This is a genomic window from Inhella crocodyli, from assembly GCF_004004565.1.
In the GTDB taxonomy this organism is placed as follows: Bacteria; Pseudomonadota; Gammaproteobacteria; order Burkholderiales; family Burkholderiaceae_C; genus Inhella; species Inhella crocodyli.
Window position 1 is genome coordinate 330,413 of the sequence record NZ_SACM01000002.1, and the last position, 55,583, is coordinate 385,995.

Sequence of the window (55,583 nt, forward strand, 5' to 3'; positions counted from 1 at the left end):
GCAGCACGGAGCCGGCCAAGTCCACCTGCGCCATGATCCAGCCGCCAAAGATGTCGCCATTGGCGTTGGCGTCGGCCGGCATGGGGATCACGCGCAGGGCCAATTCGCGGTCGGTGGGGACCTGGGTGGGGTCCATGAAGGGGCTGGCCAGTTCGGGCATGGGCGTCGGGGGTCAAAGGTCGATGCGCGTTTGTAGCGCACGGCGGGCCTCAAGCGGCGGCAATCACTCGGTTGCGCCCACTGTGCTTGGCCTGGTAGAGCGCGCGATCGGCGCGTTGGTACAGGGCCAGGGGCGTGTCGCCCGGCTCGGCCATCGCCAGGCCCAAGCTCATCCCCAGCCAGCCCTGCTCGCTGCCCGCGTGCGGCACGCCCCGCTCGCGCAGGGCGGCCAAGGCCTGCGTGGCCAGGCGCATCGCGTCGGCCTGGCTCGCGCCGTGCAGCACCACCGCCATTTCTTCGCCGCCCAACCGGGCCACCAGGTCCAGCGGTCGCGAGGCCATGGCCTGCAGCACCTCGGCCACCGTTTGCAGCGCCGCGTCCCCGGCCGGGTGGCCGTACACGTCGTTGAAGCGCTTGAAGTGGTCCACGTCGGCCAGCACCAGGGCCAAGGGCAGGCCATCGCGCTGCACTTGGCGAACCAAGGCTTGGAGGCGATCGTCGAAGAGGCGCCGGTTGCACAAACCGGTCAGTGCGTCGTGGCCCGCTTGCCAACCCAACTCCGCGCGCAGCAGGAACTGCTCGCGCTGCGCGTACTCGCGGTGGTAAGCGCCGAAGGCGGCCAAGAGCGCGGTCAGCACCATCAGTCCCGCGAGGTACAGGAATCGGCCTTGCGCGGCCCCCTCGAGCTGCAGAACGCCCACCGCGCTCATGCCCGTCAGGCACACCGCGGCCAGGGGCAGGGTTTGCCGCAGCGTCAGGCCGATGGGCAAGAACAAGCCCGCCACCAGCAACAGCAAGATCTCCAGCGGCTGGAAGCCGCCCAGGCGCAGGTAGCAAGTGGCCCCCCAGGCGCCGCCCACGGTCACCACCAGGGCGGTGGCCACGACCCAGCGTCGCCGGTGAGCGCCCAGGGGATGGCGCCAGGCACGCCAAGTGGCCCCCAACAAGACCGCTGCCACGACCCCGCGCACGAGCAGGAGCTCGGTCCACAGCCCAAGCTGGGCGGGCGGCAGCCGGTCGGGTTGCATGCGCACCGGGTCCAGGGCGGTGAACACCAGCCAAACGACGGTGATGAGCAGCGACAACCACGCCAAGCGGCGGTCCAGTCCCCGGTCGAAGTCCGCCATGAAGGCGGCCTCCAGGTCGGGCTCGAAGCGCAGGCGACCGAAGCCCTGCCGAAGCTGCCGCGCGTACGCCGTGCGCTGGGCTTCGGTGATGGGGAACAGGGTGTCTTGCGTGGGCATGGTGCGGCGGCCGAGGCTTGTCGATTGTGGGGAGCGGGTCTTCCGGGCGGACCCCCGAGAATCGATGGCCCCCCCTCGTTCTCGCCATGCGCCCCGCTGCCCCGTCTGTTCCCCTTTCGCCCCCGGCCGCTGCCGGGGCCCCCCGCCGCGACGGGGAGGTGCTCAAGAAGCTCTTGCCCTACTTCTGGCAGTACCGCTGGCGCGTGGCCCTGGCCCTGGGCTTCATGGTGGGCGCCAAGCTGGCCACGGTGGGCGTGCCGCTGCTGCTGAAAAAGATCGTCGACCAACTCGACGCCGCGCAGGCCAACCCGCTGTTCGTGCTGCCCGTGGGCCTCTTGGTGGCCTATGGGGCGCTGCGGCTGTGCACCTCGCTGTTCACCGAGTTGCGCGAACTGGTGTTTGCGAAGGCCACCGAGGGCGCGGCGCGTGCCATCTCCTTGCAGGTCTTCCGCCACCTGCACGACTTGAGCCTGCGTTTCCATTTGGAGCGTCAAACCGGCGGCATGACGCGCGACATCGAGCGCGGCACGCGCGCCGTGCACTCGCTGATCAGCTTTTCGCTCTACAGCATCCTGCCAACCTTGATCGAGGTGGTCCTGGTGCTCAGCCTGTTGGGGGGGCTGTTCGATTGGGCCTTCGCCGCCATCACCGGCGCGGCCCTGGTGCTGTACGTCACCTACACGATCACCGTCACCGAGTGGCGCACCAAGTTCCGCCGCCAACTCAACGAGATCGACTCGGCCACGCACACGCAGGCCATCGATTCGCTGCTGAACTACGAGACCGTCAAGTACTTCGGCGCCGAAGACTTCGAGGCCCGCCGCTACGACGCCAGCCTGGAGCGCTTGCGGCAGGCGCAGCTCAAGAGCCAAACCACGCTGAGCCTGCTCAACACCGGGCAGCAACTCATCATCGCCACCGCCCTGGTGCTGATGCTCTGGCGCGCCACCCAGGGTGTGAGCGAGGGGCGCCTCAGCCTGGGCGACCTGGTGATGGTCAACGCCTTCATGATCCAGCTCTACATCCCGTTGAACTTCCTGGGGGTGCTGTACCGCGAGATCAAGCAAAGCCTGACCGACCTGGACAAGATGTTCGGCCTCCTGGGCCGCGAACGCGAGGTGGCCGAGGCGCCGGGAGCGCCGGCGCTGCGCGTGCAAGGCGGCCGGGTGGAGTTCGATGCCGTCGACTTCGCCTACGACCCGGCACGCCCGGTGCTGCACGGCGTCAGCTTCACCATCGAACCCGGCCAGCGCGTGGCCGTGGTGGGGCCCAGCGGCTCGGGCAAGAGCACGCTGGCCCGCCTGCTGTTCCGCTTCTACGACGTGAAGGCCGGGGCGGTGCGCATCGACGGGCAAGACATCCGCCACGTCACGCAACACAGCCTGCGCCAGGCCCTGGGCATCGTGCCGCAGGACGCCGTGCTGTTCAACGACACCCTGGGCTACAACATCGGCTACGCCAAGGAGGGGGCCACGCCGGCCGAGATCGAGGCCGCGGCGCAGGCCGCGCAGCTGGACGGCTTCATCCGCAGCACGCCCCAGGGCTATGGCACGCGGGTCGGCGAGCGGGGCTTGAAGCTCAGCGGCGGCGAGAAGCAGCGCGTGGCCATCGCCCGCACGCTGCTGAAGAACCCGCCCATCCTGATCTTCGACGAGGCCACCTCGGCGCTCGATTCGCACAACGAACGCGCCATCCAGGCTCAGCTCGATGCCGTGGGGCAGAACAAGACGGTGCTGGTGATCGCCCACCGCCTGTCCACCGTGGTGGACGCCGACCAGATCCTCGTGCTGGAGGCGGGCCGCATCGTCGAGCGCGGCCGGCATGCCGAGCTGCTGGCGCGGGGAGGTGCCTATGCCCGCATGTGGAATCTGCAGGCAAACTCGCAAGCACCGGACGCCTGAACCATGGAAACCAAGTGGCTTGAAGACTTCGTGAGCCTGGCCGAGACGCGCAGCTTTTCGCGCTCGGCGCAGCTGCGCCACGTCACCCAGCCGGCGTTCTCGCGCCGCATCCAAGCCCTGGAGGCCTGGGCCGGCATGGACTTGGTGGACCGCAGCAGCTACCCCACCCGGCTCACGCCGGCGGGCGAAACCCTGCTGGCGCAGTCCATCGAGATCCTGGCCAACCTGCAGGCCACGCGCAACATGCTGCGCAGCCACCAGGCCACGGGCGCCGACATGATCGAGTTCGCGGTGCCGCACTCCTTGGCCTTCAGCTTTTTTCCGCACTGGCTGATGGAGCTGCGCAAGCAGCTCGACCCCTTCAAGTGCCGGCTCAACGCCGCCAACGTGCACGACGCCGTGCTGCAACTCAGCGAGGGCCATTGCGACTTGCTGCTGGCCTACCACCATGCCAGCCAGCCCTTGCAGCTGGACCCCGAGCGCTACGAGATGCTGAGCCTGGGGCACGACACCCTGGCGGCCTTTGCCCGGCCCGACCCCGACGGGCAGGCGCTGTTCCGCCTGCCCGGCCACCCGGGCCAAAAGATCCCCTTCCTCGCCTATGCCGAGGGCGCTTATCTGGCCCGCTTGGTGGAAATCATCGTCAAGGAAGCCGGCGTGCCCTTGCACCTGGACGCGCTGTACGAAACCGACATGGCCGAGGGCCTCAAGGCCATGGCCATGGAGGGCCATGGCCTGGCCTTCTTGCCGGCCAGCTCGGTCAAGCGCGAGCTGCGCGCCCGCCGTCTCGTGCCCGCGGCGCCGCCCGGCGCCTTCGAATTGCAAGTCGCGCTGCGCATTTACCGCGAGCGCCCAGAGCACAAAAAGCGCCCCAAACCGGCCGCCACGGCCTTGTGGGACTTCCTCGCGGCCCGGCAGCCGGCATGAGCCCATGCCGAGTCGGCGGCCCCGGGAAACCCTGGGCGGCCTGATGCCTGCGGAGGGGCTCTGCTAGGGTTGCGCTTTTGGCCCTCGGGGTCGATCGCAGGAGTCCTCATGTCGAAGAAGTCGGTGCTAGCCCTGTCCCTGGTGTTGGCCGTGGCCGCGGTGCAGGCCAACACGAGCGACACGCTCAAAAAAATCAAAGACAGCGGTGCCGTGACCATGGGCGTGCGCGAGTCCTCGGGCGCGCTGTCGTTCACCCTGGGTGACGGCAAGTTCGCCGGCTACCACGTCGAGGTCTGCGACAAGGTCTTGCGGGTGGTGCAAAAGCAGCTGGGGCTGACGCAGCTCACCGTGCGTTACCAGCCGGTGACCTCGCAGAACCGCATCCCGCTGGTGCAAAACGGCAACGTCGACATCGAGTGTGGCTCCACCACCAACAACGCCACGCGCCAAAAGGACGTGGCCTTCGCGGTGACCACCTTTGTGGAAGAAGTCCGCATCGCCGTCAAGGCCAACTCGGGCATCACCAGCATCAACCAGCTGAACGGCAAGACGGTGGCCACCACCACGGGCACCACCAGCGTGCAAACGCTGCGCCGCCATGAGCGCGCTAACGGCGTGGATTTCAAAGAAATCTTGGGCAAGGACCACGCCGACAGCTTCTTGCTCTTGGAGTCGGGCCGGGCCGACGCGTTCGTGATGGACTCGCAGATCTTGGCCGGCGCCATTGCCAAGAGCAAGAAGCCTTCGGACTTCAAGATCGTTGGGGAAACGCTGTCGGTCGAGCCCATCGCCATCGTGTTCCGCAAGGACGACCCCGCCTTCAAGAAGGCCGTGGACGACGCCATCGTCGGCCTGATGAAGTCCGGCGAGCTGGCCAAGATGTACGACAAGTGGTTCGTGCAGCCGATTCCGCCCACCCAAACCAGCCTGAACCTGCCGGCCAGCGTGGCCACCAAGGCGGCGTGGGCCAGCCCGAACGACAAGCCGATGGAGGACTACGCGAAGAAGTGACGCGTGGCCACAGCCTTGGCTGATTTTCGCGGGCGCCTCAGGCGCCCGCTGTCCTGTTCGACGGAGGGAGCGTGATGTCGGCGGATTGGTGGCAAAGCCAGCGGGAGCTTTGGTGCAAGGACACCGTGGAACTCACGGTGATTGAAGGCTGCATGGGCAAGGCCCCCGGCGTGCAGACCTACCTCGACATGCTGTTGTCGGCCTGGGGTTGGACCGTCGCGGTGGCCGGCATCGGCATGGCCGTGGCCTTGGTCGTTGGGTCCTTGGTCGGCGTGGCCAGAACCACGCCGATGCGGGGCTTGGTGCTGCTCGGCGACGCGTGGACCGAACTCTTTCGCAACGTGCCGCTGATCGTGCAGTTGTTCCTCTGGTTCTTCGTGGTGCCCGAGTTCGTGCCTCTGTTGAAGCAGGCGCCCAGTGTGGCGCTGGCGGGGGTTGGGCTGGGTTTCTTCACCTCCGCCCGCATCAGCGAGCAGGTGCGCGCCGGCATTCAAAGCATTCCCAAGGGGCAGTGGCATGCCGGTTTGGCGATCGGGCTCAGCCTGCCGCAGACCTACCGCCACGTGTTGCTGCCCGTCGCCTTCCGCGTGGTGATCCCGCCGCTGACGTCCGAGTGCATGAACGTCGTCAAGAACAGCGCGGTGGCCTTTGCCGTGAGCGTGGCGGAACTGACGCTCATTGCCAAGCAAGTGGGTGAAGAAACGTCCCAGCACACGGCGGTCTACGCCGTCGTGACCTTGCTTTACTTCGTCACGGCCTTCTCGGTGTACCTCCTGGCCAGTGGCATCGCAAAGGCGGTGCAAGTCCCCGGCGTGGCGGGGGGGGGTGGTCGGTGAACCTGGACTTTGGTTTTGTCACCGCCGAGTACCTCACCGTCTTTGTCCTGAAGGGCCTGGGCTTCTCGTTGCTGTTGACCCTGGTGGCGATGGTGGGGGGCATCGCGCTGGGAACCGTGTTGGCCCTGATGCGCTTGTCGAAGCAGCCTGTCCTGAGTTGGCCGGCGGCGGGGTACGTCAACCTGATGCGCTCGGTACCGCTGGTGATGGTCATCCTGTGGTTCTTCCTGCTCCTGCCCAGCGGCGTGTACCAGCAGATCGGGGGGCAGTGGGCCGACGACAACAAGGTCGCGATTTCGGCCTTCATCACCTTCACCTGCTTCGAAGCGGCCTACTACAGCGAAATCATTCGGGCGGGCATTCAGTCCGTTCCCCAAGGCCAATCTCAGGCGGGGGCGGCCCTGGGGATGCGGCCGTCCCAAACCATGCGCCTGGTGGTGCTGCCGCAAGCCTTCCGGAACATGCTGCCGGTGTTGCTGACCCAGACCATCATCCTGTTCCAGGACACCTCGCTGGTGTACGCCATCGGCGCCTCGGACCTGCTGCACGCCTTCGATTACGCCCGCACCAACCTCGGGCGCTCGATCGAGGGCAACCTGTTGGCCGCGGCCGTCTACTTCGCCATCTGCTTCAGCCTGTCGCTGGCCGTGCGCCAGTTGCAAAAGCGCATCCAAGTCATCCGGTGACCGCATGATCGAAATCGACAACGTCAGCAAGTGGTACGGCAGCTTCCAAGTGCTGACCGACTGCAGCACGACCATCCAGCAGGGCGAGGTCGTCGTCGTGTGTGGCCCCTCGGGCTCGGGCAAGAGCACGCTCATCAAGACGGTGAACGCGCTCGAGCCCATCCAGCAGGGCGACATCCGTGTGGCCGGCCAGTCCATCACCGCCAAGGGCACGAACCTGCCGCAGTTGCGCGCCAAGGTGGGCATGGTGTTCCAGAACTTCGAGCTGTTCCCGCACCTGTCGGTCACCGAGAACCTGACCCTGGCGCAGACCAATGTGCTGGGCCGCAACCCCACGGACGCCACGGCGCGGGGGTTGAAGATGCTCGACCGCGTGGGTCTGCTGGCGCACAAGGACAAGTTCCCTGGCCAGCTCAGCGGCGGCCAGCAGCAGCGCGTGGCCATCGCCCGCGCGCTGAGCATGGACCCCATCGCCATGCTGTTCGACGAGCCGACCAGCGCGCTCGACCCCGAGATGGTGGGCGAGGTGCTGGACGTGATGGTGCAACTGGCCCAAGAGGGCATGACCATGATGTGCGTGACGCACGAAATGGGCTTCGCCCGAAAGGTCAGCCACCGGGTCATTTTCATGGACGCGGGCAGGATCGTTGAAGACTGTCCGAAGGACGACTTTTTCGGTCGGCCGGACGCGCGCAGCCCCCGCGCCCGCGAGTTTTTGTCGAAGATCCTGGCCCACTGACTTCCGAGCTCGATGCCATGAACCGACGTTTCCTTTGGCCCCTGCTGGCCGCCGCCGCGCTGACGGCCTGCGCCACCCCGTCCCCGCCCCCCGCGCCGGCGCCCGACACCCTGGTGGCGGTGAGCGCCGACCACAAGTTGGTGCGCTTCAACGCCGCCCGCCCCGGGGTGTTGCAGTCCAGCCTGGCCTTGCGCGGCCTGAAGCCGGGCGAGCAGATCGTCGGCATCGACTACCGCGTGGCCCGCGGCGAGCTGTACGCGTTGGCCGACAGCGGGCAGCTCTACCGCGTCGACGTCGACCAGGCCGTGCTGGGCCCCGTGGGCGAGCCGGTGCCGCTGCCAGGCGGCAAGGCCGGCCCCTGGGGCGTCGACTTCAACCCCACGGTGGACCGCCTGCGCGTGGTCAATGCGCAGGGCTTCAGCCTGCGCCGCCACCCGGGCACCGGCGCCCAGGTCGACGGCGACCCCAACACGCCCAGCGTGCAGCCCGACGGCAACCTGCGCATCGACCCCGCCGACGGCACGCCCCGCCCCGTGCGCATCGTGGCGGTGGCCTACACCTACAACAAGAACGACGAGAAGCTGACGACGAACTACGCCATCGACGCGGCCCAGGGCCGCCTGATGGTGATGGGCAGCGTGGAAGGGCAGCAGCCCGTGGTCTCGCCCAACACCGGTCGCCTGCGCGACGTAGGCCCCTTGGGCATCCCGGCTTTTCAGCGCGCCCACTTCGACATCGCCGACGTGCGCAACACCGCGTACCTGAGTGCCTCGCATGGCAGCGGCGCCGACGTGCTCTACCGCGTGGACCTGGGCACCGGCCAGGCCACGCGCATCGGCCCCATGGCCGCCAGCGGCCCGCTGCGCGGCTTGGCCGTTCAACCCTGAGGAGGGCGCATGCCCAGCACCCAATGGAAAGAGGTCTTCCTGCCCGGTGAGGGCGAGCGGCACGTGGCCGCGGCGCGCGACATCGTGGCGATGCAGCGCCGCAAAAGCGAGAGGTACGGCCGCGGCCGGGCCCTGCACCGCAAGGGCACCGGGGCCGCGCTGGGCCGGCTGACCGTCGCCGGCGGCTTGCCCGCCCACGCCGCCCACGGCCTGTTCGCGAAGCCCGGCGAGCACCCGGTGTGGGTGCGCTTTTCCAATGGTGGCGTGGACGTGCAGAGCGACCGCCGGCCCGACATCCGCGGTTTTGCCTTCCGGGTGTTCGACGTTCAGGGCGAGTCGGCGCTGGGCGGGCCCACCGACCACCAGGACTTCTCGCTGATCAACCAGACGCGCTTCGCCTTCCCCACCAGCGAGCATTTCCTGCAGCTGGTGCTGGCCGCGGGCAAGGGGCCGGGCGCGCTCTTGGCTTGGTTCTTCAAAGCCTTCGGGCCGCTGGGCGCGCTCAAACGCTTGAAGGAGATGGCGGGCACCTTCAAGCGCCCCTTCACCGGTTACGCCACCGAGTCGTTCAGCAGCGTGCTCCCCATCGCGTGTGGGCCTCACGCCTGCAAGGTGCGGCTGCAGCCTTTGTCCCAGCGCACGCCGCGCCCCGAGGCGGCGGCCGATTGGGGCGCCGACTTCGCCGCGCAAGCCGCCGAAGGCCCGATCCGCTACGCGCTGCAGCTGCAGTTCTTCGAAGACGAAGCGCGCACGCCCATCGAAGACGCCACGGTGGAGTGGCCCGAGTCGGTCGCGCCTTGGCTCACGGTGGGCGAGCTGGTGGTGCAGGCGCCGTCGAAGGACAAGGTGTTCCTGGAGCAGATCGAACGCGGCGTCTTCGACCCCTGGCAGGCCCTGGCGGCGCACCGCCCGCTGGGCGAGGTGATGCGCGCGCGCAAGGTCGTGTACTTCGAGTCGGAAAAGGCGCGCGGCGCCTCGGCCTGATGCCCAGGCCGACCGGACAGGCCACGTCGCGGGCCCAGCGCCGAAACGCGATCGTCGTCAGCGCCGTGGGCGTGCTGCTGGGCAGCTTGAAGGCGCTGTTGCTGTTCGCGGTGACGGGCGCCTGGGTGTGGCTGCTGGTGCTGCCGGTGTTGGTCGGCTGGGCCTGGCACCGGCTGGGGCAGGGCGCCTACCCCGCGGGCCCGCCCACGCCGCCGGATGCGGCGGGCGGTGCGGAGACCGGCGCTTCGTCCTGAAGCGCGCGCAGGCAGCGCAGGCACAAGCAGCCTTCCCAACGCGCCGCGAGGGCGGCTTGTTGCTCGGCGCTCAGCGTCAGCTCGAAACAGGCGCAATGCCCATCGCGCGCGCCACAGTCGAAGCCGCCGCCGCAGCGGGGGCAGGTGCTGGCCTCAGGCATACAAGCCCGCGTGCTGCTCGCGCAGCGCCTTCTTCTGCACCTTGCCCATGGCGTTGCGCGGCAGCTCGGCCACCACCAACAGGCGCTTGGGGCACTTGAAGGCCGCAATCTGGCCGCGCAGCGTGCGCAGCAGGGCCTCGGGGTCCAGGGTGGCGCCGGCCTGCGGCACCAACAGCGCGGTCACGGCCTCGCCGAAATCGGGGTGGGGCAGGCCGATGACGGCACTCTCCTGCACGCCGGGCAGCGCGTTCAGGTGGCCCTCCACCTCGGCCGGGTAGACGTTGAAGCCGCCGGTGATGACCAGGTCCTTGGCGCGTCCCACCAGGTGCAGGTAACCGTCGGCGTCCAGGCGGCCCAGGTCGCCGGTGCGAAAGAAGCCGTCGGCCGTGAACTCGGTGGCGCTGAGCTCGGGGCGCTTCCAGTAGCCGCCGAACACGTTGGGGCCCTTCACCTCCACGCCGCCCACGCCCTCGGCGTCGGGCTGGGCGATGCGCAGCTGCACGCCGGGCAGGGCCGGGCCCACGCTGGCGCGGCGGCGTTCGCCGCGCAGCGGATTGCTGGTCAGCATGCCGGTCTCGCTCATGCCGTAGCGCTCCAAGATCACCTGCCCGGTGCGCGCGGTGAAGGCGTCGAAGGTCTCGGCCTGCAGCGGGGCCGAGCCGCTGACGAACAGGCGCACGCTGGCGGCGGCCTCGCGCGTGAAGCCGGCGAAGCCCAGCAGCCGCGTGTACAGCGTGGGCACGCCCATGAACACCGTGGCACCGCGCAGCTGCTGGGTCACCAGCACCGGCTCGAAGCGCGGGCACCAGCGCAGGCGGCTGCCGCTCATCAAGGCGCAGTGGCTGGCCACGAACAGGCCGTGCACGTGGAAGATGGGCAGTGCGTGCACCAGCACGTCGTCGGGCGTGAAGCCCCACAGGGCCACCAAGGTCTCGGCGTTGCTGCGCAGGTTGCCGTGCGTCAGCAGCGCGCCCTTGCTCACGCCCGTGGTGCCGCTGGTGTACAGGATGGCCGCGGCGTCGCCGTCGGCGCGGGGCAGCACGGCGTCCGTCAGGCGGGGCAGCAGCTGGGTCGCGCGGTCCAGCAGCGTGCCTTGGCGCTCGGTGCCCAGGGTGAACACCCAGTCGACCTCGTGCTGGAAGGCCAGCTTGCTGGCCCAGTGGAAGGCCTCGGGCGCGACCACCAGCAGGCGCGGTTCGGCGTCCTTCAAAAAGTGCGCCAGTTCGGCCTTTTGGTAAGCAGGGTTCAGCGGCACCAGCACCAGGCCGGCGCGCAGGCAGGCCAGCCAAACCATCAGAGCCTCGACCGATTTCTCGGTCTGCAGCATCACCCGCTCGCCGGGCTGCAAGCCCAGGTCGGTGAACAGGGTGGCCAGCAGCGCGCTGCCTTGGCGCAGGTCGTCCCAGGTGTAGGCGAGGTCGGAATCGGCCAGTTCGATGGCGGTGCCGCTGCGCGGCCACGCAGCACTGAGCGCTTGGTACAGGTTCATGGGCCGAAGGATAGGGTCGGCCAGCCCCTGGGGTCAGGGTTTGGCCTTGGCCGGGCGCAGGCCATCCAGCTTGGGCAGCGCGGCGTTCAAGCGCGCCAGGGCGGCTTGCTGCTTCATGGCCTTCGGGAAGGCGAGGTAGAGCCGGTCGCGGGCGATGGGGGTGGGCAGCCACACGAAACGGTCGCGCTGCCCGCTCAGCTCGGGGTGGGAGGCCAGCACGGCGTCGAAGCCGGCGCGTCCGTTGCCCACGAGGGCGCCGTCGACGTGATCGCGCAGCAGCTTGCGCAAGCGGCTCGTCACGCCGATATCGCGCTCGACGCGGAACAGGCCGTCGGCGATGGCGCGGTCCACCTCGTCGCCGTAGCTGGCACCGGTCACGCCACCCAGGGTCTTGCCCTTCAGGTCGGCCAATTGCGTGAGCTTGAAGGCCTTGTCCTTGAGGGTGACAACGTGGATGTCGTCGTTGAACAAGGGGGCGGAGTAGTCGAACCATTCGGCCCGCTCGGCCGTCCACGACACGCCCATGAGCCCGCCATCGCCACGCTTGGCCAGTTCGAGGGCGCGTTTCCAGGGCACCAGTTCGATGTCGTAGCGGTCGCCGGTCAGGGCTTCAGCGCGGCGCAGGATGTCCACCAGGAAGCCCGCGGGCTTGCCGTCTTGCAGGTGCACGACCGGGGCGTACTTGTCGTCGCCATAAACCTTCAAGGTGTCGGCCGTCGCGCCAGTGCCCAGGCCCCAGGCCACCGCAACGACGCCCAGCCAACGCTGCCAAGCCACCATGTCTTTCTCCTGCAAACGCGCCGGGTCGAGGATAGAGCGGGGCCGTGCCGCTGCATACCCGGGTTGGCACCTCGCCCATCTCGGTCGGGCGAGCCCGGCTTCGTCCGGGGCGACCACAATGTCCGCCCCTCTCCCCCACGGCCCCTCCCATGTCCGAGCCGATCCGCATCCAAGGCGCCCGCCAGCACAACCTGAAGAACCTGGACCTGGAGATCCAGACGGGCGAGCTGACGGTCGTCACCGGCCCCAGCGGCAGCGGCAAGAGCAGCCTGGTGTTCGACACCCTGTACGCCGAGGGGCAGCGCCGTTACGTCGAGACCTTCAGCGCCTACGCCCGGCAGTTCCTGGACCGCATGGACCGCCCGCAGGTGGACCGCGTGGACGGCGTGCCGCCGGCCATCGCCATCGACCAGACCAACCCGGTGCGCAACAGCCGCTCCACGGTGGGCACGATGACGGAGCTGAACGACCACCTCAAGCTCTTGTTCGCCCGCGCCGGCCAGTTGTTCGACCAAGACACCGCGCTGCCCGTTCGGCAAGACACCCCGGCCACCATCGCCGCCGACCTGCGGCAACGCGCCGCGGCGGCGGGCGACCCGCGCGTGGCCCTGTGCTTTGGCGTGGAGCTGCCTGGGGGCATCGGCGAGGCCGAGGTCGAGCAGTGGCTCAGCGCCGGCGGCTACACGCGCTCCATGAACCGGCGCGAGGTGGGGGAGCGCACGCTGATGGACGTGGTGGTCGACCGCCTGCGATTGGGCAGCGCCGACCCCGCCCGCCTGGCCGAGGCCATCGAGCTGGCCCTGGTGCGTGGCAACGGCCAGCTGCTGGTGCAGGGCCTGGACGAGCCGGCCCTGCAATGGCGTTACTCCACCGGCCTGCATTGCCCCGAGAGCGACCGCCGCTACAGCGCGCCGCAGCCGGCGCTGTTTTCCTTCAACTCGGCCTTGGGCGCTTGCGACACCTGCCGCGGCTTCGGCCGCGTGATCGGCGTCGATTGGGGCCTGGTCGTCCCGGACGAGAAGAAGACCCTGCGCGGCGGGGCCATCAAGCCCTTCACCACGCCGGCCTGGAGCGAGTGCTACGACGACCTGATGAAGCACTGCGGCCTGCACGGCATCCCGCGCGACACGGCCTGGGCGCAGCTGTCGCCCGAGCACCGCCACTGGGTGCTGGAGGGCGAAGAGGGCTACAAGGACGGCCAGTGGGGCAAGAAGTGGTACGGGGTGCGGCGCTTCTTCGCCTACCTGGAGACCAAGGCCTACAAGATGCACATCCGGGTGCTGCTGTCCAAGTACCGCAGCTACACCGAGTGCCCGGCCTGCGGCGGCGCGCGGCTCAAAACCGAGGCCCTGCTGTGGCGCCTGGACGGCCCAGCGGTCGATGCGCCGCGCTTCCTGCCCAAGGGCGTGGCCTGGACGGCGGACCAGCTGGCCGCGCTGCCCGGCCTGAACTTGGCCGATTTGATGCGCCTGCCCATCGGCACGCTGCGCGACTTCTTCGACGCCTACCAACCGCCCAGCGAGCTGCTGGACCAGGCCCTGGGCCATTTGCTGGACGAGATCCGCAACCGCCTGAAGTACCTGGTGGACGTGGGCTTGCACTACCTGACGCTGGACCGCCAAAGCCGGACGCTAAGCGGCGGCGAGGTCCAGCGCATCAACCTCACCACCGCGCTGGGCACCAGCTTGGTCAACACCTTGTTCGTGCTGGACGAGCCGTCCATCGGCCTGCACCCGCGCGACATGCACCGCATCACCCAGGCCATGCACCGCCTGCGCGACGCTGGCAACACCCTGGTGGTGGTGGAGCACGACCCCGCCGTGATGTGGGCCGCCGACCGCGTCATCGACATGGGCCCTGGCCCAGGCCGCCAGGGCGGCACCATCGTGTTCGACGGCACGCCCGAGGCCCTGCGCCAGGCCGACACGCTCACCGGCGCCTACCTAGGCGGCCGCAAGCACGTGGGCCTGGGCCTGAAGCGCCTCGTGGAGCCCAACACGCCCAAGCTGCTGCTGGAGGGCGTGCGCGCCCACAACCTGCAGAACGTCAACTTCTTCCTGCCGCTGCAGCGCTTCGTCGTGGTCACCGGCGTGTCGGGTTCGGGCAAGAGCACGCTGGTCCAAGACGTGCTGGCCCCGGCCCTGCTGCGCCACTTCGGTCAGAGCACCGAAACCCCGGGCCCGCACGAGCGCCTGCTGGGCGCCGACTGGCTGGCCGGTGCGGTCTTCGTCGACCAGTCGCCCATCGGCAAAACCGCGCGCTCCAACCCCGCCAGCGTGGTGGGCGCGTTCGACGAGATCCGCAAGCGCTTTGCCACCGCGCCGCTGGCCGTGGAGCGCGGCTACGCCGCCGGCATGTTCAGCTTCAACAGCGGCGACGGCCGCTGCCCCACCTGCTCGGGATCGGGCTTCGAGCACGTGGAGATGCAGTTCCTCAGCGACGTGTACTTGCGCTGCCCCGACTGCCACGGCACCCGCTACCGCGCCGAGCTGCTGGAGGTGAAGCTGGAACGCGGCGGCGTGTCGCGTTCCATCGCCGACGTGCTGGAGCTCACCGTGGCCGAGGCCCTGGCCTGGTTCGCCGACGACCGCGAGCTGCAGTTGCGCTTGCAGCCCCTGGTGGACGTGGGCCTGGATTACCTGACCCTGGGCCAGCCCGTGCCCACGCTCAGCGGCGGCGAGGCCCAGCGCCTGAAGCTGGCCAGCCACCTGGCCGACAGCGCCAGCGCCAAGCGCGTGGCCAAGAAGGGGCTCTTGTTCTTGCTGGACGAACCGACCACGGGCCTGCACTTCGACGACATCGCCAAGCTGATGCGCGCGCTGCGCAAGCTGCTGGCGGCGGGGCACTCGATGCTGCTCATCGAGCACAACCTCGACGTGATCCGCGCGGCCGACTGGGTGATCGATTTGGGGCCCGAGGGCGGCGCCGGCGGCGGCCGCATCGTGGCCGAGGACACGCCCGAGAACCTGGTCCGTTACCACGAGACCCACACGGCGCAAGCCCTGCGCGACTACGTGCAGGCGCTGGAGCGCCCGCTGGAGGCGGCCGAGGGCTCGCCCCTGCAAACCCTGCTGCTGAACAAGCGCCGCATGGCCACGCCGCGCAAGCCGGCCATCGAAATCGTCAACGCCCGCGAGCACAACCTCAAGGGCCTGAGCGTGGACGTGCCTCACGGCAAGTTCACGGTGGTGACGGGCGTGTCGGGCTCGGGCAAGAGCACGCTGGCCTTCGACATCCTGTTCAACGAGGGCCAGCGCCGCTACCTGGAGAGCCTGAACGCCTACGCCCGCTCCATCGTGCAACCGGCGGGCCGGCCCGAGGTGGACGCGGTCTGGGGCATCCCGCCGACCGTCGCCATCGAGCAGCGCCTGAGCCGCGGTGGCCGCAAGAGCACCGTGGCCACGGCCACCGAGGTCTGGCACTTTCTGCGCCTGCTGTGGGTCAAGCTGGGCCAGCAGCACTGCGTGCACGACGGCACGCCGGTGGCCCCGCAAAGCCTGGAGCAAATCACCGCGCAGATCCTGCGCGACCACCGCGGCCAATGCGTGGGCGTGATGGCGCCTTTGGTGATCAACCGCAAGGGCCTGTACACCGACCTCGCCAAGCAATGGGCCGGCAAGGGCACCACGCACCTGCGCGTGGACGGCCAGTTCCTTCCCACCAAGCCCTGGCCGCGGCTGGACCGCTTCAAGGAGCACACGCTGGAGCTGCCGGTGGGCGACGTCGTCGTCGACCCGGCCAACGAACCCGCGCTGCGCGAGCTGCTGGCCAGCGCGCTGCAAACCGGCCGGGGCGTGTTGCACCTGCTGGCGCCCATCGACGACCCGGCCGCGCAGCGCGTGCGCGTGTTCTCCACGCTGCGCGCCTGCCCCACTTGCGCCACCAGCTACCCCGAGCTGGACCCGCGCCTGTTCTCCTACAACAGCAAGCACGGCTGGTGCCCGTCCTGCGTGGGCACCGGCCTGAAGCTGGACCGCTCACAGCGCCAGCAGCTCGACGACTCGGTGCTCGCCGCCGACGAGAAGGGCCGCGAGCAGCAGTTGCACGCCGAGGTCGACCTGGAGGGCCTGAGCGACGAGGTCTGCCCCGCCTGCCAAGGCGCGCGCCTGAACCCCACGGCCCGCGCCGTGCGCTTCGACGGTGAGCCCATTGCGACCATCGCCGCCAAGAGCGTGCACGAGGCCGCCGCCTGGGCCAACGCGCTGGCGCTGGACGGCCGCGACGCCGACATCGCCCGTGATGTGCTGACCGAGATTCGCGCGCGTCTGGCCTTCCTGGGTCAGGTCGGCCTGGGCTACCTGACGCTGGACCGCGCCGCGCCCACGCTCAGCGGCGGCGAGGCCCAGCGCATCCGCTTGGCCGCGCAGCTGGGCTCGCACCTTCAGGGCGTTTGCTACGTGCTGGACGAGCCCACCATCGGCCTGCACGCGCGCGACAACCGCATCCTGCTCGACGCGCTGGGCCTGCTGGCCGAGCGCGGCAACACCCTGGTGGTGGTGGAGCACGACGAAGACACCATCCGCCGCGCCGAGCACCTGATCGACATCGGCCCCGGTGCCGGTGCGCGCGGCGGCCGCGTGGTGGCGCAGGGCACGGCGGCCGACCTGGCCCGCGTGCCCGAGTCGGTCACCGGCGCCTGCCTGGCCCAGCCGCTCCAGCACCCGCAGCAAGCCCGCCGCCTGGTGGACAGCGCCACGCCCAGCGTGACCGTGAAGGGCGCCAGCCTGCACAACCTGCAGCGCCTGGACGCCTCGCTGCCCCTGGGCCGCTTGGTGGCCGTCACGGGCGTGTCGGGCTCGGGCAAGAGCACCTTGGCGCGCGACGTGCTGATGCACAACCTGGCCGCCGCCGTGCCGCTGCGCAAGCCGCTCAAGAGCTGGCAAGGCTGCGAGGCCATCGAGGGCTTCGAGGCCATCGAGCGCGTGCTCGAGGTCGATCAAACGCCGATCGGAAAAACGCCGCGCAGCTGCCCCGCCACCTACATCGGCTTTTGGGACGCCATCCGAAAGCTCTTCGCCGACACGCTGGAGGCCAAGGCCCGTGGCTTTGCCGCCGGGCGCTTCAGCTTCAACACCGGCCCCGGCCGTTGTCCGGCCTGCGAGGGCCAGGGCATGCGCACCCTGGCCATGAGCTTCCTGCCCGATGTGAAGGTGCAGTGCGACCAGTGCCACGGCGCCCGCTTCAACCCCGAGACCCTGGCCGCGCGTTGGCGGGGCAGAAGCATCGGCGACGTGCTGACCATGCCCGTCGACGAGGCGGTGGAGTTCTTCGGCGCCATGCCCGCCATCGCCCACCCGCTCAAGCTCTTGCAGGACGTGGGCCTGGGCTACCTCACCCTGGGCCAGCCCTCGCCCACGCTCAGCGGCGGCGAGGCGCAGCGCATCAAGCTCGTCACCGAGCTGGTGAAGGTGCGCGACGACGTGCGCCGGCAAAAGCAGCCGCACACCTTGTATGTGTTGGACGAGCCCACGGTGGGCCTGCACATGAGCGACGTGCAGCGCCTGATCAAGGTGCTGCACCGCCTGGTGGACGCCGGGCACTCGGTGTGGGTCATCGAGCACGACCTCGACCTGATCGCCGAGGCCGACTGGGTGCTGGACCTCGGCCCCGAGGGCGGCACGGGCGGCGGCCGCTTGGTGGCAGCGGGCACGCCCGAGGCCCTGGTGCGGGCCGGCACGCACACCGGCGTCGCGCTGGCCCCGGTGCTGGCCCGCGGCTGAGCCGCGCATGAAAAAGGCCCGCCGGTGGCGGGCCTTTCGGGGCGGCGCTGGCGATCAGCCGGCCTTGCGCAGCACGGCTTGCAGTCGCGGCTGGTCCACGCCCGGGGTGCTCTTCAGGGCCTCGGCCACGCGCTTGGCGCCGGCCTTGTCGCCGTTGAGCAGCAGGATTTCGGCCAGGTGCAACTGGATGCCAGGATCGCGCGGGTCGAGCTTGGCGGCCAACTGGATGGCGGTGAGGGCGCTCCTGGCGTCTTGCTTGGCAACGAGCACGGCGGCCAAGGTGTCTTGCAGCGACGCGTTGTTGGGCAGCACGCGAAGTGCCTTGCGCACGTGCCCTTCGGCGACGGCCGGGCCTTCACCTCCCGGGCTCAGCGCCATCATGGCGAGGTTGTTCAGTGCAATGGGGTGATTGGCATCGCGTTCCAGGGCGGCTTTGTAGGCTTCCTTGGCTTCGGCGACCCGGTTCTCGGTCGTCGCCAGCATGCCTTTGCGGACCCACGGCTCTGCGGCTGTCGGGTGCTGCTTGATCACTTCATCCAGCGTTTTTCGGACCGCCGGAAGGTCGTTGGCCTTGTATTGCCAGAAGACCCGAAGCATCTGTGCCTCGTAGTGGGACGGGACGCGCTTCAAGGCTTGATCGATGTACTTGTTGGCGGCGTCGGCCCGAGTCTCGGCTTGCGCAAGCGCGACGTACGCGTCGGGCGACTTTGGGTTGAGTTCCGCCGCCTTCAGTAGCGCCGTTTCTGCCTCTGCAAGCTTCCCACTTCGCTGCAGCGTGACGCCCAAAAGGTGCTGGACCGCGCCCGATTCCGGTGCCAGCATGGCTGCTTGACGCAGGCGCGTGACGGCCTTTTCGAAGGCCCCTTGCCGAGAATGGGCGTCGGCGAGGTCAATCAGCGCCTGAAGTTGTTTCGGATCCGCCTCGACTGCGCGCACCAGGACGTTCTCGGCCTTGTCGGCTTGGCCCCGGGTCAAGTGATAGCGGCCAACCGTGATCAGCACGTGGACGTTGTTCGGCGCGGTTTCTTCGGCCTTCTTCAGCCAGCGCTTGGTGTCCGCGTCGTTCTGGGTCTGAAACGACAACTCGACCAGGCCCAGCATGGCCATGACGTTGCGCTCGTTGATGCGCAGGCTCTCGGTGAAGGCCTTGCGGGCCTCGGGGAATTGCCGGGCGCTGAGGGCCTGCAGGCCACGCATGTAGAACTCGTCGGACGATGCCGAGGGCGTGGCGGCCCCGGCACGGGGGGGCACGGGCTGGCTGGGTTCCGGGGCGGCCGCGGCGGGCAAGGCCGCCAGCAAAGCCAAAGCAAGGGGCGCGAGGTGTCGCTTCATGGAGATCGAGGCCGGTGGTTGAACGTCGCCGGCTCGACCGAGCCGGGGGCTACGTCTGATTGTGACGGCCCGCCGGCAACCAGACCCCCCCTTGGTGGGGCAGGGGCATGGCGCCCACCAGCGCGCTGCGTTGGCGGCGCAAGGCTTCCATGCGGCGGGCGCGGTCGCGGTCGGCGCGCGGGGCGCTGCGCAGGGCTTGGCCCCAGCGCGCCAGCCAGCCGGGCTGGCGCAGGGCGACGAGCAGCATGTCGGCCGCCATCACCAGCACCACCACCAATCCCGTCGCGGCCAGAGCCTGCTGCAGCATGGACACCCCCTTGAATGGGGGGGATGCTATTGCGGCCGGGCCCGGCCGTCATCAGGAAAACACGGAGATCAGGACTTTTTTCTGCGCAGGGCCTGCACGCCGTTCCACAGCAGCAGGCAGCAAGCCCCGGCGGCGACGCCCAGGCCGAGGTTGAAGCCCGTTTCGGCGGCCCAGTGCGCGCCCTCGACGAGGTGGTGCAGGGCCGGGATGTTGTGCGCCAAGATGCCGCCGCCCACCATGAACATGGCGGCGGTGCCGACGACGGCCAGGGCCTTCATCAGTTGCGGGGCCAGGGCCAGCAGGCCGCGGCCGAGGTGGTGCAGGGCGCCGTTCGGGTGGCGTTGCGTCAGCCACAGGCCAGCATCGTCCAGTTTCACGATGGCACCCACCAGGCCGTACACGCCGATGGTCATGGCCACGGCGATGCCCGACAGCACCAGCACCTGGGTCGTCAGGTCTTTGCCCGACACGATGCCCAGCGCGATCACGATGATCTCGGCCGAGAGGATGAAGTCGGTGCGCACGGCGCCCTTGATCTTGTCGGCCTCGAACTGCACGAGGTCGACCTCGGGCTGGATCAGCGCCTCGGTCAGGGCCTCTTCTTGCGCCGCCTCCTCGTCGCGGTGGGCGATCTTGTGCCAGACCTTCTCCACGCCTTCGAAGCACAGGAACAAGCCGCCCAGGATCAGCAGGGGCACGATCAGCATCGGCGCCAAGGCGCTGATCAGCAAGGCCGCCGGCACCAGGATGGCCTTGTTCACGAAGGAGCCCTTGGCCACGGCCCAGACCACCGGAATCTCGCGCTCGGCCCGCACGCCGGCCACCTGCTGCGCGTTCAAGGCGAGGTCGTCGCCCAGCACCCCGCTGGTTTTCTTGGCGGCCACCTTGGTCAGGATGGCCACGTCGTCCAAGACGGTGACGATGTCGTCGAGCAGGGTCAGGAGGCTGGCACCGGCCATGGTCAGTTGCTTTCTGCGAGTCGTTGAAGGTTGGTCAAGCCGGCCTCGAAGTCCTTGCCCACCATGGCGTCGGCGTTCAGGGCGATCCAGCGGAACAAGGGGTTTCGGCCCATGTCGCCGTTCATGACCCACACCACCTCGGTGCCTTGGCCTTGGGCTTGCAGGCGCAATTCGCCGGTCGAGGTCGTGCCGAAATCGGGGAAGAACAGCTCGTAGGCCAGGCGGCGGCCGGGCTCGGCCGCGGTGAAGCGCATGCGTCCGTCGCCTTCGCTTTTGCTCTTCCAGGCCCACACCGCGTCGACGCCGCTGGCCGGGCCGCTGTACTCGATGGCCATGCCCGGATCGCGCTGGTTCCACACGCCCCAACGCTTCCACTCGCGCGGGTCGGCCACCAGCGCGAACACGCGCTCGGGCGGGGCCTGGATCGTGATCCGGCGCTCCACCGTGAACTTCGACGACAGGAAGTAGCCGCCCACCACGAGCAGCAGGGCCAGCACGGCCACCCCGCCAAACACGAACTTGAAGAACTTCAGCATGGCCGCCTCACTTTTTGGCTTTGACCGGCCGCTGCCAACCCGGCAGCGTGGCCTGGCGCGCCCGCGCCACGGTCAGGCCGCCGGCGGGCACTTCTTTGGTGACGGTGGAGCCGCCCCCGATGGTGGCGCCCGCGCCGATCGTCAGCGGGGCCACCAGCACGCAGTTCGAGCCGACGTGCACGTCGGCCCCGATGACGGTGCGGTGCTTGTTCGCGCCGTCGTAGTTGGCGGTGATGGCGCCCGCGCCGTAGTTCACGCGCTCGCCCACCGTGGCGTCGCCCAGGTAGGCCAAGTGGTTGGCCTTGGCGCCGTCGGCCAGGCTGCTGTTCTTGACCTCGACGAAGTTGCCGATGTGCACCTCGCGGCCGAGCGTGGCGCCGGGGCGCAGGCGGGCGAAGGGGCCGATGAGCGCGCCCGCGCCCACCTGCACCGGTTGGCTTTCGCCGTCGATGTGGGTGAAGGGGTGGATCACGGCGCCGGCGTCCAGGCGGGCGTTCTTGATGACGCAGTGCGCCCCCACCTTCACGCCGTCGGCCAGGTGCACGTGGCCCTCGAAGACGCAGCCGACGTCGATCTCGACGTCGCTGCCGTGCGTCAAGGTGCCGCGCAGGTCGAAGCGGGCCGGGTCCAGCAGGCGCACGCCGGCGCGCATCAGCGCTTCCGCCTCGCAGCGCTGGAAGCGGCGCTCCAGGTCGGCCAGTTGCACCGGGTCGTTCACGCCCAGCACCTCGGTCTCGTTGGCCGCTTGCGTGGCCACCACCGGCACGCCCTCGGCCACGGCCATGGCCACGATGTCGGTCAGGTAGTACTCGCCCTGGGCGTTGTCGTTCTTCAGGGCCGCCAGCCAGCGGCGCAGCGCCGCGGTGGGCGCGGCCATCATGCCGGTGTAGCCCTCGCGGATCTGGCGCTCGGCCTCGCTCGCGTCCTTGTGCTCCTTGATGCCGAGCACGGCGCCGTCGGGTCGCTGGCCCTCTCGCAGGATGCGGCCGTAGCCCGTGGGGTCGTCCAGCACCACGGTCAGCAGCGCGAGCTTCGTGCCGCCGCAGGCCTCGGCCAGGGCGCGGGCCGTGGCCTCTTGCACCAGGGGCGTGTCGCCGTTGAGGATCAAGGTGATGGGCGCGCTGTCGTCCAGGGCCGGCAGGGCTTGCTGCACGGCGTGGCCGGTGCCGAGTTGCGGCATTTGGCGCACGAAGCGCAGCGCCTCGCCGCGGGTGCGGGCCTCGACGGCCTCGGCGCCGTGGCCGGTGATGACGATGCGCGCCGCCGCGGGCAGGAGGGCCATGGTGTCCAGCACGTGCTGCACCAAGGGCTTGCCGGCGATGGGGTGCAGCACCTTGGGCGTGGCGGACTTCATCCGCGTGCCCTTGCCGGCGGCCATCACCACCAAGTTGATCGTCGAAGCCATCCCGCCCCCTGCGTGTCGAAAGGGGCGGAATTATCCGGGCGCCTTTGGCGCGCCCGACCCCCGATCAGGGGAGCGGCACGCGCACCCAGTGGGGCTTGGGATCGGCCCGGGGGAAGTCGCTCATGGCCGCTTGGAACAGCGCGCCCACGAGGGCCTCGCTGCCCATCGTGGCGCCGTCGTTGCTGGCGCGGGCCTCGTACAGGGCCTGGCCCGAAGCGCGATCGCGCAGCAGCAGCGCCACCTCGCGGTCGTAGCGCGGCTCCGGCGGGAAGCTGCTGCCCCAGGGCCGCGCGGGGTAGAGGCCGTAGCGGTAAGCGCGCAGCGGCGCGTGCCAGCGCACCCACAGCGGGTCGTCCCAGGGGGCGGCGTCGGTGCGCGACACCCGGGACCCGATGGCCACGATGACGTCCGGCGCCGCGCCGGCCGGGGCGGGTTGGAAGCCGGCCTTGGCCAGCGCCGGTGCGGCCAGTGCCTCCAACTGGGCCGCGCGGCTGCCGGCCTGTTGCTGCGAGGGCAGTCGCTCGAAGGCGTAGGTGCCGCCAGCGCGACCGGCGGGCCATTCGCCGAAGCTGCTGACCTCGGCGCCCACCTGGTTCAGGCTGGCGCAACCGGCCAAGAGCAGGGCAGGGGCAAGCAACAAAAGGGCGCGGCGGGTCATGGCAGGTCTCCTGGGAACGGGCGGGACAGCGACTTATACGGCTTCGGGGCTCAACCGGATGACACGCACGGGTTCGGGCGTGGGGCCGCAGCCCTCGTCTTCGTCGAAGGCGATGTCCCCCCCCTCGAAGGCGGCGCCGGTGGCCTTGATCGTGGTGAAGGGGTACAGCGCCTTGTCCATCATGTGGCTGGGCACGATGTTGCCCATGGCACGGAACATGTTGTCGATGCGACCGGGGGTTTTGCGCTCCCATTCCTGCAGCATGGCCTTGATGGCGGCGCGCTGCAGGTTCTCCTGGCTGCCGCACAGGTTGCACGGGATGATGGGGAACTGCCGGTGCTCGGCCCAGCGGATCAGGTCGCTTTCGGCCACGTAGGCCAGCGGACGGATGACCACGTTCTTGCCGTCGTCGCTGACCAGCTTGGGCGGCATGCCCTTCATCTTGCCGCCGTGGAACATGTTGAGCATCAGCGTGGTCACGATGTCGTCGCGGTGGTGGCCCAGCGCGATCTTGGTGCAGCCCAGCTCGCCCGCGACCCGGTACAGGATGCCGCGGCGCAGGCGCGAGCACAGGCTGCAGGTGGTCTTGCCCTCGGGGATCAGCTTCTTGACGATGCTGTAGGTGTCCTGCTCCTCGATGTGGAAGGGCACGCCGATGCTCTTCAGGTAGGTCGGCAGCACCTCTTCGGGGAAGCCAGGTTGCTTTTGGTCGAGGTTGACCGCCACCAGCTCGAAGTCGATCGGCGCGCGCTGGCGCAGGTTGATCAGGATGTCGAGCAAGGCGTAGCTGTCCTTGCCGCCGCTCAGGCAGACCATGACCTTGTCGCCGGCTTCGATCATGTTGAAGTCGCCGATGGCCTCGCCCACCTGCCGGTGCAGGCGCTTGGACAGCTTGTTGACTTCGTGGGCTTCTTTGTCTTTGTGGCTCATCGCGGGTTCCTGCCCGTCACGCTCACGGTCACGCCGTCGCAGTCCGGAAAAATGTTGGGCTTGGTCACGCTGACGGTGCCGGCGCTCACGCCGCGCTCGCTCAGCAGGTCTTGCAGGATGCGGCCGGCCAGCGTTTCCAGCATGTTGATGTGGCCGCTCTCGGCGTGGCGGATGGCGCTGGCGCGCAGGTGGCGGTAGTCCAGCACGTGGGCCACGCTGTCCTCCTCGGGCAACAAGGGCCCGTCGGCCAGCTCGACGAAGAGCGAAATCAGCAACTGCTGCTTGGCCTCGAGCTCGTGCGGCAGGATGCCCACGCTGGCTTGGACGCGCAGCTTTTCGATGTGGATGGTCTTCATGGGGAGTCCGTGTCCGTGAACGCGAAGTCGCGGGTCATGCGGGTCAGGTGCGAGCCGGCGTCCACCACGATGCTGGTGCCGGTGACCGACGGGGTGCTCAGCAGGTAGTGCACGGTGCGCGCGATGTCGTCGGGCGCCACGCCCAAGCCCAAGGGCGTTTGCGACTGCAGCTTGGCCAAGCGGGCGGCGTCGATGTCGGGGCTGCCCAGCGTCAACCCTGGCGCCACGCCCACCACCCGCACCCAGGGCGCCAGGGCCTGCGCCAAGATGGGCGTGGCCGCGGCCAGCGCCGCCTTGCTCAGCGTGTAGCTCAGGTGGTCCGGGTTGGGGGCCCACAGCTTTTGGTCCAGCAGGTTGACCACGCAGCCTTGCCGTTGGGCCTCCGCGCAGTGCCGGTGCAGCGCGCGGGCCAGGATCAACCCGGCGGCGGTGTTCGTGCGCCAGTGGGCGTCCAGGCTGGCATGGCTCAGCGTGTCGATGGTGTCGTGCTCGAAGCGCGAGGCGTTGTTCACCACCGCGTCCAGCCGGCCGAAGGCGGCCACGGCGGCCGGCACCAAGCCCTCCACGGCCGCCTCGTCGCCCAGTTCGGCCGCCAGGACGTGCACGCGGGCCCCCAGCGCGCGCAGGTCGGCCGCCGTGGCCTCGGCCTCCGGGTCGGGCGCATGGCGGTGGTGCACCGCCACGTCCCAGCCGTGCTGGGCCAAGTGCAAGGCGATGTGGCGGCCCAAGCGACGGGCCGCTCCGGTGACGAGGACGGCCGGGCGCATGGGAGGGGGGAGGGCGTGGCGACGCCACGGAACCAGAAGATCGAGGCCCCGATTATCCCGGGCCGCCACCGCCCCAAACGGGAATGGGGGCGTGGGCGCCCAAGCCCACGGCCGCCGGTAAGGGGGCAAGTCCGTCTTGGGGTAAACGCGGAGCTGCGCCGCCCGCAAAATCCTTCGCCCCAAAGCGGCTATCTCCCGTGGCTTTTGTCCAAGCCCGGGGGCTGGCGGCACCATGCAGATGCGCCGCCTTTCGGTCGGCCCCGTGCACGAACAACGCAAGTCCCCCCAAGGAAACACATGAACATCAAACTGACCAAACGCGCCATCGCCCTGCTGGGCATGAGCGCGGTGTTGGGGGCCACGCCCCTCACCGGGGCCTGGGCCCAAACGCAGGCGGTGTTGCCGGACGTCACCACCAACGTGCCCTTCCAACCGCTGCCGGTGAAGGCGTACGTCGACTACCCGCTGTACCAACAGGGCAGCCTGTCGCCCGATGGCAAAAAGCTGGCAGCGCTGGCCCCAGTGGGCGAAAAGCGCAACATCGTGGTGCTCGACCTCGACACCATGAAGCCCCGGGTGGTCACCAACTTCACCGAGTACGACGTGGTGCAGTTCAACTGGGTTGGCGACTACCTGGTGTTCAGCTTGGGCACCTTGGACACCCCCACGGGCCCCGACTTCGGCGAAGGCGGTGGCTTGTTCGTCGTCAAGGCCGACGGCTCGGGCGGGCGCCAGTTGCACCCCACCGTGCGCGAGGCGGGGCGTCAAATCCGCGTGGCGGGCCGCCTGCCGAACAACACCGAAGAGATCATCGTCAGCGGCAGCCTGCGCGATGCGCGGGCCCCCGATCTGTACCGCTTGAACTTGAGCAACGGCAAGAAGGAATTGCTGACCTTCAAGCAGCCGGGTTTGGTTACACGCTGGTTGGTCGACGAGAGCGGCGTGCCGCGTGTGGCCACCGTCGTGGACGACCGCGAGCTGATGCCCGAAGAGCAACAGGTCAGTGTGCTGTACCGCGACTCGGCCGACGCCGAATGGCGGGTGATCAAGAAGTTCGACAAGGGTGAGAAGGAGCGCTGGACGCCCATCGCCATGGCGGACAACAACCAAGACTTCATCGTTTCCACCGCCAAGGGGCGCGACACCAGCGCCCTGGTGCGTTTCGATGTGGCCAAGGGCGACCTGTCCGATGTGGTTGCGGCCCATCCGCGGTACGACATGGGCTTGGACAGCATGGGCGACTTGGGCGCAAGCCTGGTGCGCGACAGCGACGGCAAGTTGGTCGGACTGAGCATCCGCGACGAAAAGCTGCAGACCGTGTTTTTCAACGAGCGCTATGCCGCGCTGCATGCTGGCCTGGAGCGCGCCTTCCCTGGCAAGGCCGTGATCTTGCAGCGCACCAAGTCCGATCGCTCGTTGGTCACTGTGGTGAGTGACCGCCAGCCCGCGACCTACTACCTGTTCGACGAGAAAACCCGCCGCCTCAAGGAACTGCTCCGCACGAACGAGAGCCTGAACGAGCGCCACTTGGCCGAGGTGCGCCCCTTCCTCCTCAAGACGCGCGACGGCCTGGAGATCCCCTCGTACTACGTCTTGCCGAACAGCTACCAGCCGGGCCAGAAGCTGCCGACGGTGGTGCACATCCACGGCGGGCCATTTGCCCGTGCCGACACCTGGTTGGGGGGCACTGGCATTCGCGAGGCGCAGGTGCTGGCCTCGCGCGGTTACGCCGTCGTGATCCCGAACTTCCGGGTCACGCCGGGCTTTGGCAAAAAGATCTTCGAGGCTGGCAAGAAGGGCGCGTATGGGCGCCAGATGAGCGAGGACCACGAGGACGCGGCGCAGTGGGCCGTGCAACAAGGCTTTGCCGACGCATCGCGCATGTGCATCAGCGGGGCCAGCTACGGCGGTTACGCCTCGCTGTGGGCCATGATCAAGTCCAAGCCGATGTTCAAGTGCGCCGTGGCGGGCTTGGTGGTCAGCGACCTGCAAACGCAATTGACCTCGATGTCGGGTGACACGGCCTACAACCGCCAAGGACAGCGCTCCTGGAAGGAGGAAATCCTCGGCATCAAGGGCGACGACTGGACCAAAGCGCACGAGGTGTCGCCGGCGCGGCATGGCGACAAGTTCGAAGGCGCCTTGTTCATGTACGCCGGTCGGGATGACATTCGCACGCCGCTGCAACAGACCACGATGATGGTCGATGCCTTGAAGCGCGCCGGCAAGGCCCCCGAGGTCCTGATGATCAAGGACAAGGAAGGCCACGGCTACGGCAAGCTGGAGAACCGCGTCGACCTCTACGAGCAGATGCTGGCCTTCTTGGACAAGCACATCGGCCCGGGCTCGCAGAAGAAGTAAGCCGCGGCGCCATTGCCCCAAAACGCCCGCCTTGCGCGGGCGTTTTTCATGGGGCCATCGGGGTCAGCGTTGGCGCCAGCGGTGCCACAGGCGCCAGCCCAGCAGCAGGGCCAACAGGGCGGCGTAGAAGAAGGGGTCGGCCAGGTTGTTCTTGGCGCTGCGCATCCACCAGAAGTGCAGGCAGCCCAGGGCCGCGACGCCATAGACGAGGCGGTGCAGGGCCTGCCAGCGGCGGCCGCCGAGCGCGCGAACGGCGGCGTTGACGCTGGTCAGGGCCAAGGGCAGCATCAGCAGGAAGGCCAGCATGCCCACCAGGATGAAGGGGCGCTTGAGCACGTCGCGCACGATGTCTTGAAGCACCAGGCCCTGGTCGAACCAGGCGTAGGCCGTGAGGTGCAGGGCCACGTAGGCAAAGCTCCACAGGCCCAGCAGGCGGCGCAGGCGCAGCAGCGCGGGCTGGTGGAAAGTGACGCGCAGCGGCGTGATGGCCAGGGTGAGCAGCAGGCCGCGCAGGCCCCAGTCGCCCAGGCCGCGGATCAAGGCCTCGGCCGGGTTGGCGCCCAGGCCTTGCGTGAGCAAGGCGGCGACGAGCCCCAGCAAAGGCAAGGCACACAGGGCGTGGGCCAGCGGCTTGACCGCTGGGTGCAGCAGCAGCGGGCGCTTCAAAAGAATCGGCGCAGGTCCATGCCAGCGTACAGCGGGCCCACCTGCTCGGCGTAGCCGTTGAACATCAGGGTCGGGCGGCGCTTCGCGAACAAGCCCCCCAAGGGGCCGGCGTCGTCGCCGATGCGGCGCTCCGTGGCCTGGCTCCAGCGCGGGTGGTCGACCTGCGGGTTCACGTTGCTGAAGAAGCCGTACTCGCGCGGGGCGGCGGCCATCCAGCTGGTGATGGGGGGCTTTTCGGTGAGGCGGATCTTGACCAGGCTCTTGCCGCTCTTGAAGCCGTACTTCCAGGGCACCACGAGGCGCAGGGGCGCGCCGTTTTGGTTGGGCAGCAGCTCGCCGTACATGCCAAAGCCCAGCAGGCTGAGCGGGTGCTGCGCTTCGTCCAAGCGCAGGCCCTCGAGGTAGGGCCAGTCCAGCACGCCGCTGCGCACGCCAGGCATCTGGGTCTTGTCGGCCAAGGTGACGAACTCGACGAACTTGGCCTTGCCCGTGGGCTCGACCTGCTTGAGCAGGGTCGAGAGCGAGTAGCCCACCCAGGGAATGACCATGGACCAGCCCTCGACGCAGCGCAGGCGGTAGATGCGCTCTTCCATGGGGGCGAGCTTGAGCAACTCTTCGATGCCGAAGGTGCGGGGCTTGAGGCACTCGCCCTCGACGCTCACGGTCCAGGGCCGGGTGCGCAGGGTGTGGGCGTTCTCGGCCGGGTCGGACTTGTCGGTGCCGAACTCGTAGAAGTTGTTGTACGTGGTGGCGTCGCGCTGGGCGGTGGGCTTGTCCAGGGCCAGCGCGCCGGGCACCGTGGACTTGCTGCCCGGCAGCTTGTTGCCGGCTTGGCCCCAGGCGGGCAGGGCCAGCGCGCCGGCGCCGGCCAACCAGGTGCGACGCTGCAGGTAGACGCGCCGCGGTGTGATTTCGCTGCTGGGGATCGGGGGAACGAAGGGGCGTGGCATGACGGGAGCTCCTGGGTGCCGAGATGGGTCGTGCCGGGCCGCGCCGTCCTTACAGCTGCCCGTAACTGTGCAGGCCGCTGAGGAACATGTTGACCCCAAGGAAGGCAAAGGTCGTGACCAGCAAGCCGATCACCGCCCACCAGTTGGCGATGGCGCCGCGCAGGCCCTTCATGAGGCGCATGTGCAGCCAGGCCGCGTAGTTCAGCCAGACGATGAGGGCCCAGGTTTCCTTCGGGTCCCAGCTCCAGTAGCCGCCCCAGGCCTCGGCGGCCCAGAAGGCGCCCAGGATGGTGGCGACGGTGAAGAAGGCAAAGCCGAGCGCGATGGCGCGGTACATCAGCTCGTCCAGCACGGGCAGGGCGGGCAGGCGAACCGTGAAGCGGTCACGCAGCGCGACGCACACCGCCAAGAAGAGGCCGACGCCGCCGAACTTGCGTGCCCAGGCATGCAAGCCCGAGACGGTGCTTTCCTGAAGGCCACCGAACTGCGCAAAGCCCATCAGCACCGCCACCAATCCCAAGGGCAGCACCACCAGTCCCCACCAAAGCGGCTTCACGGACGAGGTCTTGAGCAAGGAGGCCAAGGCCACCATAGCGGCCAGGGCAAAGCAGCCGTAGCCGACAAAGTTGGCCGGCACGTGGATCTTCATCCACCAGCTTTGCAGGGCGGGCACCAGGGGCTGGATTTCGTGGGCTTGGCGCGCGAACGCGTACCAAAGCAGGAAGCCAACGCCCGCCGAAACGATCAGCATGACCCAGGCGCCCAGAGCGCGGGTGGCGTAGCGCTGCTCGTAGTAGAGGTAGAACAGGGCCGTCATCCAAGTGAACAGCACGAACACCTCGTAGAGGTTGCTGACCGGGATGTGGCCGATGTCGGGCGCGATTTGGTGGCTTTCGAACCAGCGCACCAGGGTGCCGATCAGGGCCATGCCCACGGCGGCCCAGGCCAAACGGCTGCCAATGGCCTCCATGCTGTCGCTCTTGGTCAGCATCCCGAGCCAGTAAAAGCCGGTCGACAGGAACACCAAAAAAGCCATCCACAAGATGGCGCTTTGGCTGGCCAGACCGTATTTCAACAGGAACAGCTGGTCGGCCACCGCCAGGTCGGCGCCAAAGGCGTCGCGGTGACCGCTGTACAGGCCGATGGCGAGCAGGGCCGCGGCGCCGACGACGACGCTGAGCGTGCGCAAGGGCGCCCAGAACCAACCAAGGGCGATCAGCGCCGGTGCCGAGCCCAGCAGCACGCCTTGCTCGTAGGCGTCCATGGAGCCGTGGTAGCGCCAAAACGCATAGCCGGTGCCCAGCAGCACCAAGGCGGCAAAGACCCAATCGAAGACCGAGCGGCGCGGGGCCGCGGCGGTGGGCAGGGGGATGGCGGTCGTGGTCATGGGGCTTGCATCACATGGGTTTGCAGTCGGGCGAACTCGGAGTCGAGTTCGCTGCCAGGGCGGGAGCTGGACAGGGCCAGCGTGAGCTGGGTGCCGGTGGCCGAGGGCGCCAGCCACAGCCACAGCCGGCGCTCGCGCACGTAGAGCATCGCGAACACGCCGATCATGAGGAAGACAGCGCCCAAGTACACCAGCTTTTGGCCAGGCGCGCGCGCCACCTGGAACACGCTGGCGTGGCGCTTCTCGAAGCCTTCCAAGGTGACCATCCAGGGCACGGGGTAGAAGGCACTGTCCGACAGGGACAGCACCGCCTGGGCCATGAAGCGCTGGCGGGCCTCGCTGGCGGGCGGGATGGCGACGCCGTCTTGGGCGCGGGCGAGTTGGTCAAGGTGCAGCAGGCCGCCGTTGAGCAGGCGCAACAGCACGTTGGCCATGGATTCGCGCTCGGCTGCGGGCACGCGCTGCTCGACGTGGGCGCCCAGCGCCGCCAGGCCGCCTTTGGCATCGCCCACGGGCTGCGCGCCGGCGAACACCGCCAGCACGAGCTCGGCCGTGGCCTGCAACTGCGGGCGCAGGTCGTCCCGGGGCGAGGCTTCGGCGGCCACGGCCGCGGCGGCGCGCTGGCGCAGGTCGGGGTCGTTCAGCGCGCGGCGCAGGCGCAACCAGCCGGCCAGGCTGTCGTTTTCGTCGGCCGGCAGGCGCAAGTAGCGGAACTCGGCCTGCGCCGTTTCGCGCACGCCGGCCAAGAAGACGCGGGTGCCGTCCAACTCGGCGGGCACCATGTAGTTCTGGAATTCGATGGCCTGGCCGGCGCCGTCGCGCAGGCGGTAGGTCAGGCTGGGGCCGATGTTGCGCAGGGTCTTGTCGCCGGGGGCCTTGGCGCCCGAGCCCAGGTGCTGCCCGAAGGACTTGGGCGGACTGCTGGCCGCCCCCGCCGCCGAGGCTTGCCCCAGGTCTTCCACGTTGATGACCCGCAGGTCGGCGGGCTCCAGGGTGTAGCCGGTGCCGGGGAGGGGGAGGTTCTGTCCGACGCGTCCGTCCAGCACCGTGGCCGTGCGACCCACCCAGGGCTCCAGCTTCACCTGAACGGGGGAGCCCCCGTCTTCGAAGCTGCTTTGGTAGATGGCCACGCCGTCGTGGATGAAGGGCTTGTTGACCTCGATGCGTGCCGGGTGCTCGCCTTGGGCATCGCGCAGCACCACCTCGCTGGCGAAGAGCTTGGGCATGCCAGTGTCGTAGTACTCGACGATGAAGCGCTTGAGCTCCAACTCGAAGGGCAACTGCTGCAGCAGCACGCCACCGGGCATGTTGAGCAAGGCCACGCCCACGCGCTCGCCCTCGGGCACGAACAGGTTGGCCCGGTAGCTGGGGTTGCGCTCGTCCAGGCGGTGGGGCTCGACGTTCTTCACCGTGTTGCCCGTGCCGGTGTACAGGGTCTTGCCCTGCACCGCGGCCAGGGCCCGCACGACCAGGTCGCCATCGAGCAGCCCGCCCAAGCAAATGAGCACGATGGCGCCGTGGGCTGCGATGTAGCCCAGCTTGTGCGCCCCGCCTTTGCGCGCCGCGATCAGGGTGCCGTCGGCGCGGGCGTCGAGCTTCGGCGACCACCCTTCGGCTTGCAGGCGCGCCAGCACGGCGGCTTGGGTGTCGGCCGGGGCGTGCGCCCAGTCGGCCTGGGCCTTGTGCGGGTAGGCCTGCAGGCTGGCAGGGCGCAGATGCAGCTTGGCGTCGCGCAGGTCGCGCAGGATCTTGGGCGTGTTGCGGGCCACGCACAGCGAGGTCGACACGACCAAGAAGGCCAAGATCAGCAAGAACCAGGGCGCGCTGTAGACGGTGAACAGGTCCAGCTGGCCAAACAGATCGGCCCAAAACGGACCGAACTGGTTGATGTAGTTGTTCAGGGGCTGGCGTTGTTGCACCACCGTGCCGATCACGGAGGCGATGCAAATCAGGGCGAGCAGCGAGATGGCAAAGCGCATCGACGCCAGAAGCTCCAGCACTTCTTGGCCAACGCGGGAGGAGCGAGAAGACGTCATCGGGCCGATTGTCCGGGCGTAAAAAAAGCCGGTGCGAGGCACCGGCTTTCAGGTGATCAGGGTTTGACTCAGCGCAAGCCCGCGATGTAGTCGGAGACGGCCTTGATTTCGGCGTCGTTCATGTTGGCGGCCACGCCCGTCATCTGGGCGTTGTTGGCGCGCGCACCGCTGCGGAAGGCCAGCATTTGGGCTTCGACGTAGTCGGCATGCTGACCGCCCAGGCGGGGGTACTGCGCCGGCAAGCCGCTGCCCGTGGGGCCGTGGCAGGCCGCGCAGGCGGGCACGCCCTTGGCCATGATGCCGCCGCGGTAGATCTTTTGGCCCAGCTCGACGGTGGCCTTGTTCTTGGCCGTGCCCGGCTTGGCGGTCTTGCTGGCGTAGAAAGCGGCGACGTTGCGCATGTCGTCGTCGCTCAGGGTGCCCGCGAAGCCGGCCATCACGGCGTTCTTGCGCTTGCCGCTCTTGAACTCTTGCAGTTGCTTGACCAGGTACTCGGGGTGCTGGCCGGCCAGGATCGGGTTGGCCGGGCTGCCGCGGGTGCCATCGGCCGTGTGGCAGGCCGCGCACACCTGGGTCGAGATGGCCTGGCCCTTGGCCAAATCGGGCTTGGCCGGGGCCTTGGGCGGCTCGTTGGCCTGGACGGCGCTGGCGGCGAACAGAGCAAGGGCGAGGAGGCGCAGCTTCATGGTGCGGGGGCGCTTTCTTGGCAAGGGAGCGTCTTGAACGGGGCCGGTTCAGGCCCCAAAGGCGGCGAATCTTACAATGCCGCCCTCTATGACCGAGCCCCTCACCCCCACCCCGACGGACAAAGAGGTGCTGGGCTGGGCCCACACCGCGCGCTTTTTCACCACGGCCGCGCAGTTGCACCAGCTGCCCGAGACCGGTTTGCCGGAGGTGGCCTTCGTCGGCCGCTCGAACGCCGGCAAAAGCACGGCGATCAACACCCTGGCGCAAACCAAGCGCTTGGCCTTCGCGTCCAAGACCCCCGGACGCACCCAGCACATCAACCTGTTCCACGTCGGCCCCAAGGACGCCCCCAACCAGTTGTGGGCCGACTTGCCGGGCTACGGCTACGCCGCGGTCAACCGCGACGCCAAGCAGCGCTGGCAAAAGGTGATGGCCGACTACCTGCAGCAGCGCGAGCCCCTGCGCGGCGTGGTGCAGATGGTGGACAGCCGCCACGGCCTGACCGACCTGGACCGCCAGCTGATCGACTTCATGGCCGAGCGCATCTACGCGGGCGAGATCAGCCTCTTGGTGCTGCTGACCAAGGCCGACAAGCTCAACCGCAAGGAGCAGGCGGCCATCTTGCGCGAGACGCAGGAGCTGCTGGCCAGCTACGTGCTGACCGAGCAGAGCGACATCGGCGTGTCGCTGTTTTCGGCCTTGAAGAACCAGGGCGTGGCCGACGCGGCGCGGCAGTTGCAGGAATGGGTGTCACCGCGGGACGAGGTCGAACACGGCCCCGAATCCGAATCCGAATCTGAAGCCGAATCCGACGACGCGGCCCCTACGGCCGACCGATGAACAGGTAAACCGCGGTGCTGCCGCCGCGCGCCGACCCCAGCGCGAGGTACAGCGGGCCCAGGCCGGTGTCGGCCCCCACAAAGAGGCTGCCCGCCCAGCGCAAATGGCTGGGCCGCAGGTCGCGCGCGTCTGGCCAGGTGTTGCCCGCTTCCAGCGAGGCCCCGACGAACCATCCCCGTGTGAACACGGGCGCATCGGTGAGTCGCCGGTACCAAACGGCACGGCCCAGCATCAGGGCGTTGCCGCCGAGTTGGTCGGGCTCCAGGCCCGACAACTGGTGGAAGCCGCCCAAGGTGTAGACCCCGCCCAGTTGCTCGCGCCCTTGGCGCGATGCGGCCAGGCGCAAGCTGGTGCTCAGGGTGTCGACGCCCCAGCTGTCGGCCCGCCCGGCTTCCATTTCCCAGCGCTCCACGCGCCGCTCGGTCCCGCGTTGCGAGCCCGTCAGGGCCGTGAAGGCCGTGCGCCAGCCGTTGCGGGGGAAGTTGGCATCGTCGAGGAGGTCCCAGCGGGCCGTCGCTCTCAAGCCCTGGATGCGCTGGGTGCGCATCAAATCGCTCGGGTCGAGTGCCACGCGGCTGAGGCGTTCGTGCCAGCGCCAGGTTTGGTGCCAGAAGCCCAGGCGCAGCTCGCCCCGCCGGCCGTAGGGCTGGCCGAGGTCCAGGCCGGCGGTGACGCTGCGGCGTTGCAGTTGCGCCGTTTCTTGCCCTTGCGCGTCGTACAGGCTGGTGGGGCGCCCCAGCCCTTCGAGCCAGCCGGCCACGAACCAGTCGCCGCGCGTGCCCACCTGCTCGGACAGGGGTTGGTACAGCTCGGTGAACAGGCGGGGGTTGCGCCCCAGGGTCAGCTGGTTGCGCCATTCGCCACCGAGCAGGTTCAGCCAATGGCGGTTGTGGCTGATGCGCAGGTTGAAATGGCTGTTGCCCGTGCCGTCGGTGGACAGGTCCAGGCCGATGCGGAAGTAGTTGGGTCCCCAAGGCTTGTCGTCGAGCTCGAAGACCAGGGTATCGCCCACGGGCGTGGGTTCGAGGCGGAAGTCCACGCGGGCGTAGTCGCCGCTGGCGGCCAGCAGCCGCGTGTCGCGCACGGCCTTGTCGCTGTCGAAGGGGTCGCCCACGCGCGAGTCCAACACCGGCACGTAGCGCTCGGGCTGCGTGCGCTCGCTGCCCTCGAAACGCACGGCCACCACGCGAGGCGGTGGCAGGTTCATGGTTTGGCGCTGCGCGCGCCAAGTGGCATAGGCCTCGGCCGACACCGAAAAGGCCCGCAAGCGCGGCACCAAGGCTTCGGCCGCCTGTTCGCCGGCCCGGATGATGTCGGCCGCCTTGGTGAAGTCGCCCGAGCCGTATGCGGCCAGATCGGGCGTGACCAGCAGGTCGTCGTCCCACAAGCTGGCCAGGCTGCGCTTGACGTTTTGCTCGGTCAAGATGTTGACCATCTGGGCCGTCAAGCCGACCAGGGAGTTCAGGCTCTTGCGCGGCGCCAGTGGGGTCCCGACGTTGACGGCGATCACCTGCCGCGCGCCCATGGCCCGCACCACGTCCACGGGCAGGTTGTTCACCAGGCCGCCATCGCCCAGCAGCCGGTCGTCCCACTCGATGGGGGCGAAAACGCCAGGCACGCTCATGCTGGCGCGCATGGCCTGGGCGAGGTCGCCCTCTTGCAGCACCAGGGGCTCGCCGGTTTCCATGTCCGTGGCCACCGCACGGAAGGGGATGGGCAGTCCCTCGAAGCGGGCGATGTGCCGCACGGGAAAGGTCAGCCGCCGCAGCAATACCTCCAGAACCCGCGTGGAAACGGTGCCCTGGGGGGCGCGAAGTTCTCCGTCGCGCAGGCCCAACTCCACGGCGCCCGAGAAGGCGTAGTCCTCTTCCTTGCGCCGCTGGCTCAGGTGAGGACGGTCGACGCGGTTGGCGAATACCTCGGCCCAGTCCAGGCTTTGCAGTTCACGCTGCAGCTCCTCGGGGCTCACCCCCGAGGCGTACAGCCCGCCCACGATGGCCCCCATGGACGTGCCCGCCACGGCGACGACAGGGATGCGTTCGCGCTCCAGCACGCGCAAGACCCCGATGTGCGCCAGGCCGCGGGCGCCGCCACCGGACAGCACCAAGCCCACCCCAGGTCGGGGCGGGGTTTGGGCCGTGGCGCCGAGGCTCAGCACCAGGCCGAGCAGGGCACCAGCGGCCCAACGGCGGAGGTTCATCCCAAATCGTGCATCAGGGCATGGATGGCGCGTTCGACCACGCCTTCCTGTTCGAGGTTGATGGCCAAGCCGCTGCGGTACAGCTGGCGCAAAGCGCCCCGCGTGATCGACTGGCGATCGGCTTCGTCTTGGCCCACGAACAGGTAGAACTCGCCATCTTCGCTGATCCAGGCCAGCTGCGAGGTGCGCCATTGGCCGTGCGCCATCAAGTGCAGCCAATGGCCGATTTGCAGACTGTCGATCCACAGCTGGTCGGCGCGCGCTTGCTCGCCGGCTTGCAGGCCCTGCGGTTGGGTCGGCAGCATGGAGCGGTCGACGTCGGCACTGGCCCAGACCGAGCCGAACTCGCTGTGCCGCTCGGCCAGCAGGCCTTGCAGGGTGGACTCGGCGTCCAAGCGCGAGCTGCGCGAGTCGGCCCGCGAATCGTGGCGGGAATCCTGCTGCGAATCGGGGCTGGCGCTCGGGTTGAGGCTGGGCACGCCCAGGCCCTTGCCGCTGAGCACGCGGCCGTGCAGGGTCATGAGTTCGGAGAACACCGCGCTGCGCTGCGACGGGTTGAGGTTCACGTTCTCCATGCCGGCTTCGAGGCGCCGGATCAGGTCGGGCAGTCGCTTGCGCAAGGCGTCGCGCGAGGCCTCGTCCGGCAAGGGCATGAGGCTGTCGATCAGCTCGTCGACGAGCTGGATCTGGGCCTGCACCTTGGGGGCGTCCTCGCCCTCAAGCACCATGCTGTGCACGATGGCATCGACCCAGGCCCCGGTCAGGAAGCGGCGCAGGCTGCTGCTGATGGGCACGTCGACCAGCTGGGCTTCGAGCTGGTCGTGCACGAGTTGCGTCCAGGTCGGGCGCTGGCGTTCGCGGGCCATCTTCGCCAGTTCGGCGGCCGAAGGCTGCGCCTGCACCGCGCGCACCTGGCGGGCGATGAAGGCGTCGATCAGGCGACGCAGGCCGTCGAACTGTTGGACGCTGGGGGCCGGGGCGTTGATCAGCGCCGCCGTCTGCTGGCCAAGAAAATTCAAGAAGTCGATCAGGCGCGGGTCGTCGACGCTGGCGAAGGTCGAGCCGTAGGCGGCCACGGCGTTGATCAGGCGCCAGGCCGGGTGGGTCTGGTCGCGCAGCAGCGTGGGGTCGACCAGGCTCAGGCGTTCCATGGCCAGTTGCAGCTTGGACAGCTCGGTTTTCACCGGTTGGCTCAAGCCCGGATCGGCCAGGACGCGTTGGTAGAGCTGGTGCAGCAGGCCCTGGCTGCGCATGCCGGGCAGCACCGTGACCTCCGCGCTGCGGGCGGGGCCCGACTCGACGCGCTCTTGCAGGGCGGCCAGGTTGTTGGGCTGTTGGCGTCCGGGGGCGCTGGTGCTGACCAGTTGGGCCACCTTGTGCTCGCGCAGGGTGGCGATCAGCGATTGGTACAGCGGCGCCAGGGCGCTGGCCAGGCAGGGGCTGGCCACTTGCATCAGCTGGTAGTGCTGCTCGGCCGTCAGATCGTGCCCGGCCAGGGCCTCGGCCATGGCCTGCGCGAAGAGGGCGGGGCGCAGCCAATTGGGCTCGCGGCCATGCTGCATGCCTTCCAGTGCGGAGAAGAAGTTGTTGAGCTGGAACAGCTCGGTGCTGAAGGCTTCCTGGCAGACCTTGGCGGCGTGGTTCACGCCCACGTCCTGCAGGGCTTGGTGCTCGTCCACCAAGCTGAGCTGGTCCAGGCTGACGATGCGGCGGCGGAAGGGGTCCTGCCCTTGGCGGGCTTGGGCCAGGCGAGGGCTCAGGCTGGTCTCGAACTCCATCTGGAAGCGCTTGCGCCGGCGCGTCCAGGCGTCGCGCAGGGCGACGTGGCGGGACTGTTGCACCGCCGCGCCGATGTGGTCGACCAGGAGCCGCGCCAGCCGCGGCACGTCGGCGGCGACGACTTCCAGCAGGGCCTGGAGGGTTGCATTGATGGCCATGGTCGAATCAGAACATGGGGCCGAGTGGCTGTCATGCACGCGCCCCCCACGCCTCGGGGCGAAAGGTCGCGGCCGTAGCGGCACTATTTCTCACTCACCAAAGAAAAAGGCCCCCGAAGGGGCCTTGCCAGGCGGAACACGCCAAGAAGGGCGCCACATCCGTGGCGCCGGCTTCTTACATGTCCATGCCGCCCATGCCGCCCATGCCGCCGGGGGCGGGCATCGGGGTTTCGTCCTTCGGGGCCTCGGCCACCATGCACTCGGTCGTCAGCATCAAGCTGGCGACGGAGGCGGCGTTTTGCAGCGCGGTGCGGGTGACCTTGGTGGGGTCCAAGATGCCCATCTCGATCATGTCGCCGTAGGTGTCGTTGGCGGCGTTGAAGCCGTAGTTGCCCTTGCCGTTCAGCACGGCATTGACGACCACGCTCGGCTCGCCACCGGCGTTGGCCACGATCTCGCGCAGCGGGGCTTCGATGGCCTTCAAGACCAGCTTGATGCCGGCGTCTTGGTCGGCGTTGTCGCCCTTGATCTCGCCAGCGGCTTGCTTGGCGCGCAGCAGGGCCACGCCACCACCGGCGACGATGCCTTCTTCCACGGCCGCACGGGTGGCGTGCAGCGCGTCTTCCACGCGGGCCTTCTTTTCCTTCATCTCGACTTCGGTGGCCGCACCGACCTTGATGACGGCGACACCGCCGGCCAGCTTGGCCACGCGCTCTTGCAGCTTCTCGCGGTCGTAGTCGCTGGTGGCTTCTTCGATCTGGATGCGGATCTGCTTGACGCGGGCTTCGATGTCGGCCGCGGCACCGGCGCCATCGATGATGGTGGTGTTTTCCTTGGCGACTTCGATGCGCTTGGCTTGGCCCAGGTCGGCCAGGGTGACCTTCTCCAGGGTCAGGCCGACTTCTTCGGCGATGACCTTGCCGCCCGTCAGGATGGCGATGTCTTCCAGCATGGCCTTGCGGCGGTCGCCGAAGCCCGGGGCCTTGACGGCCACGACCTTCAGGATGCCGCGGATGGTGTTGACCACCAGCGTGGCCAGGGCTTCACCGTCGACTTCTTCGGCAATGATCAGCAGCGGGCGGCCGGCCTTGGCCACTTGCTCCAGCACCGGCAGCAGGTCGCGGATGTTGCTGATCTTCTTGTCGTGCAGCAGCACGAAGGGGTTGTCCAGCAGGGCGACTTGCTTTTCCGGCTGGTTGATGAAGTAGGGCGACAGGTAGCCGCGGTCGAACTGCATGCCTTCGACGACGTCCAGCTCGTTGTCCAGGCTCTTGCCGTCTTCAACGGTGATCACGCCTTCCTTGCCGACCTTGTCCATCGCGTTGGCGATGATGGTGCCGATCGACTCGTCGCTGTTGGCCGAGATCGAACCGACTTGGGCGATTTCCTTGCTGGTGGTGGTGGCCTTCGAGGCCTTCTTCAGCTCGGCAACCAGGGCCGACACGGCCTTGTCGATGCCGCGCTTCAGGTCCATCGGATTCATGCCGGCGGCCACGTACTTCATGCCTTCGCGCACGATGGCTTGGGCCAGCACGGTGGCGGTGGTGGTGCCGTCACCGGCGTTGTCGCTGGTCTTGGAAGCGACTTCCTTGACCATCTGGGCGCCCATGTTCTGGAGCTTGTCTTTCAGCTCGATTTCCTTGGCGACCGACACGCCGTCCTTGGTCACCGTGGGGGCGCCGAACGAGCGCTCCAGCACCACGTTGCGGCCCTTGGGGCCCAGGGTCACCTTGACCGCGTTGGCCAAGATGTTCACGCCTTCGACCATGCGGGCACGGGCCTCGCCGCCAAAGATCACGTCTTTTGCTGCCATGTGTGTATCTCCGAATTCAGTTCAGTGGGGCTGATTACTTCTCAACCACGGCGAAGAGGTCGTCCTCTTTCATCACCAGCAGTTCGTCGCCATCGACCTTGACGGTCTGGCCGCTGTACTTGCCGAACAGCACGCGGTCGCCCACTTTGACGTTCAGGGCGATTTGCTCGCCCTTGTCGTTGCGCTTGCCCGGGCCCACGGCCAGGACTTCGCCCTGGTCGGGCTTCTCGGCGGCGTTGTCGGGGATGACGATGCCGGAGGCGGTCTTGGTTTCGTTCTCGAGGCGCTTGACGATCACGCGATCGTGCAGGGGACGCAGCTTCATGGGTTCTCCTTTGGGAAAAAACGGGGCACCGCGGGGCCAAAGGCCGGGCGCCGAGCTGTTAGCACTCACCCGCGGCGAGTGCTAGTGACCGAAGTATAGGGGCGGCTTTTCCGCCTTCAAGGGGTCAGCGCGCGAAGTTCTGCAACTGGATGATGGGTTGCAGCACGGCCATGACGATGGCCAGCACGACCAGGCCCATGGCCACGATCAGCAAGGGCTCCAGGATGGTCGCGGCGGCCATGGCCCGCCGCTGCACCTCGCTGGACAGTTGCTTGCCCGCCCGCTCCAGCATGGCGGGCAGCTGGCCGGTTTGCTCGCCCAAGCGGGCGAACATGGCCAGCAGGCCGGGGAAACGCTTCTTGGCGGCCAGTGCGGCTCCCAGGGGGGCGCCCTCGCGCACCTGCACCAGGGCGTCGAGCGCGTCGGCGCGCATGGCGTGGTTGGACAGGGTCTCGGCCGCCGCCTGCAGGGCCTTCAGGATGGGCACCCCGGCCGCCGCGAGCATGCCCAGGGTGGCGGCGAAGCGCGCGGCGTTGTAGCCCCGGGCCAGGCGCCCGATCAGGGGCAGGCGCAGCCAGCCGGCGTCGAAGCGCAGGCGAAAGCCCGGCTCGCGCAGGGCCAAGGCCAGCCCCCCGCCCGCCGCGACCAGGCCCAAAGCCATCAGCCAGCCCCATTGCCGCACGAAGCCGGACAGGCCCACGATGGCCACGGTGAGCGCGGGCAACTGCTGGCGGGTGCTGGTGAAGGCCTGGGCGACTTGCGGCACGACGTAGGTGACCAGGAAGCCCACGATGAGCACGGCCACGATGCAGATGAAGGCCGGGTAGGCCATGGCCCCCATGACCTTGTTGCGCAGGGCCTGGCGTTCTTCCAGGTCGTCGGCCAGGCGCTCGAGCACCAGGCCGAGCGCGCCGGAGGCCTCGCCGGCGGCCACCACGCCGCGGTAAACCTCGTCGAATTCGCGCGGGGCCGTGGCCATGGCACGGGCGAAGCTGGCGCCGGCGTTGACCTCGGCGCGCAGGCTGGCCAGGAGGTCGCGCTGGCGCGGGGTCTCGGCCTCGTCGGTCAGGGCCGTCAGCGCCCGCTCCAGGGGCAAGCCGCTGCCCACCAGGCCGGCGAGCTGGCGCGTCCACACGGCCAGGCTGGCGCTGTCAAAGGCACGGGGCTGCAGCGAGAACCCTGCTTTGGCCGACGGGGTGGCGACCGGGGCCACGCTCAGCGGGGCCAGCCCGCGATCGCGCAATTGGGCGCGCGCGGCGCGTGGGGTGTCGGCCTCGAGCAGGCCGCTTTGGCTGCGGCCGGCGGCGTCCAGGGCCTCGTACTTGTAAGCGGGCATGGCGGGGGGCCTTGGCGTCAGTCGCGCGTGGCGCGCAGCACTTCCTCTTGCGAGGTGATGCCGTCGCGCACCAAGCGCTCGCCGTCCTCGCGCATGCTGCGCAGGCCTTGCTCCCGCGCCGCCTCCCACAGCGCGCTTTCGGGGGCGCGTTCGTGGATCAGCTGGCGGATGCGGTCGTCGGCCACCAGCAGTTCGTACAGGCCGGTGCGGCCCTTGTAGCCGGTGTGGCTGCAGTCTGGGCAGCCCACCGGGTGCCAGCGCCCGTCGCCGTCTTGGCGCTTGCAGCTGCCACACAGCTTGCGCACCAGGCGCTGGGCCAGCACGCCCAGCACCGAGCTGGAGAGCAAGAAGGGCTCCACGCCCATGTCCGCCAGGCGCGTGACCGCGCTGGGGGCGTCGTTGGTGTGCAAGGTGGCCAGCACCAGGTGGCCGGTGAGCGAGGCTTGGATGGCGATCTGCGCGGTTTCGAAGTCGCGGATCTCGCCGATCATGATGGTGTCGGGGTCTTGGCGCAGGATGGCGCGCAGGGCCTTGGCGAAGGTCAGGTCGATCTTGCTGTTGACCTGCGTTTGACCGATGCCGGCCAACTCGTACTCGATCGGGTCTTCGACGGTGAGCACGTTGCTCGTGGCGGTGTCGATGGTCTGCAGTGCGGCGTACAGGGTCGTCGTCTTGCCCGAGCCGGTGGGGCCGGTGACCAACACGATGCCGTGCGGTTGCGCCACCAGGCGGGTGAAGTCGTGCAGCAGGCGGTCGGCCATGCCCAGCGAGCTGAGGTTGAACTTGGCGTCGCTTTTGTCCAGCAGGCGCAGCACGGCGCGCTCGCCGTGGGCGCTGGGCAGGGTGGAAACGCGCACGTCGATGGCGCGCCCGCCGATGCGCAGGCTGATGCGGCCGTCCTGCGGCAGGCGCTTTTCGGCAATGTCCAGCTCGGCCATGATCTTCAGCCGGCTGATGAGCGCGGCGTGCAGCGCCCGGTTGGGCTGCACCACCTCGCGCAGCGAGCCGTCCACCCGGAAGCGCACGGCGCTGCTGCGCTCGTAGGGCTCGATGTGGATGTCGCTCGCGCCGTCTTTGGCGGCCTGCGTCAGCAGCGCGTTGAGCATGCGGATGATGGGGGCGTCGTTGGCGGCCTCCAGCAAGTCCTCCACGGCCGGCAGGTCTTGCAGCAAGCGCGACAGGTCGACGGCCGACTCCACCTCGCCGACCACCAGTGCGGCACTGCCCTCGCCACCGGCGTAAGCGGCCTGGATGCGGGCTTGCAGGCCCGCGGCATCTTGGGCCTCGACGCGGTCCACCGGGTGGCGGCGCTGCACCTCGGCCAGGGCCGACCAGGCGCAGTCGGGGGCGGCCCACAGCACCGACTCGTCGGCGCCGACCTCCAGCAACAGGTGCTGGGCCTTGGCGAAGGCGTAGGGGAGCGGGTAGCGCATGCCGTGGCCCGGGTCAGTCGGCCTTGCCAGCGGGGCGCTGGGGGATGAGGGGCGCGCCCGTGTTGGGCAGCACGATCGACGAGGCCGGCTGCACCTCGCCCTGCACGGCGCGGATCTGTTGGTAGCGGTCCAGGGTCAGGGCGTTGGCGTCGTCGGACCCGCGCATGACGATGGGGCGCAAGAAGATCATCAGGTTGCTCTTGGTGCGTTTGCGGTTCTCGCCCTTGAACAGGTTGCCCAGCAGCGGGATCTTGGACAGGCCGGGCACGCCGCTGTTGCCGTCGCTGTACTCGTCCTGCATCAGGCCGCCCAGCACCAGCAGGTCGTTGTTGTCGACGCTGACGGTGGTCTGCACCGAGGTCTTGTTGGTGATCGGCCCCTGGGCCGACTGCGAGCCGATGCTGGACAGCTCTTGCGTGACCACCATGCGCACCGTGCCGCCCTCGCCGATCTGCGACTTGACCTTGAGGATCAGGCCGACGTCCTTGCGCTCCACCGTTTGGAACGGGTTCACCGTGTTGCCCGTGCCGCTGCTTTGCGCGTAGCTGCCGGTCAGGAAAGGCACGTTCTGGCCGACGAGGATCTGCGCCTCTTCGTTGTCCAGCGCCACCAAGGTCGGCATCGACAGGATGTTGCCGCCGCCCTCCTGCTCCAGGAAGTTGGCCAGCGCGCCCAGGGTGTAGTACTGGCCGAATTTCTTCAGCACGCCCAGGTTCAAGCCCGCGGGGGCGCCGCCTTGGGCGACGGCGGTGGTGATGCCGTCCAGGCCGTTGGCGATGGCGCCCGTGGCGTTGACGATGTTGCTGGTGCCCGTGCCGAAGTTGGTGCCGGCGCCGGTGATGGTGCTGTCGCCCTTGTTGCCGAACAGGTTCTGCCACTGCACGCCGAACTGCGCGCTCTTGCTCGTGTCCAGCTTCACGATCATGGCCTCGACGAACACCTGGGCACGGCGGCCGTCGAGTTGGTCGATGACGACGCGCATCTGGCGGTAGAGGGGCTCGGGCGCGGTGATGATCAGCGAGTTGGTCGCCGGGTCGGCTTGCACAAAGCCGCCGGTGGATGGGTTGGCCGACGCCGCCACCGGCGTGCTGGCCGACAGACCGGCCACGTTGCCCGCCCCGTTTTGCGGGTTCGTGGACACGGCGGGCAGGTTGTTGGCGGTGCTGGACAGGGGGTTGCTGCCGCTGCTCCCCGTGCTGGCGCCGCCACCGTTCGAGCTGAACGCCGCACGCAGGACCTGGGCCAGCTTGGTGGCATCGGCATTCTTCAGGTGCACCACGCGGATCGGACTGCTCGCGTCGGCGCTGGGCTGGTCCAGCTTCAAGACCAGGGCCTTGAGGGCCAGCAGGCGCGCCGGGTTCGCCGCGCGCAAGATCAGGGCGTTGCCGCGCGGGTCGGCCAGCACGCTGCTGCCGCCGCCCACGCCGGCCGCCGCGCCGGGGGCCGCGGCGGCGCCGTCGCCCAGCTTCTGCACCAGGGCGGCCAGGTCGCTGGCCACGGTGTGCTGCAGCGGCACCACTTCAATGTCGGTCGCGGCCGGGGTGTCCAGCGCCGCGATGATCTTGGCGATGCGGGCCAGGTTGTCGGCGTAGTCGGTGATGACCAGCGAGTTGTTGCCCGGGTTGGCGTTGATGGTGTTGTTGACGTTGACCAGCGGACGCAGCACGGCCACCAGGTTGTTGGCGTTCTCGTGCTTGAGCGAAAACACCTGCGTCAGGATCAGGTCGCCCTTGACGCGCTGGCCGTCGAGCAAGACGCCCGTGGCCTGCACCTTGGCCTCGGATTCGGGCACCACCTTCAGCAGGCCGGCGGCGTCGATCACCGCGAAGCCCAGGCCGCGCAGGGCCGACAGGTACTGCGCGTAGGCCTCGGCCGGGCGCAGGGGTTGGTCGCTGTAGAGCGTGATCTGGCCCTTGACCCGCGGGTCCACCACGATGGTTTTGCCCTGCATGGCGGCCATGGCCCGGGTGACGGCGTCGATCTCGGCGTTGACGAAGTTCAGCGTCACCTGCGTGTCGGCCCGAACGCCCGCCGGACGGTTGCCTTGGGCCAGGGCCGGCATGCCCACGGCGCTGGCGCTCATCAGCACGGCCAGCGCGGCGGCGCGCAAAGGAGTGGGGGCAAAGTGGATCGTCATGGGGTCGTCTTTCGGGGGTCAGCCGATGGTGATCAGCGATCGTGCGCCTTGGCGGCGTCCCACGATGTTGAGAAGGTTGTCGAGCGCGGCTTCGAAGCCGGGGGCGGCGCTGGCCTCGCCGCGCAGTTGCAAGCGCGGAACCAGCTGGCCTTCGGCCTGCAGTTGCAAGGCCGAGCCGGCCAGGCTGCGCAGTTGCAATTGGCCAGGGGCGCGCAGGTCCAGTTGGTACTGGCCCAAGGGGTTCACGGTGGCCAGCCGGGTGCTGAGTTGGCGCAGCTCCAGCTGCAAGCCCCCTTGCAGGGTCCAAGCCGCGTCCCGGCGCTCGGCGCGCAGGCCCTCGGGGCTGCGCAGCCACATCTCGCCACCCGGCTGCAGGGTGTTGAAGGGCGTGCCCAGGCCCGTGAGCCAGGCGGCAGGCAGGCGCACCAAGGGGGCGGGCGCCGCGTCGAGCGCCAAGGCCCAGCGGCCCCAGCCGGGCTGCACCCGCAGCGAGAGCGGCTCGGTGCTGCAGCAATCCAGGCGCAGGCGCAGCACGGCGCCGCCCTGCTGCCACGCCCAGGTCCAGTGCAAGCGACCGGGCAAGCGGCTGGCGTCGCGGCTGCCGGTGCCGGCCGTCAGCACCAGCTGGGCCGACCCGTTCCACACGCTGCCCTCGCTGTCGGCCAAGAGCAGGCGCTGTTCGGTGCCTTGGGCCACGGCATCGGCCAGCCAACGCGCTGGGGCTTGCCAGACCGCCGCCAGGGTGGCGCCCAGGCCGACCGCCAACCCTGGGGCGACGCGGGCCCAGCGGCTCACGGCTGGGCGCTCCAGGCCAGCACCACGGTGCCGCTGTAGTGGTTGCCGCTGGCGCCGCGCTGCAACTGCGCCTGCACCGGGCGGGCCCGCGCGGCGCGGCGCGCCTCGCCCAGCCAATGGATCAAGGCCTCGGCGGGCACCTCTTGGAACTGCACGGTGGCGCGCTCACCTTGGACGGTCAGCTGTGCTTGGGCGCCGAGGGTGGCGGTGGCCGCCTGCAACGCCGCCTGGGCTTGGGCCGCGGGCACGGGGGCGACTTGGCGCAGGGCCTGGGCCTCCAGCGCCGCGCGCTGGACGGCCTGCAACTCGGTGTCGAGTTGTTGCAGGCGCGCCGGCCCTTTCTGCAGTTGGTTCCAGGCCGGGCGCACGCCCAGCACGACCAACAGCGTCAGGCCCACGGCCACCGCGGCCAGCGCCACCATCGCGCGCTCGCGCGGTGACATCCGCGCCCACTGTGCTTGCCAGGTCGCACTCATCGCAGGCCTCCCGCGGCTTGGAGGACCAAGCGGCTGCCGTCTTGCTGCAGTTGGATGCCGTCGGCGGCCAAGGCCTGGCCGAAGGCTGGGGTCAGGTCGTCGCGCCAGTCGGGCGCGGCCAAGGTCAGCCGGCCGGCTTCGAAATCCAGGGCCTGCACGGGCCCCAGGCCCTGGGGCCAATGGCGGGCGGCGGCGGCCAGCAGGGGTTCGAGGTCGTCGGCCCCGGCCACGCCGGCGGCGGCCCGAAGCGCGCCCAGGGTGGGCCCCAGTCGTGCCACCTCACCGCCAGGCACGCCGGGGAAGGCCTGGGTCATCACGGCCTGCGCGGCCTGCCGGCGGGCCTGCTCTTGCCGGTGCTGCTGCCACGCCAAGGCGTTCAGGCCGACCAGTTGCACGGCCACCAGGGCGAGCACGCCCCAACGCAGCGGGCGCCAGGCGGGTTGCATCAGGCGGTGGCCCCAGTGCTGGAGCACTTGCACGCCACGCAAACGCGGGGCCAAGTCGCCTTGGCGCAGGTCCCATGGGGCGTCCAAGGCCTGGGTCAGCCACTCGGGGCGCGGACGAACGCTCACCGGGTGGCCCAGCCATTGCTCGACCGCGGCCACGGCCGCGGGTTCGGCCGTCCACTGCGCCGCGGCCACTTGGGCGCCCAGCCGGGCGCGGGCGAAACCGCCGGCCAAGGGCAGCACGCTCACCCCGCTGGCGTCGCGCCACAGCACCTGGGTCTGGCCGTCGCGCACCACCCCGTGGCCCTGAGGCGGCGCGTCGGTGGCGGTGGGCCAGGCCGAGGGGGCGATGGCGTCCACCCGGCGCTGCGCGCCCTCCAAGGCGTTCACCGCGGCTTGCAGCGGGGCCAGGGCGGCACAGGCCACCCAGGTCTCGCTGCCCGCGGACGCGCCGGTGGGCAGGGCCAGCAACAAGGTGTCGGGGTCGTCCAGCAGCTGTTCTTCCAGCAGGCCCGGCAGGGCCGTGCGCCAGCGCTTGGGCGCCACCGCCGGCAGCGTGGTGCGCAACCAGGTCACCGCGTGGGGCGATGCCACCAGCACCAATCGATCGGCGGGCGGCAGCTGGGCCGGCGCATCGTCCCCGTGGCGGAGCACGTGACCGGTGTCGTCGACCAGGAACCAAGGCCAGGCCTCGGCAGGCGGACCGTCGGGCAGGGGCAGGATCAGCGTGGGCATGAAGGGCGCGATTCAGAGCGCCTGGACCGGCGCCGCATCAGGGGGCGGGCGATTCTAGGCAGCGGCCCAGGGCGGCCGAGGCGCCGCGGACTGGGGCTTTCAGGGGGGGGCTGGCGGCATTCGCGCATGCTCGGTCGGGCGCGGTTCAGCGCGCCGGACTCGGCGTCGCCGGGTCGACCGTGGCCACCCGCTCGCGCCACACCAGGTCGACCTCGAGGCCGCGGCGGCGCACCAGGGAGCGCTGCTCGACCACGCGCTCGTCCAGTCGCAGACGGCCACTGACGATGAAGTGGCTGCTGCTGACGGCCAGGCGGTCGTTGTTGAGCACCGTGCCTTCGGGCAGCAGGGGCTTGAGCTCCTCGAGGTTGCGGAACGGCTTGTTCCGCCGGGCCTGCACGATGCGGTCGGCGGCGGTCAGGTCGAGCCCGTCGATGACGGCGGCGATGACCTCGCGCGGGGCCGTGTTCACGTTGACCGGTGTGGGCGTGGGCAGCACGATGAGCCAAGGCTCCAAGCGCCGCACGCTGGTGGCGTCCAGCCCCAGCCAGCGCAGTTGCGCGACGCTGCGCGGCCGCAGGGGCACGTCGGCGTTCTCGTTGTCGGTTTGCGATTGGCTGGCGGCGCGAAGCTGCTGCACCAAACGGGTGGCGCTGCCACTGTCCACGCCGGCGTTGGCGCACAGGCGCAGCAAGCTGCGTTGCTCCAAGGGGTCGATCTCGCGGTTGCGCAACAGGTTGGACAGGTTGTAGCGGGCCTGCGCGTCAACGATGGCACCCGACAGGAAGGCCTCCGGCCCGCCATCGTCCGCCGCGGCGGCTGCGCCTTGTTCGGCTGCCAGAAAGGTGGACAGGCGCGCCTCGGCCAGGGGCACGGCCCAGACCTCGCCCAAGTGGTCCACGGGCTCGCGCTGGTTGGCCCGGGCGTCTTCGCGCAGGATCAAGCGCGCCCAGTCCAGCGCGCCTTGCAGCACCCAGGTGGCCTGGCTGCGCGCGCGGTCGGCGGCTTCGGTGTTGATGGCACGGGTTTGCTGCCAGACCATGGCGGCGGCCAGCGTCGCCACCAGGGTGACGACCAAGAGCGCCGTCAGCAAGGCCGCGCCGCGTGGGGGCAGGGGGGCGGGCCTCATGTGCCGCCCGGGATGAGGGTTTGGTGCAGCAAGGGGCCGCCAAAGCCGCTGCCCTCGCCGAACTCCAGGCGCAGGCGGATGCCGGAGGGCAAGCTGGCCCGCGCGTCGTTGCCGGGCGACGAGGCGCCACTGGCCGGCACCGAGGCCGAGCCTTCCGGCGGCTTGACGGTCGTGGCGTCCAGGTCGGCGCTGGACATGGCGTTGGTCCAGGCGTTCAGCCGGAAGTACGCGAGCTGCCAGCCGCTGACGCCCGACAGGGCGGCCAGCGCCTGCGGTGCCAAGGTGCTGGTTTGCTGCGAGCGCCGGTAGGCGGCGATCAAAGCCGGCTGGGCGCTTGCGGGCGCCGACGCCCAGCGCCACAGTCGGCCGTCTTCCACCCACCACACCACCACCTGCAGGCCGTCGGCCGCGCGGCGCGTGAAGCGCAGCGCCCGGCCGTCGAAATCGAGGGCGGGGACGATCTGGCTGTCCTGCAGTTCGCCCAGGTCGCGCTCCCATTGCGCCACCACGGTCTGCAGGCGGCTGCTGCGGGCCACGCTGGCCTCGCCGGCCTCGCGCGCGCGCAGCAGGCCGTCGATGCCGCGCCAGGCCATGCCGGTTAGCAGGGCCAGCAGCACGATGGCCACCAGCACCTCCACCAGGGTGAAGCCGCGCACCTTGGGGGCCATGTCAGTAGCGCCCCATCACGGTGGAGATGACGACCATGCGCGGGGCCTCGGGCGTGCCCACGACCGCGTCAACGCGCCGGAAGCTGGGGTTGGGCGTGGCGCGCACCTCCAAGCGACCTTGGAAGCTCAGCCCGAGCTGCTCGCAGCCGAAGGCGCTGTCGCCCACACCCGGGAACTGCTTGGTCAGCTTGAGTTCCACCAATTGGTTTTCGCCGCACCACTGCGCGGCACTCACCGCCTGCAATCGTTCGGCGTTGCCCACCAGGGTGTGGGCGGCCTTCATGCCGGCCGCCAGGGTGATGGCGACGATGCTCAGCGCCACCAAGACCTCGATGAGCGTGAAGCCGCGCGGCGGCTTCATGGCGCGGGCGCCTCGCGTTGCAACGAAAAGGGTCCCAAGCCGTCGGTGCCCAGGCGTACCTCGGCCTCGTTCAGGCGCAGGCGCAGGGTTTGGGCAGGGATCAGGGGCTCAGGTCCCAGCACTACCGCCGCTGCGGCAGGCTCAAGGGTGACCGTGGGGGCCTCGGGGCCCAACCACTGGCTGGGCCAGGGCGTGCGGCCCGGCAGGCCTTCGAACGCGAAGCGCGAGCCCCCGGCAGGGTCGGGCACCAGGCGCCAACGGGCCGGCACCGACTGGGTGCGGGCCTCGGCCCGCGCGGCGTCGAGCAGGGTGCCCAAGCGCTCGGCCTCGCGCTCCAACTGGTCGCGGTCGGAACTGCGCATGGCCAGGGCCACGCTGGCGGTGGCGACGGCCACCAGGGCCAGCACCACCATCAGTTCGATCAGGGTGAAGCCGCGGCTGCGGGGCACCGGGTCAGCAGATCAAGGCTGCCAAGAGCCGATGTCGGCATCCAAGCCTTCGCCACCTGGCTTGCCATCGGCGCCGAAGCTGAACACCTCGACCTCGCCCGCACGGCCGGGAACGGCGTACTGGTACGGATTGCCCCAGGGATCCTTGAACTGCTTTTCGACGTACGGCCGCCAGTTGGCGGGGATGCTGCCCGTGGTGGGCTTGCGCAGCAGCGCGTCCAGGCCTTGATCGGCCGACGGGTAGCGGAAGTTGTCCAGCTTGTAGAGCTTGAGCGCGTTCATCAGCGATTGGATGTCGCTGCGTGCCGAAGTGACGCGGGCGTCGTCGGCCCGGCTCAAGACATTGGGCACCACCAGGGCCGCCAGCAGGCCAATGATGACCAACACCACCAACAATTCGATCAGCGTGAAGCCGCGTTGGCGGCCCGTCTTGGGGAATCTGCGCATGGGAAAAGGGCCGGCGTCGGCCCATCGAGCGGGGGTCGGACCATGATAATCCGCGCCCATGTGGCAACGTCTCCTGACTCTCAGCACATGGCTCCTGGTGGGGGCGTCGGCCACGGCCTACGGCTTGCGCCTGTGGCCAGGCTCGGCCGCCAGCCCGGCGCCCTTGGCCACGGCCGGTGGCCCCGAGCTGCCCACCGCACCGGAGGCCTACCAGCGCCTCATGGGCGCAGCCCCGGCCGCCGCGGACACCTTGCCGACCGACACCCGCTACAACTTGGTGGGCGTGGCCGCCCCACGAGGCGACGCCCAGCAACGCGAGCAGGGCGTGGCCCTGCTGTCGGTCGACGGCGGGCCGCCCCGCGCGGTGCGCGTTGGCCAGTGGGTGGACGGGCAAAACCAATTGATCGCGGTGTCGTCGCGGGGTGCTGAACTGGGGCGCGACGGCGTGGCGCGCGTCCGCCTGACCCTGCAAGGGGCGCCCGAGGCGGCCACGGGCAGCCTGCCACCGCCGGCCTCGTTGACGGCCCAGGTGGCCCCGACCGCACCGGCGGCGGTGGTGGTGGCGCCTAACTTGCCGGCCGCCCCCTTGCAAGGCGTGGCCATGCCGCCGATGCCCCCCATGCCCGGTGCAAGCGGCCCCGAAGCGGCGCGCGACGCCGACGAATCCGGCCCGCGACGGGCCTTGCGCCAGGACGCCACCACCCGCTGAACGGGGGCGGGCTCAGGGGCGCGAACCCGGCAGGTCGTAGCCGTCGGCCAGCAGCGCCGCGGCGCTGCGCACCAAGGGCCAGGCCAAGCAGGCGCCGTTGCCGTCCAAGGTGTTCATGCCCAGTTCCAGCAGGGCGCCGGCGCGAAAGCTGGCCAGCGCCGCGTCCAAGCCCGGGTCGTCGCTGCTGCGGCAAAACAGCACGTAATCGGTGACGGGCGGCGCCAGGCTGGCCGCCACCCGCAAGGCGGCGCAGGCGGCCATGCCGTCCACCAGCACCAGGTGCTGCTTGCTGGCCGCAACCATCATGGCGCCCACCATCACGGCGATGTCGTGACCGCCGAGCGTGGCCAGGGCGTCCAAGGGGTCCATGCCCACCGGGTGGCGCGACAGGGCCAGGTTCAGCGCCTGATGGACGCCGGGGTCGGTGTAGGGATGGAGCAGGCGCTCCAGGGGCAGGGCCTCGAGCCGCGACAGCAGCAAGGCGCCGACCTCGGTGGCCCCTTGGCCAATCGCGGCCAGGGCCATGGCGTTGCCGGGGTGGGCTTCTGCCAGTTCCATGCCGACCCGCAGCGCCGACTGCATCTGCTCTTTGGACATCGCCGGGCCCATGCGGGCGTTGCGGCTGCCATGGGCCACCTTGCGAACCCAGAGCTTGGGGTGGTAGGGCAGGTCGTCGGCCATGCCGCAATCCACCACCTGCAACTGCAGCCCGTGCAGGCGGGCCAGCATGGCGCTGGACAGGCGCGACTGCAGGGCCAGCATCGCGCGCTCCGAGGTGGGGCAGCGCCAGGTTTGCCCCACGCCGTCCACCGCCAGTCCGTGGTCGGCGGCAAACAGGATCAGACTCGGATCGCGAAAGCGCGGGGTGGCACTGCGCTGCACCAGCCCCAGCCGCACCGCCACCTCGGTCAGTTGCCCAAAGCCGCCCGCAGGCGGCACGCGCCGCACCAATTGGGCGCGAAGTTGTTGTTCGAGCTCGGGATTGGCGGTGGGGGTGATCAGGGACTCGTGCAGGGCCATCAGCGCAGGAAGAGGTGGTACGCCGCGTTGGCGCTCTCGTCCTGGTAAGGGTAGCCCAAGCCCTGCAGGAAGCGCCGGAATGCGGGCATGTCGCGGTCCGGCACCTGGATGCCCATGAGCACGCGCCCGTAGTCGGCGCCCTGGTTGCGGTAGTGAAAGAGGCTGATGTTCCAGCCCGGGTGCATCGCGTCCAGGAAGCGCATCAGCGCACCCGGACGCTCGGGGAACTGGAAGCGCACCAAGCGTTCGTCACCAGCCAGGCCCGAGCGCCCACCGACCAAATGCCGCAAGTGCAATTTGGCGAGCTCGTCGCCTGTCAGATCGAGGCAGGGGAAGCCATGCCGCGTGAAGCCCTGGGCGATCTTGCCGGCCTCGCCGCGCTTGCTCATGGCGATGCCCACGAAAAGGTGCGCTTGGTCGGCGTCGCTCAGGCGGTAATTGAATTCGGTGAGGCTGCGCGTGCCGAGCAGCTGGCAAAAGCGCTTGAGGCTGCCGCGGGCTTCCGGCAAGGTCACGGCGAACAGTGCCTCGCGCTGCTCACCGACCTCCGCTCGCTCGGCCACGAAGCGCAAGCGGTCGAAGTTCATGTTGGCGCCGCAGGTGATGGCGGCGAAGGTTTGCCCTTTGCAGCCGGTGGCGGCCACGTGTTGCTTGATGGCAGCCACACCCAGTGCGCCCGCGGGCTCGACGATGGAGCGGGTGTCCTCGAAGATGTCCTTGATCGCGGCGCACACGGCGTCGGTGTCGACGCGGATCCAGCCGTCCACCAGCGCGTGGGCCACGCGGAAGGTTTCATCGCCGGCGCGCTTGACGGCCGTGCCGTCGCTGAACAGGCCCACCTCGGCCAGGGTCACGACCTTGCCGGCTTCGCAGCTCTGGGCCATGGCGTCGGAGTCGGTGGTTTGCACGCCGATGACCTTGACCTCCGGCCGGATCGCCTTGATGCAGGCGGCAACGCCCGCGATGAGCCCGCCGCCGCCCACGGCCACGAACACCGCGTCCAAGGGCCCGTTGTGCTGCTGCAGCAACTCCAGGCCCACGGTGCCTTGGCCGGCAATCACGTCGGGATCGTCAAAGGGGTGGATGTAGGTCAGGTCTTCGGCATCGCGCAGGCGAAAGGCCTCGACCTGCGCGTCGCTGAACGAGTCGCCATGCAGGACGACGTCGCCGCCCAGGGCCAGCACGGCCTCGATCTTGACCCGGGGCGTGGTCACCGGCATGACGATGCGCGCCGTGCAGCCCAGTTTGCGCGCCGACAGCGCCACGCCTTGGGCGTGGTTGCCGGCCGAGGCGCAGATCACACCGCGCGCCAGTTGCTCCGTGCTCAGTTGGGCCATGCGGTTGTAAGCCCCCCGCAACTTGAAGCTGAACACGGGTTGCTGGTCTTCGCGCTTGAGCAAGACCTTGTTGCCGAGTCGCTTGGTCAACTGTCGCGCGGGCGTCAGGGGCGTGACCTGGGCCACGTCGTACACCCGGGCACGCAGGATGCGCTGCAGGTAGCTGTCGGTGTCTAGGGTCAGCTGGGGCTTGGCAGGGGGCTTGGCGCGCGGCATCGGGGCATTCGGGAAGGCGGAACTACCATGCTGCCATGAACTGCACGATCACCTGGAGCGGCCCCGGCGGCATGAGCTTCCACGCCGCCACTGGCAGTGGCCACTTGGTCAACATGGACGGCGCCCCCGAAGGCGGCGGTCGCAACTTGGCGCCCAGGCCGATGGAGATGATGCTCGTTGGGGCAGGCGGCTGCACCGCCTACGACGTGGTGCTGATCTTGCAGCGCGGGCGCCACCAGGTGCTGGGCTGCAGCGTCGAGGTCAAGGCCGAGCGCGCCTCAACCGACCCGAAGGTCTTCACCCAGATTCACTTGGCCTTCCAGGTGACCGGGCGGGCCTTGCCGGCGGCGGCGGTGGAGCGGGCGGTCGCCCTCTCCCACGAAAAGTACTGCTCGGCCACGGCGATCCTGGCGCACACGGCCACCATCACGCACAGCGTCGAGGTCGTCGAAGCGCCCTGATCAAAGGCGGTGGGCCGTGGTCGTCATGACCTTGGCCGCGCACCGCATCAGGGTCGGAATGGGCGAGGGCAGGGCGCGCGCACCGCGGGCTTCGGCCCACGCGGCGTGGGCGGCTTCGTCCTGCTCCATCTGCTGCACGATGGCCCGAGACGGCGCGTCGGCCTCCGGCAGCCGGGTCAAGTGCTCGGCCAGGTGGGCTTCTACCTGGCGCTCGGTCTCCACCACGAAGCCCAGGCTCCAGGCATCGCCGGCCAGGCCGGCGGTCAGGCCCAGGCCGAAGGCGCCGCCCCACCAAAGGGGGTTCAGCCAGCTGGGCCGGCCGTCGAGCTCTGCCAAACGGGCTGCGGTCCAGGCGAGATGGTCTTCCTCTTCTTGCGCTGCCCGGGTCAGCTCGGTCCGCAAGGTGGGGTCGCGGGTGGTCAGCGATTGCGCTGCGTACAGGGCCTGCGCGCACACCTCGCCCACATGGTTCACGCGCATCAGCGCCACCGACAGGCGGCGCTCCTCCGAGGTCAGCGGCCGGGTCGGAGCAGCCGCCGGCCGGGCGCGTTGCGCTTGGGGCACCGCGGCCCACGCGCGCAAAGTGCGGTCCAGTTGGGTCACCCAGCGGTCGGCGGCTGAGGGGGTTCGCATCGAGTCCATGGGGCCAGTTTAGAAAGCCACGCCCGTTGCGCGATGACAACGAATGCCCTCATGCGGCTTTGTCATCAACGCGTCACGACAGAACTCGGATGATTCAACCCAACGCGATGCCCTCGATGGTCGGGGGCGCCGCCATCTTCAGGAGTACTCCAATCATGAAAAAGACGGTCGTGGCGCTTGCAGCGCTGCTGGGTTCGGTGGGTGCAATGGCCCAGTCGTCGGTGACGGTGTTCGGCGTGATCGACGTGGCCGCCCGCGACCTCAAGGGCGCCAACTCGGTCAAGCAGTTGGTGAACGAAGGCCGCGCGGCCAGCCGCCTCGGTTTCCGCGGCGTGGAAGACATCGGCGGTGGCCTGAAGGCGAGCTTCCACATCGAAGCCGGTCTGGCGCCCGACACCGGCTCGGCCGACGCAGCCTTCTGGCAGCGCCGCTCGACGGTCAGCCTCAGCGGTGACTTCGGCGAAGTGCGCCTGGGCCGCCAAAAGGCCGCGACCCGCACCCTGATCGACGAGTTCGACGTGTTCGGCGGCAACGCGATGTCTGGCATCAACCGGATCAT

Annotated in this window: 51 protein-coding genes and 1 pseudogene (2 of these 52 running past the window's edge); 15 read left to right on the top strand and 37 right to left on the bottom strand. The window is 69.4% G+C overall.

Annotated features, from left to right (window positions below; genetic code table 11):
* Positions 1–160 carry the 5' end (the start) of an acyl-CoA thioesterase gene (locus EOD73_RS09605; RefSeq protein ID WP_127682773.1) on the bottom strand. The gene continues 275 nt to the left of window position 1, outside the view, so 160 of the gene's 435 nt are visible here — the first part of the coding sequence; it begins with the start codon at positions 158–160; the stop codon falls past the left edge of the window.
* A 49-nt stretch (positions 161–209) separates the two neighbouring features.
* Positions 210–1,403: a GGDEF domain-containing protein gene (locus EOD73_RS09610; protein ID WP_127682774.1), complete on the bottom strand. Its 1,194-nt coding sequence runs from the start codon at positions 1,401–1,403 to the stop codon at positions 210–212.
* A gap of 86 nt (positions 1,404–1,489) precedes the next feature.
* Here EOD73_RS09610 and EOD73_RS09615 point away from each other — a divergent pair, with 86 nt between their 5' ends.
* The 9 genes from EOD73_RS09615 (at position 1,490) to EOD73_RS09655 (ending at position 9,628) form a co-directional block, all read left to right on the top strand.
* Positions 1,490–3,304 (top strand): ABCB family ABC transporter ATP-binding protein/permease, encoded by a 1,815-nt coding sequence (locus EOD73_RS09615; RefSeq protein WP_127682775.1) that lies wholly within the window; start codon positions 1,490–1,492, stop codon positions 3,302–3,304.
* 3 nt (positions 3,305–3,307) lie between these two features.
* Positions 3,308–4,231, top strand: coding sequence for a LysR substrate-binding domain-containing protein (locus EOD73_RS09620; RefSeq protein WP_127682776.1), 924 nt, complete (start codon positions 3,308–3,310; stop codon positions 4,229–4,231).
* Between the two features lie 108 nt (positions 4,232–4,339).
* Positions 4,340–5,242 (top strand): transporter substrate-binding domain-containing protein, encoded by a 903-nt coding sequence (locus EOD73_RS09625; RefSeq protein WP_127682777.1) that lies wholly within the window; start codon positions 4,340–4,342, stop codon positions 5,240–5,242.
* A 74-nt stretch (positions 5,243–5,316) separates the two neighbouring features.
* Entirely contained in the window at positions 5,317–6,078 is a 762-nt protein-coding gene (locus EOD73_RS09630) for an amino acid ABC transporter permease (RefSeq protein ID WP_127682778.1), read from the top strand.
* The gene (locus tag EOD73_RS09635) at positions 6,075–6,764 is read left to right on the top strand and encodes an amino acid ABC transporter permease (protein ID WP_127682779.1); all 690 of its coding nucleotides are present in this window, start codon (positions 6,075–6,077) and stop codon (positions 6,762–6,764) included. The genes EOD73_RS09630 and EOD73_RS09635 overlap by 4 nt, the downstream gene beginning before the upstream one ends.
* Positions 6,765–6,768: 4 nt before the next feature.
* Positions 6,769–7,503 carry an amino acid ABC transporter ATP-binding protein gene (locus EOD73_RS09640; RefSeq protein WP_127682780.1) on the top strand — a complete coding sequence of 245 codons (735 nt, stop codon included), beginning with the start codon at positions 6,769–6,771 and terminating at the stop codon, positions 7,501–7,503.
* A 17-nt stretch (positions 7,504–7,520) separates the two neighbouring features.
* Positions 7,521–8,390, top strand: coding sequence for a DUF4394 domain-containing protein (locus tag EOD73_RS09645; RefSeq protein ID WP_127682781.1), 870 nt, complete (start codon positions 7,521–7,523; stop codon positions 8,388–8,390).
* Positions 8,391–8,399: 9 nt separating this feature from the next.
* Positions 8,400–9,374 carry a catalase family protein gene (locus EOD73_RS09650; RefSeq protein WP_127682782.1) on the top strand — a complete coding sequence of 325 codons (975 nt, stop codon included), beginning with the start codon at positions 8,400–8,402 and terminating at the stop codon, positions 9,372–9,374.
* Positions 9,374–9,628, top strand: coding sequence for a hypothetical protein (locus tag EOD73_RS09655; protein WP_127682783.1), 255 nt, complete (start codon positions 9,374–9,376; stop codon positions 9,626–9,628). The genes EOD73_RS09650 and EOD73_RS09655 overlap by 1 nt, the downstream gene beginning before the upstream one ends.
* Here the strand turns inward: EOD73_RS09655 and EOD73_RS09660 are convergent.
* The 3 genes from EOD73_RS09660 to EOD73_RS09670 are packed head-to-tail and all read right to left on the bottom strand — an operon-like array spanning position 9,562 to position 12,058.
* On the bottom strand, positions 9,562–9,789 hold the full coding sequence (locus EOD73_RS09660; protein WP_127682784.1) for a cysteine-rich CWC family protein: 228 nt from the start codon (positions 9,787–9,789) through the stop codon (positions 9,562–9,564). The genes EOD73_RS09655 and EOD73_RS09660 overlap by 67 nt on opposite strands.
* A complete protein-coding gene (locus EOD73_RS09665; RefSeq protein WP_127682785.1) occupies positions 9,782–11,278 on the bottom strand; it encodes an AMP-binding protein in 1,497 nt (498 codons plus the stop codon). The genes EOD73_RS09660 and EOD73_RS09665 overlap by 8 nt, the downstream gene beginning before the upstream one ends.
* A gap of 33 nt (positions 11,279–11,311) precedes the next feature.
* Positions 11,312–12,058: a substrate-binding periplasmic protein gene (locus EOD73_RS09670; RefSeq protein WP_127682786.1), complete on the bottom strand. Its 747-nt coding sequence runs from the start codon at positions 12,056–12,058 to the stop codon at positions 11,312–11,314.
* Between the two features lie 149 nt (positions 12,059–12,207).
* Here EOD73_RS09670 and uvrA point away from each other — a divergent pair, with 149 nt between their 5' ends.
* Positions 12,208–17,778, top strand: a complete 5,571-nt coding sequence (gene uvrA / locus EOD73_RS09675; protein WP_127682787.1) for an excinuclease ABC subunit UvrA — start codon at positions 12,208–12,210, stop codon at positions 17,776–17,778.
* Between the two features lie 54 nt (positions 17,779–17,832).
* Here the strand turns inward: uvrA and EOD73_RS09680 are convergent, their stop codons facing one another.
* The 9 genes and pseudogenes from EOD73_RS09680 to EOD73_RS09720 form a co-directional block, all read right to left on the bottom strand.
* The gene (locus EOD73_RS09680; RefSeq protein ID WP_164846018.1) at positions 17,833–18,975 is read right to left on the bottom strand and encodes a tetratricopeptide repeat protein; all 1,143 of its coding nucleotides are present in this window, start codon (positions 18,973–18,975) and stop codon (positions 17,833–17,835) included.
* A 184-nt stretch (positions 18,976–19,159) separates the two neighbouring features.
* Positions 19,160–19,417, bottom strand: coding sequence for a hypothetical protein (locus EOD73_RS09685; protein WP_127682789.1), 258 nt, complete (start codon positions 19,415–19,417; stop codon positions 19,160–19,162).
* A 68-nt stretch (positions 19,418–19,485) separates the two neighbouring features.
* The gene (locus tag EOD73_RS09690; RefSeq protein WP_127682790.1) at positions 19,486–20,376 is read right to left on the bottom strand and encodes a DUF808 domain-containing protein; all 891 of its coding nucleotides are present in this window, start codon (positions 20,374–20,376) and stop codon (positions 19,486–19,488) included.
* 2 nt (positions 20,377–20,378) lie between these two features.
* Positions 20,379–20,912, bottom strand: coding sequence for an SRPBCC family protein (locus EOD73_RS09695; protein ID WP_127682791.1), 534 nt, complete (start codon positions 20,910–20,912; stop codon positions 20,379–20,381).
* 7 nt (positions 20,913–20,919) lie between these two features.
* Positions 20,920–22,317 carry a bifunctional UDP-N-acetylglucosamine diphosphorylase/glucosamine-1-phosphate N-acetyltransferase GlmU gene (gene glmU, locus EOD73_RS09700; protein WP_127682792.1) on the bottom strand — a complete coding sequence of 466 codons (1,398 nt, stop codon included), beginning with the start codon at positions 22,315–22,317 and terminating at the stop codon, positions 20,920–20,922.
* A gap of 64 nt (positions 22,318–22,381) precedes the next feature.
* Positions 22,382–22,975 (bottom strand): DUF4136 domain-containing protein, encoded by a 594-nt coding sequence (locus EOD73_RS09705; RefSeq protein ID WP_127682793.1) that lies wholly within the window; start codon positions 22,973–22,975, stop codon positions 22,382–22,384.
* 96 nt (positions 22,976–23,071) lie between these two features.
* A pseudogene (gene ttcA / locus EOD73_RS09710) lies at positions 23,072–23,905 on the bottom strand (tRNA 2-thiocytidine(32) synthetase TtcA); the annotation flags it as partial.
* Complete coding sequence (locus EOD73_RS09715) at positions 23,902–24,261, bottom strand: dihydroneopterin aldolase (protein WP_127682795.1); 360 nt, start codon at positions 24,259–24,261, stop codon at positions 23,902–23,904. The pseudogene ttcA and the gene EOD73_RS09715, both read right to left, overlap by 4 nt.
* Positions 24,258–25,028, bottom strand: a complete 771-nt coding sequence (locus EOD73_RS09720) for an SDR family oxidoreductase (RefSeq protein WP_127682796.1) — start codon at positions 25,026–25,028, stop codon at positions 24,258–24,260. Before EOD73_RS09720 ends, EOD73_RS09715 begins: the two co-directional genes overlap by 4 nt.
* Before the next feature lie 297 nt (positions 25,029–25,325).
* On the opposite strand from EOD73_RS09720, the gene EOD73_RS09725 reads away from it, so the two are divergent.
* Positions 25,326–27,389 (top strand): S9 family peptidase, encoded by a 2,064-nt coding sequence (locus tag EOD73_RS09725; RefSeq protein ID WP_164846019.1) that lies wholly within the window; start codon positions 25,326–25,328, stop codon positions 27,387–27,389.
* Between the two features lie 63 nt (positions 27,390–27,452).
* Here EOD73_RS09725 and msrQ read toward each other — a convergent pair whose 3' ends face one another.
* The 5 genes from msrQ to EOD73_RS09750 form a co-directional block, all read right to left on the bottom strand.
* Positions 27,453–28,055, bottom strand: a complete 603-nt coding sequence (gene msrQ, locus EOD73_RS09730) for a protein-methionine-sulfoxide reductase heme-binding subunit MsrQ (RefSeq protein ID WP_240660659.1) — start codon at positions 28,053–28,055, stop codon at positions 27,453–27,455.
* The gene (gene msrP, locus EOD73_RS09735; protein WP_127682798.1) at positions 28,052–29,005 is read right to left on the bottom strand and encodes a protein-methionine-sulfoxide reductase catalytic subunit MsrP; all 954 of its coding nucleotides are present in this window, start codon (positions 29,003–29,005) and stop codon (positions 28,052–28,054) included. The genes msrQ and msrP overlap by 4 nt, the downstream gene beginning before the upstream one ends.
* Positions 29,006–29,054: 49 nt before the next feature.
* Positions 29,055–30,392: a c-type cytochrome biogenesis protein CcsB gene (gene ccsB / locus EOD73_RS09740; protein ID WP_127682799.1), complete on the bottom strand. Its 1,338-nt coding sequence runs from the start codon at positions 30,390–30,392 to the stop codon at positions 29,055–29,057.
* The gene (locus EOD73_RS09745) at positions 30,389–32,428 is read right to left on the bottom strand and encodes a cytochrome c biogenesis protein ResB (protein WP_240660660.1); all 2,040 of its coding nucleotides are present in this window, start codon (positions 32,426–32,428) and stop codon (positions 30,389–30,391) included. The genes ccsB and EOD73_RS09745 overlap by 4 nt, the downstream gene beginning before the upstream one ends.
* Before the next feature lie 68 nt (positions 32,429–32,496).
* A complete protein-coding gene (locus tag EOD73_RS09750) occupies positions 32,497–33,114 on the bottom strand; it encodes a c-type cytochrome (protein WP_127682800.1) in 618 nt (205 codons plus the stop codon).
* Between the two features lie 88 nt (positions 33,115–33,202).
* On the opposite strand from EOD73_RS09750, the gene yihA reads away from it, so the two are divergent.
* On the top strand, positions 33,203–33,955 hold the full coding sequence (yihA, locus tag EOD73_RS09755; RefSeq protein ID WP_240660661.1) for a ribosome biogenesis GTP-binding protein YihA/YsxC: 753 nt from the start codon (positions 33,203–33,205) through the stop codon (positions 33,953–33,955).
* Here the strand turns inward: yihA and EOD73_RS09760 are convergent.
* The 15 genes from EOD73_RS09760 to gspG form a co-directional block, all read right to left on the bottom strand.
* Positions 33,939–36,155, bottom strand: a complete 2,217-nt coding sequence (locus EOD73_RS09760; protein ID WP_127682802.1) for a patatin-like phospholipase family protein — start codon at positions 36,153–36,155, stop codon at positions 33,939–33,941. The genes yihA and EOD73_RS09760 overlap by 17 nt on opposite strands.
* Positions 36,152–38,092: a DUF1631 family protein gene (locus EOD73_RS09765; RefSeq protein ID WP_127682803.1), complete on the bottom strand. Its 1,941-nt coding sequence runs from the start codon at positions 38,090–38,092 to the stop codon at positions 36,152–36,154. The genes EOD73_RS09760 and EOD73_RS09765 overlap by 4 nt, the downstream gene beginning before the upstream one ends.
* Positions 38,093–38,267: 175 nt before the next feature.
* Positions 38,268–39,905, bottom strand: coding sequence for a chaperonin GroEL (gene groL, locus EOD73_RS09770; RefSeq protein ID WP_127682804.1), 1,638 nt, complete (start codon positions 39,903–39,905; stop codon positions 38,268–38,270).
* Between the two features lie 34 nt (positions 39,906–39,939).
* Positions 39,940–40,230 (bottom strand): co-chaperone GroES, encoded by a 291-nt coding sequence (groES, locus tag EOD73_RS09775; protein WP_127682805.1) that lies wholly within the window; start codon positions 40,228–40,230, stop codon positions 39,940–39,942.
* Positions 40,231–40,354: 124 nt separating this feature from the next.
* Complete coding sequence (gene gspF, locus EOD73_RS09780; RefSeq protein WP_127682806.1) at positions 40,355–41,566, bottom strand: type II secretion system inner membrane protein GspF; 1,212 nt, start codon at positions 41,564–41,566, stop codon at positions 40,355–40,357.
* A 17-nt stretch (positions 41,567–41,583) separates the two neighbouring features.
* Positions 41,584–42,999, bottom strand: a complete 1,416-nt coding sequence (gspE, locus tag EOD73_RS09785) for a type II secretion system ATPase GspE (RefSeq protein ID WP_127682807.1) — start codon at positions 42,997–42,999, stop codon at positions 41,584–41,586.
* 13 nt (positions 43,000–43,012) lie between these two features.
* Positions 43,013–45,136 carry a type II secretion system secretin GspD gene (gene gspD / locus EOD73_RS09790; RefSeq protein WP_127682808.1) on the bottom strand — a complete coding sequence of 708 codons (2,124 nt, stop codon included), beginning with the start codon at positions 45,134–45,136 and terminating at the stop codon, positions 43,013–43,015.
* A gap of 18 nt (positions 45,137–45,154) precedes the next feature.
* The gene (gspN, locus tag EOD73_RS09795; RefSeq protein ID WP_240660662.1) at positions 45,155–45,931 is read right to left on the bottom strand and encodes a type II secretion system protein N; all 777 of its coding nucleotides are present in this window, start codon (positions 45,929–45,931) and stop codon (positions 45,155–45,157) included.
* A complete protein-coding gene (locus tag EOD73_RS09800) occupies positions 45,928–46,407 on the bottom strand; it encodes a type II secretion system protein M (protein ID WP_127682809.1) in 480 nt (159 codons plus the stop codon). Before EOD73_RS09800 ends, gspN begins: the two co-directional genes overlap by 4 nt.
* Entirely contained in the window at positions 46,404–47,588 is a 1,185-nt protein-coding gene (gene gspL / locus EOD73_RS09805) for a type II secretion system protein GspL (protein ID WP_127682810.1), read from the bottom strand. The genes EOD73_RS09800 and gspL overlap by 4 nt, the downstream gene beginning before the upstream one ends.
* Positions 47,589–47,733: 145 nt before the next feature.
* Positions 47,734–48,714 (bottom strand): type II secretion system minor pseudopilin GspK, encoded by a 981-nt coding sequence (gspK, locus tag EOD73_RS09810; protein ID WP_127682811.1) that lies wholly within the window; start codon positions 48,712–48,714, stop codon positions 47,734–47,736.
* Positions 48,711–49,382 carry a prepilin-type N-terminal cleavage/methylation domain-containing protein gene (locus EOD73_RS09815; RefSeq protein ID WP_127682812.1) on the bottom strand — a complete coding sequence of 224 codons (672 nt, stop codon included), beginning with the start codon at positions 49,380–49,382 and terminating at the stop codon, positions 48,711–48,713. Before EOD73_RS09815 ends, gspK begins: the two co-directional genes overlap by 4 nt.
* 1 nt (position 49,383) lies before the next feature.
* Complete coding sequence (gene gspI / locus EOD73_RS09820; RefSeq protein WP_127682813.1) at positions 49,384–49,743, bottom strand: type II secretion system minor pseudopilin GspI; 360 nt, start codon at positions 49,741–49,743, stop codon at positions 49,384–49,386.
* Positions 49,740–50,192, bottom strand: coding sequence for a pilus assembly FimT family protein (locus EOD73_RS09825; protein WP_127682814.1), 453 nt, complete (start codon positions 50,190–50,192; stop codon positions 49,740–49,742). The genes gspI and EOD73_RS09825 overlap by 4 nt, the downstream gene beginning before the upstream one ends.
* Positions 50,193–50,204: 12 nt before the next feature.
* On the bottom strand, positions 50,205–50,639 hold the full coding sequence (gene gspG, locus EOD73_RS09830; RefSeq protein WP_127682815.1) for a type II secretion system major pseudopilin GspG: 435 nt from the start codon (positions 50,637–50,639) through the stop codon (positions 50,205–50,207).
* Between the two features lie 58 nt (positions 50,640–50,697).
* Here gspG and EOD73_RS09835 point away from each other — a divergent pair, with 58 nt between their 5' ends.
* Positions 50,698–51,348 (top strand): hypothetical protein, encoded by a 651-nt coding sequence (locus tag EOD73_RS09835; protein ID WP_127682816.1) that lies wholly within the window; start codon positions 50,698–50,700, stop codon positions 51,346–51,348.
* Positions 51,349–51,360: 12 nt separating this feature from the next.
* On the opposite strand, the gene EOD73_RS09840 is transcribed toward EOD73_RS09835, so the two are convergent.
* Both EOD73_RS09840 and ilvA read right to left on the bottom strand, forming a co-directional pair.
* Positions 51,361–52,368 (bottom strand): nicotinate-nucleotide--dimethylbenzimidazole phosphoribosyltransferase, encoded by a 1,008-nt coding sequence (locus tag EOD73_RS09840; RefSeq protein WP_127682817.1) that lies wholly within the window; start codon positions 52,366–52,368, stop codon positions 51,361–51,363.
* The gene (gene ilvA, locus EOD73_RS09845; protein WP_127682818.1) at positions 52,368–53,921 is read right to left on the bottom strand and encodes a threonine ammonia-lyase, biosynthetic; all 1,554 of its coding nucleotides are present in this window, start codon (positions 53,919–53,921) and stop codon (positions 52,368–52,370) included. Before ilvA ends, EOD73_RS09840 begins: the two co-directional genes overlap by 1 nt.
* A 35-nt stretch (positions 53,922–53,956) precedes the next feature.
* Between ilvA and EOD73_RS09850 the strand changes: the two genes are divergently transcribed.
* Positions 53,957–54,382: an OsmC family protein gene (locus EOD73_RS09850; protein ID WP_127682819.1), complete on the top strand. Its 426-nt coding sequence runs from the start codon at positions 53,957–53,959 to the stop codon at positions 54,380–54,382.
* Here the strand turns inward: EOD73_RS09850 and coq7 are convergent, their stop codons facing one another.
* A complete protein-coding gene (coq7, locus tag EOD73_RS09855) occupies positions 54,383–55,015 on the bottom strand; it encodes a 2-polyprenyl-3-methyl-6-methoxy-1,4-benzoquinone monooxygenase (protein ID WP_127682990.1) in 633 nt (210 codons plus the stop codon). It abuts the gene before it with no gap.
* A gap of 164 nt (positions 55,016–55,179) precedes the next feature.
* Between coq7 and EOD73_RS09860 the strand changes: the two genes are divergently transcribed.
* Positions 55,180–55,583, top strand: the 5' portion of a protein-coding gene (locus EOD73_RS09860) for a porin (protein WP_164846020.1). 568 nt of this gene lie beyond the right edge of the window; the window shows 404 of its 972 coding nt (coding positions 1–404); it begins with the start codon at positions 55,180–55,182; its stop codon lies beyond the right edge, outside the window.

Bases quoted from the DNA above. Each gene is read 5' to 3' on its own strand.
- EOD73_RS09610 (WP_127682774.1), bottom strand. From the start codon at position 1,403: ATGCCCACGCAAGACACCCTGTTCCCCATCACCGAAGCCCAGCGCACG.
- EOD73_RS09615 (WP_127682775.1), top strand. From the start codon at position 1,490: ATGCGCCCCGCTGCCCCGTCTGTTCCCCTTTCGCCCCCGGCCGCTGCC.
- EOD73_RS09620 (WP_127682776.1), top strand. From the start codon at position 3,308: ATGGAAACCAAGTGGCTTGAAGACTTCGTGAGCCTGGCCGAGACGCGC.
- EOD73_RS09625 (WP_127682777.1), top strand. From the start codon at position 4,340: ATGTCGAAGAAGTCGGTGCTAGCCCTGTCCCTGGTGTTGGCCGTGGCC.
- EOD73_RS09630 (WP_127682778.1), top strand. From the start codon at position 5,317: ATGTCGGCGGATTGGTGGCAAAGCCAGCGGGAGCTTTGGTGCAAGGAC.
- EOD73_RS09640 (WP_127682780.1), top strand. From the start codon at position 6,769: ATGATCGAAATCGACAACGTCAGCAAGTGGTACGGCAGCTTCCAAGTG.
- EOD73_RS09645 (WP_127682781.1), top strand. From the start codon at position 7,521: ATGAACCGACGTTTCCTTTGGCCCCTGCTGGCCGCCGCCGCGCTGACG.
- EOD73_RS09650 (WP_127682782.1), top strand. From the start codon at position 8,400: ATGCCCAGCACCCAATGGAAAGAGGTCTTCCTGCCCGGTGAGGGCGAG.
- EOD73_RS09655 (WP_127682783.1), top strand. From the start codon at position 9,374: ATGCCCAGGCCGACCGGACAGGCCACGTCGCGGGCCCAGCGCCGAAAC.
- EOD73_RS09660 (WP_127682784.1), bottom strand. From the start codon at position 9,789: ATGCCTGAGGCCAGCACCTGCCCCCGCTGCGGCGGCGGCTTCGACTGT.
- EOD73_RS09665 (WP_127682785.1), bottom strand. From the start codon at position 11,278: ATGAACCTGTACCAAGCGCTCAGTGCTGCGTGGCCGCGCAGCGGCACC.
- EOD73_RS09670 (WP_127682786.1), bottom strand. From the start codon at position 12,058: ATGGTGGCTTGGCAGCGTTGGCTGGGCGTCGTTGCGGTGGCCTGGGGC.
- uvrA (WP_127682787.1), top strand. From the start codon at position 12,208: ATGTCCGAGCCGATCCGCATCCAAGGCGCCCGCCAGCACAACCTGAAG.
- EOD73_RS09680 (WP_164846018.1), bottom strand. From the start codon at position 18,975: ATGCGTGGCCTGCAGGCCCTCAGCGCCCGGCAATTCCCCGAGGCCCGC.
- EOD73_RS09685 (WP_127682789.1), bottom strand. From the start codon at position 19,417: ATGCTGCAGCAGGCTCTGGCCGCGACGGGATTGGTGGTGGTGCTGGTG.
- EOD73_RS09690 (WP_127682790.1), bottom strand. From the start codon at position 20,376: ATGGCCGGTGCCAGCCTCCTGACCCTGCTCGACGACATCGTCACCGTC.
- EOD73_RS09695 (WP_127682791.1), bottom strand. From the start codon at position 20,912: ATGCTGAAGTTCTTCAAGTTCGTGTTTGGCGGGGTGGCCGTGCTGGCC.
- glmU (WP_127682792.1), bottom strand. From the start codon at position 22,317: ATGGCTTCGACGATCAACTTGGTGGTGATGGCCGCCGGCAAGGGCACG.
- EOD73_RS09705 (WP_127682793.1), bottom strand. From the start codon at position 22,975: ATGACCCGCCGCGCCCTTTTGTTGCTTGCCCCTGCCCTGCTCTTGGCC.
- EOD73_RS09715 (WP_127682795.1), bottom strand. From the start codon at position 24,261: ATGAAGACCATCCACATCGAAAAGCTGCGCGTCCAAGCCAGCGTGGGC.
- EOD73_RS09720 (WP_127682796.1), bottom strand. From the start codon at position 25,028: ATGCGCCCGGCCGTCCTCGTCACCGGAGCGGCCCGTCGCTTGGGCCGC.
- EOD73_RS09725 (WP_164846019.1), top strand. From the start codon at position 25,326: ATGAACATCAAACTGACCAAACGCGCCATCGCCCTGCTGGGCATGAGC.
- msrP (WP_127682798.1), bottom strand. From the start codon at position 29,005: ATGCCACGCCCCTTCGTTCCCCCGATCCCCAGCAGCGAAATCACACCG.
- ccsB (WP_127682799.1), bottom strand. From the start codon at position 30,392: ATGACCACGACCGCCATCCCCCTGCCCACCGCCGCGGCCCCGCGCCGC.
- EOD73_RS09745 (WP_240660660.1), bottom strand. From the start codon at position 32,428: ATGACGTCTTCTCGCTCCTCCCGCGTTGGCCAAGAAGTGCTGGAGCTT.
- EOD73_RS09750 (WP_127682800.1), bottom strand. From the start codon at position 33,114: ATGAAGCTGCGCCTCCTCGCCCTTGCTCTGTTCGCCGCCAGCGCCGTC.
- yihA (WP_240660661.1), top strand. From the start codon at position 33,203: ATGACCGAGCCCCTCACCCCCACCCCGACGGACAAAGAGGTGCTGGGC.
- EOD73_RS09760 (WP_127682802.1), bottom strand. From the start codon at position 36,155: ATGAACCTCCGCCGTTGGGCCGCTGGTGCCCTGCTCGGCCTGGTGCTG.
- EOD73_RS09765 (WP_127682803.1), bottom strand. From the start codon at position 38,092: ATGGCCATCAATGCAACCCTCCAGGCCCTGCTGGAAGTCGTCGCCGCC.
- groL (WP_127682804.1), bottom strand. From the start codon at position 39,905: ATGGCAGCAAAAGACGTGATCTTTGGCGGCGAGGCCCGTGCCCGCATG.
- groES (WP_127682805.1), bottom strand. From the start codon at position 40,230: ATGAAGCTGCGTCCCCTGCACGATCGCGTGATCGTCAAGCGCCTCGAG.
- gspF (WP_127682806.1), bottom strand. From the start codon at position 41,566: ATGCCCGCTTACAAGTACGAGGCCCTGGACGCCGCCGGCCGCAGCCAA.
- gspE (WP_127682807.1), bottom strand. From the start codon at position 42,999: ATGCGCTACCCGCTCCCCTACGCCTTCGCCAAGGCCCAGCACCTGTTG.
- gspD (WP_127682808.1), bottom strand. From the start codon at position 45,136: ATGACGATCCACTTTGCCCCCACTCCTTTGCGCGCCGCCGCGCTGGCC.
- EOD73_RS09800 (WP_127682809.1), bottom strand. From the start codon at position 46,407: ATGAGTGCGACCTGGCAAGCACAGTGGGCGCGGATGTCACCGCGCGAG.
- gspL (WP_127682810.1), bottom strand. From the start codon at position 47,588: ATGCCCACGCTGATCCTGCCCCTGCCCGACGGTCCGCCTGCCGAGGCC.
- gspK (WP_127682811.1), bottom strand. From the start codon at position 48,714: ATGAGGCCCGCCCCCCTGCCCCCACGCGGCGCGGCCTTGCTGACGGCG.
- EOD73_RS09815 (WP_127682812.1), bottom strand. From the start codon at position 49,382: ATGGCCCCCAAGGTGCGCGGCTTCACCCTGGTGGAGGTGCTGGTGGCC.
- gspI (WP_127682813.1), bottom strand. From the start codon at position 49,743: ATGAAGCCGCCGCGCGGCTTCACGCTCATCGAGGTCTTGGTGGCGCTG.
- gspG (WP_127682815.1), bottom strand. From the start codon at position 50,639: ATGCGCAGATTCCCCAAGACGGGCCGCCAACGCGGCTTCACGCTGATC.
- EOD73_RS09835 (WP_127682816.1), top strand. From the start codon at position 50,698: ATGTGGCAACGTCTCCTGACTCTCAGCACATGGCTCCTGGTGGGGGCG.
- EOD73_RS09840 (WP_127682817.1), bottom strand. From the start codon at position 52,368: ATGGCCCTGCACGAGTCCCTGATCACCCCCACCGCCAATCCCGAGCTC.
- ilvA (WP_127682818.1), bottom strand. From the start codon at position 53,921: ATGCCGCGCGCCAAGCCCCCTGCCAAGCCCCAGCTGACCCTAGACACC.
- EOD73_RS09850 (WP_127682819.1), top strand. From the start codon at position 53,957: ATGAACTGCACGATCACCTGGAGCGGCCCCGGCGGCATGAGCTTCCAC.
- coq7 (WP_127682990.1), bottom strand. From the start codon at position 55,015: ATGCGAACCCCCTCAGCCGCCGACCGCTGGGTGACCCAACTGGACCGC.